Here is a 50,658-nt window from a genome sequence, read left to right as displayed (position 1 = left end):
TTGCCGTTTCAGTGGTGCGTATCTTAATGATTCAAACCACCGTGTCAACCGTTATTTTTAATTTTTTTCCTTTAAAATCAATCACTTACAAGACTTTAAAAGAAACCAAACTTCGGTTGATTTCCCTGCCGCCTCAGCAGCAGGGAGGCGTATATTAAGGATTTAATTACCCACGTCAACACCTTATTTGAAAATAAGTTAAAACCTGTACCCTAAAGTGACGTCAACCAGGGGCACAGCTTCAATCTTGGGATTAAACGCGCTGACGAGGTTCAGTCCACCATCGCATTCCTCGACGGCCAGCAGTGCATACAATGCACCTACTCCAACCCCAAGACCGACGATAAAGCCCCCATCATTTATATACCTGGCTCCCACTGCTGAAGCCGCACCCAAACCCCACAATCTGCTTTCACAATTCAGATCAAGCTCAAGACTCTCACCATTAGCTTGAAAGGTTCCTATAGAAGAGGAGACATATGCTTCGAAACGCTCCCGCTTGATAAAATCAAATTCCAGCTTGAGACCAACGGAGGTCAATGAACCGAGCTGCTCACCAACCGATACATTTACATAAGTTACAGAAGGACCAAATGAAATTCTTCTACTTAGATCCAATTGATAACCCACATTATAGATCCCCCAGCCTAATCCACTTACATTACTTCTAAGCTCACCAGCTTCGCTATTTATGAAATACACCATCATAAAGCAGGCCATCAAGTATCGACTTCCTTTCAACTCTTCACTCCCAAAAAAAGCCTATCGAAGTAGGCTTTATTAAAATTATCTTTTTGACATAAAAGACATCAACTAAATTTGACGCCGATACGAAATACAACCAATTCAACGCGCATAGGGCTTAAATCACTTTAAAATTACCCAGGCAATCTTTTTCTTACCGGCTTGAATCAGGTAACGCCCTGGCGTCAATTTCAAAGAAGCTTCAACCGTATTCCACTCGACCTTTACCCGACCGTTTTTCAACATGTCCTTCGCTTGAGCTGAGTTACTGGCAAGTCCGGCCTTATTAATAACGGCACCGATGGGCAGGTCCGCCTGGCCTTCCAGATCAACTTCGACCTCTGGGGTGCCCTCTGGAACTTCACCGTCCTGGATAATATTGCCGGCACCTTTGTGCGCGCTTGCTGCCGCCTCCTCACCATGAAAACGAGCCACCAATTCGCGTGCAAGCTCTATTTTAATGTCACGAGGATTGGCGCCACCTTCGACATCGGCCTTTAACTTGCTGATATCTTCCAGTGATTTAAAAGATAACAGTTCATACCACCGCCACATAAGAGCATCGGGAATGGAGACAATCTTCTGGAACATGGTTCCCGGCGCTTCAGCAATTCCGACATAGTTACCTAAAGATTTGGACATCTTCTTTTCGCCATCCAAACCTTCCAGCAGCGGTGTCATGATCACAACTTGCGGGTCCTGACCTTCACCCTTCTGCAGCTCACGCCCCATCAACAGGTTAAACTTCTGGTCGGTGCCACCCAGCTCGATGTCGGCTTCCAACGCCACGGAATCGTAGCCCTGAACCAAGGGGTATAGGAATTCATGGATAGAGATCGATTGGTTGGCTTTATAACGTTTTTTGAAATCATCTCGCTCAAGCATGCGGGCAACCGACTGCTTGCCAGCCAGCTTGATCATGAAGTCCGCTCCCAACTTGCCAAACCATTCAGAATTAAAACGGACCTCTGTCTTGGCAGGGTCCAATATCTTAAAGACCTGCTCTTTATAGGTTTGGGCGTTCGCCTCTATTTCTTCCGGGGTTAATGGCGGTCGTGTAGCGCTCTTACCGGTTGGATCTCCGATCAAGCCAGTGAAGTCACCAATCAGGAAAATAACAGTGTGACCCAAGTCCTGAAACTGGCGCATCTTGTTCATTAATACGGTGTGACCTAAATGCAGGTCCGGCGCCGTTGGATCAAAGCCTGCTTTAATACGCAGCGTTTTGCCAGATTTGATCTTTTCAACAAGCTCATCATCGACCAAAATCTCTTCCGTTCCACGGCGAATTTCGGCCAGTGTTTGCTCCAGGTTCATGGAGTCTCCTTAAACAATTTCTACATTAATAAACTGGTTGATTATATCAGTATGTGCTATCAGTTAGCACAATTACCTTAAAAAGCTGATAAAATACATTAAGTATCGGCGTTAACTGTTGCATTAATCATGACTATTCAAATTTTTAAGAAAACAGAGCTGTTCCCGCGTACGCATTTTCTCGCGTTAGCCGCCTGCTCCGTTCTGGTATTGCTTGTCGCACTCTGGCCGTCACAGGGCCGGTCGGTTGTTGTCGAAGTACCAGCCCATATCGTCATTCCTGAACCCGAGGTTCTCGATGACGAGCAGCTCCTGCTATCCACCAGCGAAATCGTCAAATCCGGGGATACATTATCCACCGTTTTTGAACGTTCCGGAGCCGGAGTCTCTATTCTTTATAAGTTGATCAGCGATCCCGAAATCAAGAAGCCTATTGAGAAAATTTACCCGGGTCAGGAATTCATCTTCCTGTTTGACAACGAGTCCATCCTGAAACAGATCAGTTTCAATGAATCACCAATCCTGTCCTACCAAATCGACATCAATGAAGATCGAACGGCGCAAATCAGCAAAATAGAACGAACACCGGAAATCCATACCAAGTACGCCAAGGCGGTCATCTCCGATTCACTGTTTATGGCAGGCTTAAACGCGGGTCTGTCAGACAACATGATAATGCAGTTAGCCACAATCTACGGCTGGGATATCGATTTTGCGTTGGATATCAGAGAGGGTGATGAATTCTCCTTGCTCTATGAAGAAAATTACCTGAACGGCGAAAAACTCAGTGACGGTCCAATTATCGCAGCAAAGTTCATTAACAATGGTCGCGAAGTTACGGCAATTCGTTACACTGATGCGTCCGGGCGTACGGATTACTTCTCGCCTGACGGCAATAGCATGAAAAAAGCATTCTTACGAACACCATTAGATGTATTCAGAATTTCTTCCAGCTTTAACCCTAAACGAAAGCACCCTGTTTTAAATAAGATTGTGGCACATAAAGGAACAGACTACGCTGCACCGGTGGGCACCCCGATTAAAGCCGCAGGTGATGGAAAGATCATCAAAGCTAATTATTCGTCCACGTTTGGTAATGTGGTGGTTATTCAGCATGGCGAAAGCATCCGCACACTGTACGCTCATATGAGTAAGTTCTCGAAGTACACAAAGGTCGGAAACCGCATAAAACAAGGTCAGATTATAGGCTATGTGGGGGCAACAGGGCGCGTGACCGGCGCTCACTTGCATTATGAATTCCAGGTGAATGGCGTCCATAAAAACCCACAAACCGTTAGACTGCCGACCGCGCAGCCGTTGGCAAAAGAATTCAAAGCGGATTTTGACAACTACGCCTCGAATGTGATCGGTCAGTTAGGCGTCTATGACCAAGCCTATGCAAACAACCTGTTGCAAAGCTTCGAATAGTTTTAATCTGGTTTTTCAGAAGTACTCGTAGCCCTGCTCCAGCAGGGCTTTTTCTTGCGCGGGACCATAGGGGACAGTATCAACAAAGGCAGGCAATTCACTTTTGGGAACAGATGCACCGCGTAACCAGGTTTCACAGATCTGAATATCAATGGCATTGAAGGCATCCAGACGGGCAGCTAGATCGACAAGTTCGCGATTCTGCTGATAGTTCTCACGTAAGAAAACCCGAGCCTCTTCACCATGCAAAACCAGCGCTAAAGGACGACTCGACGGAAAGTCACTTTGCTCCAACAGCAAGCTGTCAACTCGATGCAATATGTCACTTAACTCTGAAGGAGTATGAGCTTCAATCTGCGCGATGAAATCCGGTGCCTGAACATCCCCGGTATGAAGTGAATCTGCATTAACCGCTAACGGCCCAACCACGAGGACCATTGCGATCAGCAATTTACATAGAGAACGAGGAACCACAGCCACAGGTAGTCTCTGCCGCTGGATTTTCAATGATAAAACGGCTGCCTTCCAAGCTTTCCGTATAATCAACAGTAGATCCACCCAAATATTGCACGCTCAACGAATCAATGACGAATTTGATACCGCTCTTATCAATTAAGGTGTCGTCTTCGGCAGGCTCTTCATCGAAAGTAAAACCGTATTGAAACCCTGCGCAGCCACCACCGGTAACAAACACCCGCAGCATCAAATCAGGATTCTCTTCTTCCGCAACAAGTTCGCGGACTTTATTTATGGCAGCCGATGTAATAATTAATGGTTCCGCCATCGAAACAGTAGCTTCAGTCATTCAAAATACCCTCGAATTGAAGGGGAATTATCAATACCTGAGCAAAACAGTCAACTATTACACCCGACTTATACAAGATTATTTTGTTTCTGACGCCACCGAAGCGACTGGCGTTGGCTTTGTCAGCAGGTCCGGTTTGGACTTTTTGCCCTTCTCGCTAGGCACATGCAACAGCTTGCCATTGACCTTGGCGCCCATCACCATTTCCATCATAACGTAATGCACATCACCAGTGACCAGTGCATTTTTATTCAGCGTAATGTGATCCGATGAATAGACATCGCCTTTGACTTCGCCGTTTATCACGACATGCGGTGCGCGGATTTCCCCTTCAACGATGCCTTTGATGCCTATCGTAACTTCGGCATTACTGTCCGGGTCGGCCAGGATATTCCCCTTAACGGCGCCTTCTATCTGCAGAGCCTCAGATATGCGTATATCACCCTGAATTTCTGCTTTTGCTGTTATTAACGTAACGTTTTTGCCCACGGTTTTTTCACTGCCCCACATTAGTTCCGTTCTCCAAATCTGACCAGTTATAAGCTTTTTCCACACGCGCTGACTTTGTGCCAACCGACTGTGCGATCACCTGTATCTGATCAGGCGTAAAACCTTCAGGAAGGACGAGTTCGCCTTTAAAGTCCTGAAAGTAACGATACCTGAATTTGATATCGACCTCATTGATTTCAGACGACAATTCTTTTAACGGGAACGCGGCGACGGCCCCATTTTGTACGCCTAATACATTAATACCGACAAATCCGCGCAAATAATTAGTGTTATTACCAACTTGCGTCAGCATGACCTTAAACCGATAGCGGTTCTCAGCCGGCGTCGGCGTCAGGGTCACTTCCTGGATGGTCAATCCGGCGGAGTCGACCGAAGGCGACATTATGCCCTGATATAATGCAATTTCTTCTTCAAGCTGTGCTATTTGATCGCTCAATTCGCGATTAATCTGCCGTACGTCGTCAACAGAACCCTTATCGACAAACGCTGCGTTTTCCAATACGGCCACGCGCTGTCGCAACGCTTCTTCGCGGCTGGTGCTTTGCGTCACTTCCTGCAACAGCTGATTCCGCTGACTGATCAATTCCGCTTCTTCGCGGATACCACTGCGCTGACCATACCAGAAAGCAGCGTAGACCATGCCCACCACGACAACAACCATCGCAAACCGAAGTGCGGCGTGTTTCACCGGTGCATAAGGAACAACCCTATAGTTCGTTACCGCCGAGCCTTTAACCTTACTCATCTACGAGTCCCAGACCTTGTCTTCCACAAACCATAATCGCCGTACTGTAACAAATTGCATCATAAACGGGTATGATCAGTTTTGCTCAAACAACGTCACACTTCAGAGAACTCAGTGCGCTTTAAGAAACATTGGCAAATGGTCTTTTTTCAGGGCAACAGTTTAGCGCTGCTTTCCCTGCTCGGTATTCTAATCGGGATCGCAACGAGTTTGGTCATCGCCTGGTTCATGGTGGCGATTGACGCAGTCCTGGCCATTCTGCATGGCAACCCGGAAGCGGGTTTTAGCGGGTTTACCTTCTGGATGCGTCTCATTCTGCCAATCGCAGGCGCTGTCGTTCTCATCCTACTGGCGCGTCTGACCAAGAAATCTATACAAGAAGTGGGCATTGCCCATGTGATCGACCGTCTGCAGCGCGGGCGCGCAAAACTCCCCGTCATAAACAGCTTTTACCAGTTTTTCGCCGCACTTATCGCTCTGGCGAGCGGCTTCAGCATGGGCAAAGAAGGGCCTGCTGTTCATATTGGCTCAACCATCGCCAGCAAAATGGGGTACGAACTCAATCGTACCCCGAGCCAGTTGCGTCTATTGACCGGGTGCGGCACCGCCGCCGCTATCTCAGCCGCCTTCGGTACTCCGTTAGCGGGTGTGATGTTTGCGATGGAAGTTGTATTGATGGAATACAGCCTGAATGGTTTTATTCCAATTGTTGCTGCATCCGTCACCGCAGCGGCCATGACGCAGTTGTTTCTTGGAGATCATCCGGCTTTCTTTCAGATTGATGTCAAAGCAATTGAATACGCCGACGGGCCTTGGTTGTTGCTAACGGGGATAGCGACGGGCGTCGTCGCGGCGATCATGCATAAGCTGATCAAGCAATTCCTCAGCCTGAACCTGGTGCGAGTTGAGTACCGGTTCTTGCTCGCTGGGCTGATTACCGGATTACTGGGCGTGATGTTGCCACAGGTCATGGGCCTTGGGTACGACACCATGAACGCGATATTAACCGGCCAATTTGCCTGGTGGCTGTTGTTAGCGATACTGGTGGGCAAGCTTGTAGCAACGTCGGCAGCGGTCGGTCTGGGTATTCCAGCGGGCATTGTGGCACCTTCCCTGGTAATCGGCATGGCCACCGGCGCGGTGATTGGCTACCTTGCGCCGGGCGACGGAAACGATTCATTCTACGCGCTGATCGGTATGGCTGGCCTGATGAGCGCGTTACTGCACGCGCCCCTGGCCGCGCTAACCGCGGTGTTGGAATTATCATTGAGCGCGCAAATGATGTTTCCGGCCATGATTGTCGTGGTGTTATCAAACCTGACCTGTCAGGTTTTATTCCTGCAGCCATCGATCTTTCAAACCATGCTCGCGAACAAGGGCTTGCACATCACCACGCACCCCATGCGCAATGCTCTGGCCAGCCGATTCCTGACGGAAATCGCGACGGAACAGTTCTGCGTGATTTCCAGCAACATGGATACCCACGCGATAGAAGAGTTACTGGCGACCCACCGTCGGCTCGTTATATTCCGCTTCGGCACCAGCAGCTATTTATTGCCAATGAACACCCTGCAGAAACAGTTTGAACAGTGGACCCTGTTGGAAAACAGAGACAGTGTCGATCTGCTCGACTACCTGGCGAAAGTGATCCCTGATCGCAGCCGGATTGCCATCATCAACAATGACGTGTCATTGCTGGAAGGCATCAAGATATTACAAAGCGACGATGTGGTGGGCATACAGGTACCACTGGACGAATTCCGGATAGGCCTGGTCACACGCTCGAAACTCAGCGCCGTACTGACAACCGAAGGAGAACTGCACTAATGCTGTGGATTAAATCACTGCACATAATTTTTGTTATTACCTGGATGGCCGCCATTTTTTACCTGCCCCGATTGTTCGTGTATCACGCCATGTCTGAAGATCAGATCAGTAAGGACCGCTTTAAAATCATGGAGCGCAAACTTTATCGCGGCATCATGACGCCTTCGATGATTCTTGCGTTAATCTTTGGTGCTTGGCTGATCTACCTGGTTCCGGGTTATCTGCAAATGGGTTGGCTGCACGCCAAACTCACTTTCGTACTGGGACTGGTGGTTTACCATTTTTGGTGCGGCAAAATTCTGAACGATTTTAAAGACGACAATAATGTCAAAAACCACGTTTGGTTTCGCTGGTTCAATGAAATTCCCGTCATCGCTTTATTCGTGATTGTTATCATGGTTGTGGTAAAACCGTTTTAACAACTCTGCGGCGAATAGAACTTGCTCTGCGTTATTGATTTGGTACCTTGGCATCCTTCTGGGACGTGGTTTGCAATGAGAGTTTTTTGCGTCGAGGACGAAATCGACCCAGCGATACAGTTTTGCTTCTCGCCGCAAGATTCTCTCGGAGGATTTTTTTCAAGGGGAGATTCGCTTGCCCCCCCCTTTTTCCGCCAGCGTTGGGGTTCTTCCCGTTATCGTGCTCGGTCGAACGGTCGCTTGAGCGTGCGCCGACACGTCGGCAATCCCTGCACGAGACAACGCAGTGCGGGTTGGTTATTTACACCAATTGCAGTGAAATTCAATTATTTAATCTGTCTTTGTGATCGAATATTCAGCAAATGTGCTGTTTTGTCGCATTACAATCGACCTGTCAACAACCGCGTGGATACGTATGATCAGTTGTCTATAGCGACGGCTGACATTGTTTAAAGGCAAACCCGAACTATCGGATCTGTTATTAAACTTACCTCTAATACCGCTCTCGTGTGCTGTTTTTGCTATCGACAACGGGGTACAAAAAAAGCCAGCCCAAGTGGGCTGGCTCAAAGACTACCTATCAACTAGACAATCCCCAACAAAGGTATTCATCGAGGAATGTGCTCAGTCTAAAACGCGAAGCGACGGTCGGCTATGCATCTGTCGGTTGATATTCCGCGAGGTGGATTTTAAAAGCTCACACACCACCTGCGGGTTTTGATCCTACAAACCGCTAGTGGCCAGCTCTTTACCCAGAGCAATGGCTTCTTTTCGGTTTGCCACGGACAACTTCTTATAGAGGTTGTTGATGTGGGTTTTTACGGTACTGACCGCTATAAACATCGTTTGCGCGATCTCATCATTGCTCTTACCGTCAATGATGTACTGCAGTACCCGCCATTCTTTTTTGGAGATACCCAACGCCAGCAGACCATCCGGCACTTCTTCTTCGCCGCGACGACTGGAAGTGTTGCGTTGTTTATAGAGAATCAGCAGTTGCTCCACGAACCGAGCCTGATCTTCCGGTAACTGCTCAATATCCATTTTTTCAAATAACGGCATCACCCATTGGCGCAAAAACAGAATGCTAGCCACTATGGAATACTGTTGGATGAGCGGCAACAAGAGCATGAGTTCGGTCATAGCTTCGTCTTCTTTGCCCTGCAGATTCAACAAGGCAACCTGTAACAGTCCCAAGCGGATGAACTCCAGCTGATACGGGCGACCTTCAAATTCGCGCAAAGGCGAATACACCTGCTCAAGGCGTTTTGATGCTTCCTGATACCGTTGACACGCAATGTGACCGTATATCTGAGCACGCAACACAACATAGTCACGCATGCTGTGGCATTTTTCGACGGGCGGTGTTGCCTTCAGCCAGGTTTCAATTTTCTTGAATTCTTCAGCCTGCCACCAGTACAGCAACTGCACTTCCATGGAATAAGGAATGAGATGTTCGGCAACATTTTCGCGGGCTAATATACCTTCATGCTGGCTGGACAGATCTCGGGCAACCGTGGGTTTACCCTTGAGCATTTCCATTTTCAACAACCAACCAAACAGATGTTGCGCCCAGAATTCATCCCAGTTCTGGCAGAGCAGCCCCACTTCATTAATCAGCAGCCGGGCTTCGCGTAGATGGTAAGCCTCCAGCGCCAACTCAGCCTGGCTAAACAAGGAGAAACAGGCATTAAAACCGCTGTTAACATTATGTTGATTAGCGTATTCCTGAACTTCTTTGGCCAGCTCTATCGAACGATTGAAATCACAGCGCTGTTTCCAGATCTGTGATTGCTGGTTCAGACTCCACAGTACGGCATCGTGATTCGCCTCTTGCCGACTCAGCAATTCACTTTCTTCGTAAATGGACAACGCCCGGTCCAGTTCGCCCTGTTCAAACTTCACGTTTGCATAAATCAACAAGGGCGACTGACGACGGGTAATGTTGTCGGGAAACAAATCCAACGCGGTGCGCGCGGCCTGTTCCGCGCGAACAAAATCGCCCATCGAAAAATACGCTTGCGAGCGCACGGTGGCGAATTCAGCCCGTTTAATATTGGCGTCTTTTGTATCATCGGTGATGTTGGCTTCAGCCATCGGCAGAATTTCATCAACCCGTTTCGGGTTGCCAAAGATCGCTTCGACCCAACAACAAACATGCGTGAGTTGATAATCGGCTGTGATGGTTTCATCACTGAGCTCTTTCAAACAACGCTTTACCAGATCGTAGTGAGCTTTGTGAATCAGGTCGTCACCGTAAGTGCGCAGGATATTAGTGATCTGCTCCTGATCTTGCGAGCGTATGGCATGATCCACCGCGCCCACGATATAACCCATTTTCAAAAACGCCTGCGAGGCCTTGTGGTGCAATTCCCGAACATCGCCGCTGGATTGCGTTAACAACTTGTGCTTCAGAAAGTCCCGCAACAGGTGATGATAACGGAACCACTGTTGCGGCTCATTAAATTGCACAATAAACAAATGTTGGCGCTGCAAATACTCCAGCACTTCGTGAACATTGATATTCTCGGTCAACGCTTCCGCAACATCGGCGTTGAAACGTTTAACGATGCTGGTACTGAGCAAGAACTTTTTAACGTCTGCCGGTAACGAGTCAAATACCTCGGAATCGAAATAATCGATGGCGTTCAGGTCCTTTTGCTCCAACCGCGACTTCAATTCATCAAAAGACGGTTTGGACTTCAACCCTAGGACAATAAGCTGCAAACCGACGGCCCAGCCTTCAACATGTTCCAGCAATTTTTTAACGTCGTGCTCATCTAGTTGGAAGCCACTGCCCACCTGCTGGAAAAAGGTCTGTGCCTCCGACACACTGAACCCCAGCAGTTCCGCTGACATGTCAGCGACCAGCCCTTGCAGGCGCAGCGACATAATGCTGGCTGGGGGATCTGAGCGCGTGGTGAGCACCAACGTAACATGGGGTGGCAAATGTTTGGCCAGATAGGCCACGGCCGAATGGATTTCTTCCGACTCGATGGCGTGATAATCGTCGAGCACAACAATCAAGCGCTGGTGAATACGGTCCAACTCAAACAACAATTGCCCGAATAAGGATTTCAATTGTGTGTTGCGGTCATGCACGCCGGCGTGACACAGCTGGTCAGACAGGCGCACCTGCTTGGCAATTGCGGAGATAAAATAGGCTGCAAAGGAATAGGGGTCGGTATCCTCCGGATCAAGCGACAACCACGCCATCCGGGCTTCCGGTTCATCTTCTTTAAGCGCCTGAAAGCCATGTAAGGCGGCTGTTGTCTTACCGAAACCAGCCGGAGCACAGAGCACAACCAACGGCAGTTTACAGGCTGCGACAAAGGCATCGTCGACTCGAACACGATGAATCGCATTCGGCGGCAGATAAGGTACAGAAAGCTTTGACGGCACTAAATAGTGCGAAGGAGCAGATTCAGTCATGAATCTCAGACCATCCGAGGGTTGTAAACATCGCGCCATGATACCCACGCAAAGGCCTTCGTTTCAAATAATCCCGACAAAAGTGACCCTTTTCATGACATCCGCCATCCGTATTGATTAAGTTTTAACCAATCCTGCGCAATTCAGGTTTGCGAAACCCCGACTGGCTCGTCAGAATAGGCGCGAAATTATCTACAGAGATGGTCAATATTTATGTCTACGCCTTCAGCAGATCTGTTTTCCCGCGCCCAACAGTATATTCCAGGCGGTGTTAACTCGCCGGTTCGGGCGTTCAAAGGGGTCGGTGGCACGCCCGTCTTTTTCGACAGCGCCAAAGGCGCCTATCTGACCGATACCCAGGGCAAACAGTACATTGATTACGTGTTGTCTTGGGGGCCTATGGTTTTAGGACACGGTGCACCGGCCATTTTAGAAGCAGTGCACGCTCAGGTCGACAAAGCGATGTCTTTTGGCGCACCAACGGAACTTGAAATACAGATGGCTGAAAAAGTTTGCCAGTTGATGCCGTCCATCGAAAAAGTTCGCATGGTGAACTCCGGAACCGAAGCGACTATGTCGGCGATTCGCTTGGCGCGTGGTTTTACCGGTCGCGACATTCTGGTGAAGTTTGAAGGTTGTTACCACGGTCATGCAGACAGCCTGTTGATCAAAGCCGGATCCGGCGCGTTGACCTTGGGTGTGCCAACCTCACCAGGGGTGCCTGCCTCCGTTGCTGAACACACCGTCACACTGGAATACAACAACGCAGATGCGGTACGCGCCTGCTTCGCCGAACTCGGTGATAAAATTGCGGCCGTTATTGTGGAGCCCATCGCCGGTAACATGAACTGCATTCCACCGGTGCCGGGCTTTTTGGAAGCACTGCGAGAAGTCTGTGATACCCACGGTTCGGTGTTGATCTTTGATGAAGTGATGTGTGGTTTCCGTGCCGCGCTGGGCGGGGCACAGGCACACTATGGTGTGAAACCCGACCTGACTACACTGGGTAAGGTGATCGGCGGCGGCATGCCGGTCGGCGCTTTCGGCGGTCGTGCTGACATCATGGATTATCTGGCACCTGTGGGCCCGGTGTATCAAGCTGGTACCCTATCCGGAAACCCGGTGGCTATGGCCGCAGGTCTGGCCGCGCTGGAGGAAATCAGCAAGCCCGGTGTGTATGAACAACTGACCGAAAAAACCCGTGCGTTAACCAACGGTATTGTCGAAAAAGCCAAAGCGTTGGGCGTACCGATGACGAGTAATCAGGTCGGCAGCATGTTCGGGTTGTTCTTTACCGACCAAGCGCAGGTCGCTTCATTTGCCGACGTTGGGAAATGTGATGGAGAGCGATTCAATGCATTTTTCCATGGCATGCTGCAGGAAGGAATTTATCTGGCACCATCCAGTTTTGAAGCCGGATTCATGTCTCTGGCGCACAGCGATGACGATATTTTAACCACGATTAACGCCGCTGAACGGGTTTTAAAAAATATTATCTCTGGATGATTGACAGGTGCGCGGAGCGACATTATTATCCGCGCCCAGTTGTCAGGACTGACAACAACTGTCACTGCTATGCCTAGGTGGTGAAATTGGTAGACACGCCAGCTTCAGGTGCTGGTGCTCTTCGGGGCGTGGAAGTTCGAGTCTTCTCCTAGGCACCATTTTCACCGCAGTGAAAACATTGAAAGTCGCGCAAGCGGCTTTTTTTGTGTCTGATCATTTTTCAAGGAAACGAAATGACAAAGCTGAACACTTTCGCGGCAACACTGGTCGCGGCTGCCCTGCTTGGACTGGCCCTGTTTATTCAGGACGGTATCCGTCAAGAAACCCCGTCGATAATATTCGACTACGATGCGCCCATGCAAAAATTTCGACTGGATGCCGACCATCATCTCGAATATTGGCAATGGCAACGCAACCCACAAGCGGCCACGCAGGGCATTACCTGGGTAGTCGCTGGCATCGGCGGACCGGGTGGGCGCATCGACTATGATACAGCCAATAGTTTGATCGCTGTTTTTGCGGAAGGCGCACCTATCGTTGACCAGGTTGTTGTCGTTCAACTGCGGGGGCATGGTGTAACTAATGAATTGGATTGCTACGACGACGAACCGGCAGACGACTGTGAACGACGTTTGCTGGATTCTGGCATTGACCCGACGCAATATCACTATTTAACGTACGCGGACGACATCATCCGTCTGCGCCGCCACCTGAATATCAGCGAATGGTATGTCACCGGAACGTCCTACAGCGGCCGGGTCGCCAGCGCGATGGCGTTGCTGGATGCTTCGGCCACCCGTGCATTGCTGGTGGACGCGCCGGTCAGCACCATCCCTTCTGATACGGAAATCTGGTCAGAATCTACGCAGCTCAGACTGGCATTACGTAAGTTTGCGGAAGCCTGTGTATTAATCGACACCTGCCTGCCCGGCAAGAGACAAGCAGAAAAGCGCGAACAGCTGCAACAGTTCATTGATCATTTTGAATCACCGACAGCAGCGGTCTATGGCATTAATCATCAAAGGGTCTCTAAGCGCGAATGGGCTTACGGTATTTTTAATCTGATGTATTCTGATTTTGACCTTCTGCAAGAATGGATGGCGCTGCACCTGGCTCATCCCGAGGGTTTTTCCGCGGGTCTGATGACTAATGAACTCTATGATCTACTCAGAGACGCCCCTGCAACCTATGGCATCGCGCCGTTTTCAGACTCAGATATGGTTGAATACATTCCAAACATATGGACTGAGTGTAACGAGTTGACGGGAGAGAGTACTTTCAATTTCCAAGACTTTGGGGTTTACGGCTCTTACTCTGAAATGGTTGACTACTGCTGGCCGGTGCCCGATCTTACCGCGTTACACGGTATAACCAGTTCCGTACCCACCATTGTCACCTGGTCTCCTTTCGACCCGGTTATTACCCAGGCTGACGTCAAATCCTATGCCTCGATTTTCACCGATCTGAGCACCTGCTATTTCATGCAACCCAGCCATGGAATCGGCGATGAAGAGTTTGCCCAGTTGGTAACCTTGCTCAGTGAAGGGCGTAACCGTCCCCTACCGTCGTTCTGCCACGACAATGTGGATGCGACTCTCGACCGACTGCAGCTGCCGGACTGACTGTCCTTGCAATGACAAGGGGTATTCCGGCAACCGTACCGTCAGAATACCCTGTTATTCACTCAGGCTTGCGTCGTCCATTGCCCTTGATAGTAGCGCTCAATGCGTTGTTCATCCGACCAGCGCAGCAAATAAAGCCATTCATTATCGACCAAATGCCGGACATTGTCGTGCTTTGCTGTGATACGTTCGATAGGTTCACGCGGTGCCGCGATGTATACGGCTAACCGTTGCGGTTGGTGCATCCATTGCTGCCCATCATGGACCGACTGCATGGCTAAACCAATGCGCAGATCGCCACCATTGCCTTCAAAAACACCAATGTGCCCACCCACTGCGTTATGCAACAATTTATTCCCGCTGCCGAATTTCCGGTTATCGGTGACTGAGGCGTTGTATTGCATGTTAATCCAGTTGGTCACCACCATTGGCGCCGTCATGATCGCTTCCAGGATGGCGAAGTCGCTATCACGCTGCCAGTCGTAGTCATGCAAAAAGCTGCGACCTTCCAGGTCAATGCTGCGGGTCCAGTCTCTCGGGGCCACGATGAACGCGGCATTATTCGCCAGACCCCATTCCGGTCGAATCTGCGACCAGTCAGTGCTGCGCTGCTCAATGGCACATTGAATCTGACGATCGTCCGCGTCTGACAAAGAGGCATCCAAGCGCGCGACACGTTCGCGACGTGCTTGCTTGGAAGCGGCGGCCAACCAGTCTTTGTGATTATTCGCCAGCGTGTCCGTAAAACAGCGAATCTCGTCCGTTGTGGTGTTGTGCAGCGCAGCGACAAAGGTCGTTTGCACCGGAATGTTGATGCCCAAAGGGATCAATGCACGGCGAACGTCCAGATCGTTCAGCAGATGCGCTAGGACCCGCACGTTAACTTCGCCGGTTTGACCGCCACAAGCGCCACAGTCCAGACCCGCGGCGTGCAGGTTGTTGGTTGTGTGGCTACCATGCCCGACCAGCATAACGGTTTCGGCAAACTCACGCAGGCCCATAGCCGTTAACACGCCGTGCACCAGTTCGGCTTTGGCCTGCACGGTGAGCGATTGTTCCTGGTGAGTGAGTCTCCAGTTCGGTTGATGCGACAACTGACTGACTGGATTATCTTCTGTCGAGGGGAAAAAAGATTTTTTCAGCAACTTAAAGGCGTACCACCAACCGGTCGATTCCACCATACTGAACGCAGAAGGTGCTGCCTGCGACCACGTCTGCCAGCGGGCACGGGTATTCAGGGCACGGGGCTCGCCCGTGGCTTGTGCCACCTCGGTAACGCGGATCGACGGCTTCAATAGACCTGGCAGTTGGGGCCGACTTAACGCCCCTGCTTTGGGTTGGTATTCAAGTGGCAGGCCGAAGAACCCCGCGAAGCCCAAGGTCTGTATTTCATCACTTTGCGCTTCCAGGGCGCGGCGTATCACTTCCGAGCGCACATCGATGCAAAATGCCGCCTGCAGAGAAGGGCTCATTTGACGATGCGGCTCTGCGACTAACAACCGGCTATTTAAACGTTGCTGATAGCTGAGCTCTGCGGCTTTCGCCCACACCCAGAGTGGCCGTTGTACCCGCTCATGCTCAGCTAACACGTCCGGTAACTGTTGCTTTGCTTGCGCCCAAAGCCCTGTCAATTGTTTAAACCTGGCTGGGTAATTCCGTTGGAAATAGCGCCACATCACCAGTTCCCAAGCCATACGAATCGCCAGCAAAGCCAGCATTTCGTCACGGGGTAGCGCGTGCAATTCGCCTTGCCAGCGCAGGTACGCCACCCAGGAAGCCCACCCGTTAATGCTCAATAACAGTGAATGCGCGTAAGGGGCTACCGTCTGATCATCCAAATACAGTTCAGCCATAGCCTGCGCCAACAAGGTTTCAGCGTCGTCGGGCAGTTCGCCAAACAACCGATTGAGCCCAGGCTCATCCACAATAATGCTTAAACCACGATCGTGGCGCGTGACGTCAAGCCAATGGCGGTACAGGTCTGGCTGGTCACTGATCTGCCCCCTACCCAATATTGGACGCTGGGCTTGATAATGCGCGGCGCAAAACTGACTGATCTGATGCGTGATTTCATCATTCCAAGCCATTTTGTGAGGGTCGCGTTGATGATCCAGGAAATCAGCAATGGTGTGCCATTGGGTTTCTGGCTCCGTGACGCGCAAGGCATGCTCCAGTTCGTCTTCCGTCATGGCTATACCCATGTCCTCTGCCGCCTGCTGCAGACAGCTTGAGGATATTTCGCCACGGCGATACAAATCCAGAAAGTAGCTGCGCGGCATCAACAGGTTGGCTCCGGCTAACGTAGTCATTTGCGCCGCGACCGACTCAATGCGCTGATCGCGCATTGGCCAGAACGGGTTGACCGCAATCATCTGATCCAGTGGCCATGATGGTGCTATATTGCCAGACGCGACGGCCAACCGCTGACGTTGCGATGCGGTCAATGATGTTCGGCCTGACGCCTTATAATCTGAGGTACTAGCTGCTTTGGCCAAAGTCGTTGCTGTGGTCATATCAACATTCCTCTGCGTGCTGAAATTGAGTCAATTTGAGTTTCTTGGCGTGCTCGCGTGGAGGCATCCGCACCGGCCAGATTTTAATGGTCGCCCGGGTTAGCCATTCGTCGAGATAAAGACCCGCAAACAGCACCATCGACAATCGTTGCATCAAGGGGCTATCCGCCCGGTAGCGCAACAGCCAACTGATGAAAAACAGACCGACAAAAAGAACCAAAGCCCAGTTATCGGCCGCACTGAACATAGCCTCGGGACTCAATCCATAAGTTGGCAATAAAACGCCGGAAGATGTTTTCAGTGCGCCATAAGTTACTGCCAGTACCAACGCCAAGGCGGCCATCGGCAGCACTTGGGCGCGCACGAACAGGCTATGCCGTTGTGCCACCAGCATGGTCAATGCCAACGCCAGCAACACCCAACTGCTTAATGGCCCGTGATAATCCAAGCTGATGATAACCAGCGCAACCGACGCGCCTGACGCCAGGGCAGCAACCATCCAGTCAAGCACACTGGGGGAACGGGCCGGAGACAACCGGCGCACCATATCGTCATAGACGGCGTGTCCGGCATTTAAGAAAGCGTGCGCTTTGTAGGCCGAATGCGTTAACAGATGCAGCAGTGCCAGTTCATACAAGCCAAGGGCGACTTCCAGCAACATAAGCCCCATTTGAGCACTGGTCGACCAAGCCAAGCGCACCTTGACGCTGATCCGGGTACTCATGATCAGCGCGGAGAGCAACGTCGTCAGACCGGCAACGATCAGCACTGTCCATTGGGCGAACGCAACCTGGCTGAACAGCGGCGCGAACAGAATTAATAAAAAACCGCCAAGATTAATCACACCGGCATGCAGCAGCGCACTGATCGGGGTTGGCGCTTCCACCACCTGCATGAGCCAGCCGTGTATCGGTAATTGGGCACATTTGATCAACGCGGTGATGGCGATCAATACTGCCGCAATCTGATCGATCACGGTCAACGTCATGGTTGCATCGGCCGCAACCCTGCTGAAATGGGCCATCAACTCACTGATCAAGCCCGTTTGATGCTGGAGATACAACAGTACGAACGCCACCAGCAATAAGGTTTCGGCCGTGCGCGCCAACAAAAACTTTTTATGCGCTGCCAACACTGCCCGCGGTCGGTCGGGATAGAAAGTCAGTAATTTATGCAGTGCCAAGCTAATACCCAACCAACCGAGCCAAAACAGCAACAGATGGTTACTCATCACCACCAGGGCAACCGCTGACGTGGTGAACAGAAGCCAGCGCCAGTAAAAACCCACCCGGGCTTCACCGGCCATATATTGACGGGAATACGCCGCCAGAATGACCGTCATGAACACCACCAAGCCGATCATGACGCGATTTAAAATAGTCAGGCTGAGTACACTTGCCGAGGGATCTGGCTGGGGTAAGAAGGCCACACTGATCATCGCCAGCAGGTACACCACCAGCAGTACCAGCGTCAGCCGCACCATCGCCGTGCCCGGATTTAAGTCCGGTCGGCGCCCTGCATAAACGCCACCGGCAGCCAGACTAAGAGGAATGAGCAGAAACAACATTGACGTTAACCAGACCATCGTAAATCCCATCATTTGACGTTAACGAAAGTATGTCTCAATTAGAAAAACAACAAAAATAGATATAAACTCAGAAAACGTTCTGTTTTTGTTAACAATTTAGGCTGATAAAGCATGAATCGACTGAATTATCATCACCTGCATTATTTCTGGCGGGTGGCTGTCACCGGCAACCTGACACAAGTCGCTCGTGATCTGCACATTTCCCAATCTGCCCTGTCTGCACAAATCAAACAACTGGAACACACCATGGGGGTTTCCTTGTTTGAGCGGGTGGGTCGGCGCCTGACGCTGACTGACACCGGAAAACGGGTACTGGCCTATGCCAACGATATTTTTGGCATTGGCGAAGAGTTGCAGTCTTTTCTGAAAAAAGGCGCCGTGCCTGAACAGCAACATTTGTCGATTGGGGTGTTAACGACGTTATCGAGAAACTTTGTCGAACGTTTTATCAGTCCGTTAATGGCCAAACCGAATGTCAGTTTTTCACTGTCATCGCTGAGCATGGATAAGTTATTGAGCGGTTTGACCAACCATGAACTGGACCTGGTGTTAACCAACCGACCGGTGAGTCTGGATTTGCTGGATGCCCAATGGCAAACCAAACTTGTGTCCCGGCAACCCTTGGCCATTGTTGGCCCCAAGCATCAAAAAATCAGCACGACGTTTCCAGAAGGCTATGAGAATGTGCGCTGGGTACTCACCAGCAAGGCTACCGAAACCCGCATGGCGTTCAACGCACATTGCGCAGCCTGGCAATACGATCCCAATGTTCAGGCGGAATCCAATGACATGGCGATGTTGCGTCTACTGGCGCGTGACACGGGCGCGTTATCGGTGCTGCCCCCCGTCGTCGTGAAGGATGAAATCGAACAGGGAATTTTGGAAGAGTATCAGCGCATTCCCGACATTTTTGAAAACTTCTACGCCATTACCACGCAGCGGAAATTTGTCCCAGAAATTCTGTTGGAATTGTTGCGCCAAACAATAGATACCTGACGGTCTTCAACAAAAAAGCCCCGCATAAGGCGGGGCAAACACAGTCACACTGTTTAGCGATTGTTAGAAAGCACCACCGGTATTGGCCGTGCCAACTGCGGGTGTTGTTAACTGATTATTGGCACCGCCCTGCCAGACCACATCTTTGCTTGGGTCCAGCTCATCGCGCTTCAAACACTTCCATTCCACTGGGGTCGAAGCGGGCAATTGAATCACTTTTTCCCACGTCGGGTAACCAGTTGGTGTCAGTTTCACGGCAAGTGCGGTGTCCCACTCACCCAAGACCGGAATGCTGCCGATGGCGTAGACACTTTGCCCTGGAGTGGTTGTGCCGTTGAAGCAAGTAAAGGTCACGTCGATTCCCGCTGGTTGAGCAACAACATTAAACCGAACTTCGACAAACTGATCGCCGCCGTTAGAACTCACGGCAATAACATCGCTGTAGCTCTGTCCGACCACCAAACCTGCTGTATCCACGTTCACGGTAATGGTTAATGCACTGCGTACAGCATCCATCCAGGTGGCGGATTCGTCCACACTGTTCACCACCAACGCGCCACCACCGGCATTAGATAAAGTAATGTTACCGGACGTCGTTGAATCCACGACAAGATCACCCAAATCCAACACGGTAGGGTTCACCGCAAGCACCGGATCACCCGCCAAGTCCCAGCTGACGCTTAAACCGGCGTCGACGGAACTGCCTTCCTGTACGGTCAACACATATCGACCTGCGGCAAGATTAACGGTGGCATCGGCACCGCCGCGCGTCACTGTTGTCGTAGTGCCGCTCGCGCCACCACCCCAGTTGACGCTCCAGGCACCATTCAACGTAAATTTATAGGGTGTGTTGTTCAACGCGGTTGGAACATCCACCGTCGTTTGCCAGGTGTTGTCGTTGATCATCTGCAACTGATACAGAGTATTCGCAGGATCCCAGTTGGCAAACGCCAGACCGGTCATGTGCAAGGTGGCACCGTCACCCAGGTTCGAGTTAAACACCACGATTTCCGATGGCGTAGCCGACACTTCTGTAGTGGGGTCACTGCTACCATTGTCATTCACCGCGACAACCGAAAATCCATAGGTGGTGCCGTTGACCAGATCCGTAATAACCGCGCTGTTGGTGAGACTTTCCACCACCGTCAGGGCATCACTGTCGACCACGGTAATCAGGTAGGACGTCGCCGTGGCTGAGGCCGTCCAGCTCAGGGACACCTGCGTATCGCCTGCGGTCGCCGTCAGGTTTGTGGGGGTTTCCGGAACACAGGTATCGCAACTGAAAGGTTCCACAGCTTCGTGCCAGTCGGCGCCATTGTTGTTATCCCAGGTATTGTCCGTCAGGTTATGGAAAACGAAATCGAATTGAGTCGCATCCAGCGGAATCACCGTTGATGCTTCAAAACGCAGCGTTTCATTATTGAATGTCATGGTGACGTCACCTGCTGGCGCACCCGCGCCGGCCCAGTTATTAATACCCCAATGCAAGTCGTAGGTTTTGCCTTGAATGCCGGCGTATGACACATTTACAGTCTGACCTGCCACCAGAATTTCAGGGGTCACTTCTACCTTCGCCGCAGGTCCTTCCAATGCTTTGAGCATTGCTGCATTGGTCGTCGGTGCGTTGAGCAGCAACACTTTCACATCGTGTGCGCCAACACTGGTGTTGATTGACCCCGTCGAGGTTATGATTTCGCCGGTTTCAGCGTTGACCCAATCACCGGCACTGACCAAGGCATTGACATTGAACGCAGCGGTACTGTTGCCCTTGTTGAGCATCACCAGCGCGGTTTGTGTGACGCCGTCTTTTTCATAAACGCGGAATAAAGTCGCGGTTTGACCGCTGATGTTGCCATTAATCTGCACACCTTTTTGCAACGCGATGGAATTCTTGCGCACATTCGCGATGACTTTCAGGCTCTGGAAAGTCGGCGTTGAGCGGGCGGCATTCACGTTATCCTGACCGTAATAATTCCGGTTGCCGGAGTGCTCACTCAAGCCGTTCATGAACATCATTTCAGAACCGTAATACACCACGGGAATACCACGGGTGGTGAACAGCCAGTTGTTGGCGTCGATAAAGGCGTTGCTGTTGCCAGCGGCACTCATGCGCGCCATGTCGTGGTTATCGTAGAAGGTCGCCAACTCATAAGGGTTAGTGTAGGTTTCTTTCGCCAGATCCAGATACCAGGTGATATTCGCGTAATCGGAATTCGGGTCCTGGAAGACACTGGTGATGGCCGCTTTGCCGGGGAAGTCGAGCACACTAATGCTGCCGTTTTCCGGCTTCTGATGTTGCGCGATGGCGCCAGCGTTGTAATTGAAATTTTCACCGAACATGTAAAAATCCGGGTGCACCGCACGGATTCGGTCAGAAAATTCTTTCCAGAACGCATGCGGCATCCAGGCAATGGTGTCTATGCGAAATGCGTCCACGCCCTGATCAATCCATTTCAGGTAAGCACCCACCAGATAGTCCATCACCTGAGGATTGTTTTCGTTCAGATCGGACAATTGCGCCAAACCGCCGCTTTTGTTGTACCACTGATGCAACGGGTTGTTGTGATCCAGTTGGTTGGGTTGCAAGTTCTGATGATCCGCTTTCAGGTTCCATTGTTCATCAAACAGTTTACCGAAATTGTCCACCTGAAAGGGCATGGAATACGCTGGTGAACCATGGTTGGCGACGATATCCAACACGGTCTTAATACCGAACTCATTCTCCATCTTGGTGTTGAACTGGGCGAAACTCAGGTCCGCCGATTCCCAGTGTTCATCGATCTGATAAAAGTTATCCGCCCAATAGCCGTGATAACCGGTCTTTCCTTTGTCCGCGCCAATACCGGCGCCACAGCTGAGATCACCCCCACCGGTGAACTGCGCATTGGGGTTCGAAACGATGGGCGTAATCCAGACCGAGGTAAAGCCCATTTCCGCGATGTAATCGGCGTTATTGACGATACCCTTGAAGTCTCCGCCAAGATAGCCAATGTTGGTGCCATTGGGGCACAGTTCGATATCGAATGTACCCTGCGCGCGTTGATCATTACTGGTATCACCGTTCACAAAACGGTCGGTCATAATGAAATAAATAGATTCCGACGCAAAGGCGTCGTCGGTTCCGAAATAGTCTGCTGCTAAGGCCGTATTGCTCAGGGCAAAAGAACAGCCTGCGACCGCAATCGCAAGTTTGGTTTTTGCACCCATTGAAAGAATGGTCATATCGTCAACTCCAGGCGTTGATTTTGTTTTTGTTTGGAAACTGCTGCGTTTACGTGGGTGTGTAGACATCACCCAGCATCAGCCGGCACAAGAACCCGGGGAGGAAGCTCACGTGATGGGCTGGTGACGGCCATCAACGTTTATTGTTTGAGTGGTTGAGGTCCGCGGGTAAACAATAGCAACGAATGCGCATGGAAAAGGTCACGTTTAGGGTCACGTTTGGCTGCGTGACCCTGCTTTGCTCGGTGTATTTAGCGAAGGGTTTGAATGTTGATACCGCTCCATCGGTATATTTATTTTGGGCGGAGAACCGCTCAAAGTTTGAAGCGATTGACCCGCTGGCGCAGTTCTTCGGCCATGGACACCAAATTTTGGCTGCTGTGCTTGGCCTGATCAGCTACGGCCTCTGATTGATCGGCAATATCGCGGATCCGCGCCGTATTCCGGTTAATCTCACCGGCGGTTTCGTTCTGTTGGTCGGCCGCTTGCGCGATCTGGATATTCAATTGGTTCATATCGCGCACATGTTCGGCAATGGCGCTGAGTTTGTCGGCAACCTGCTGCACATCTTCGGCTCGAAGCGTGGCCTGTTCGGTCGAGCTGCGCATCGCGCTGACCGATTTCTTCGCTTCGGTTTGCAACGAATCAATGGTTTGCCGGATCTCATCGGTTGAGTCATGCGTCCGGTTTGCCAACGAGCGTACTTCATCCGCAACCACAGCAAAGCCTCGCCCTTGTTCACCCGCCCGGGCAGCCTCAATGGCCGCGTTCAGTGCCAACAAATTGGTTTGTTCGGCAATCGAGGTAATCACCTCCAGAACCGAGCTGACCGAGACTATTTGCTGCTCCAGTTGACCGATAACATTGGCGGCATCGCGGATGTTAGCCGCCAATTGGTTGATTGATTCCCGAGCGGTGTCCGCCACGTCAATCCCCTGCCGGGACAGTTCATCGGTTTCCGACGACCGCTGCTGTGCGTCTCGGGTACGCTCTTTGACCTCATGGGCGGTGGACTCCATTTCAACGACCGCTGTCGCCACGGAATCGGTTTCACCTTTCTGTGCGCTCACCGCCGCTTCGGTTTTCTGGGCTACATCGCTCAGTTGCGCCGATACGCTGACGAGAGATTCAGTCGACTTGGCAACCGCCTGCATGTTGTCGCGGAAGCTGTGAATCATGCGGTGCAACGCATTGGACACCTGCCCCACCTCATCGCTGGACTCGCTGGCAAAGCTGCGCGTTAAATCGAGATTCTGTTCCAGTTCATGCAGACCATCGCGCAGTTGTGTTAAACGAACAATGACCAACCGACGCACGAACCAAGCCAAGGTGATAAAGGCGACCGCAATCACCAGACATTGCAACGCAACCGTTAACCAGACGCTACGCTGAATGCGACTGTCGATCCCGGCGAGGGAGCTCGACAGCCTTACCACACCAAGTACATCGCCTTCCTGAACCGCATGGCAAGCCAAACAATCGGTGCCGCGGAAATTCGCGCTGGCCACCAGCGGTTGCAAGATGGTCAGAATCCGTTCGCCATTTGCCTGCTGAATAAAACTGATCTCTTCACCGTTCAGGGCGCGGCGATCATAGTCGTCCACCGGTGATTGGTTACCGGCTCCTGCACCATAGAGTTCTATCACTTTTGCGGAGCGCACAATGCGCGCTTCAACCATATCCGGGCGCTGCAATAACTTGTCTTGCAGAATATTCCGGGTGCTCATCATCCCAGACAGCATCAGGGTGTTGATCGAATCGAAGTAGCTGTCCGCGCTGTTCCACAGATTGGTCTCCGCCAGTGATTCGCCGAGTGCTTTTTCTTCAATGGAGGTATTTATGTAAGATACACCAAGAGTGATCACCCCGATTAACAGTAACCCCAGATACAAACGGCTTTGAATAGTGTTAAAACGCATGGTCGCCTCTTCAAAAACTGCTGTTTTTAGCGTAGACGGATAATCCGAATTAGGTAGCTGATACCAGGTCCTATCGGCCAATACGAACAAAAATTCAACCTTTTCGAACTAAAAGACGAAATGTTTAAAAGCGAGCGCTTGGCAAGGGCCAAAACGCGCACTATCGTGACGCCAACTTTGTGGACCGAACCGGGGAAATCTTCATGCAACGACTCAAACTCAACCATGCCGACCTTACCTTCAGCCGACTGGTATACGGTGTTTGGCGATTAGCCGACGATACCAATCACAGCGTTGACCACGTACGCTCAAAAATCGACGCCGCCCTGGCCGAAGGCATCACCACCTTTGACCATGCTGACATTTACGGCAATTACGAATGCGAAGCGCTGTTCGGTAAGGCATTGGCAGCGGACACCGCCTTGCGCAATAAAATGGAAATTGTGACTAAGTGCGATATCTGTCTGACGTCGGACAAGCATCCGCAGCGGCGCGTCGGGTTTTACGACACCAGCGCCGCTTACATCAACCAACAGGTTGAGGCGTCGTTGCGCAACCTGCACACAGACCACATCGATACGCTGTTGATCCACCGGCCCGACCCGTTGATGGACGCAGCCGAAACCGGCGCGACACTGGATGCATTGATAGACAGTGGTAAAATCCGCACGGCAGGTGTGTCCAACTTCATCGCGGACGACTGGCGTTTATTGCAAGCCCATATGAAGCACAAGCTGGTCATCAATCAGATCGAACTGAGCGTGCTGAAACGTGACTCATTCATCAACGGTGATTTGAGCGCGTTGCAGTTGGATGGCATCAATACCATGGCCTGGTCGCCATTAGCCGGAGGCCGACTATTCGGTAGCGATGATGACGCACAACGTGTTCGCCCGTTACTGACCAAAGCCGCAGAGGCTTATGGCGGCCGAATCGATCTGGCCGCTTTTGCCTGGTTGCTGAAACACCCGGCCAATATTTTGCCGGTGGTCGGAACCAATAATATCGACCGAATCCGCGACCTCGGCGACGCATTGCAGATCGAGATGGATCGCCACATTTGGTTTGAAATCTTCGTTGCTGCCGCCGGTCAGGGCATGCCATAACCGACCGTTCAAAGTGGTGCAGAAACCTGCACCACCTTAACCTTCGCGCACCGGGTTAACGCAACCCGCACGGCGCAGCCGTTTCCCCCATTCATCTTGAGCGACAGCGCGACCGGCAACCCAGTTTTGTGGCGGCCTTAATCCTACGACACGTAAACAGGAAGAAAACTAAACGTTAAAACACTGTTATTTTCCGTAGCTTTCCGTTTATTCAACATCCGCCAGAGTGCCTAAACCTGACGCTAACTTTGCGTATGAGTCGCTCACTATCTATTCTTCTTCGCAACCATAAACGCGATGCAGTTCACTTTTTTACTGAATCGCTGATGCGTTTTCAGTCATTGCAACAGGCAATGGCACAGGGATTGCCTAATGACATATATGAGTGATCAACGGAGGACACTCAACAGGCCATCAGAAAAACAATAAGAAGAGAGAAAAAGGGATAAATACAATGACAACAGTACCGTCGATCATTGACGTTGAAGCCTCGGGCTTCGGACATTATGGCTACCCAATTGAGATTGGGGTTGCGCACCACAGTGGCGATCGTTTTTGTACGCTGATTCAACCCGCACCCAGCTGGCGTTACTGGGATGACACCGCAGAACGTATCCACCACATTACCCGCAGCCATCTGAAAACCCACGGTAAAAATATTCACGAAGTGACGCGCTTACTCAACGCTCGCTACGCCGGCCAAACACTTTACAGCGATGGCTGGGTTGTCGACAAACCGTGGCTATCGACTCTGTTTTACGAAGCAAAAATCGCCATGAATTTTTCGGTCAGCCCACTGGAACTGATTTTAACAGAGCAACAGATGGCGGTGTGGCATACGGTTAAAGATCAGGTCAGTGATGAATTAAATTTGCCACGGCATCGCGCCAGTAATGACGCGCAGATCATACAGGAAACCTACCGTCGTACCGCCTTGTTGCGCCAGGTTTCCTGACGACGCTGGTCATCCGCTGAGACCTCGGTATGATGGCGCCTCTTTCCGTTGCAACCTGAACAAAACCTATGACCAGCATTTACTGCCTGCCCGGCACTATGTGTACAGCGGACCTTTGGCATGATTTACGGGCAAACCTGCCCACAGATCTTGAACTGCGACACTTGGCAATTCCGCAGCAGGAGTCCATCGAAGACATAGTCGATACTCTCGCAGCACAGCTACCAGCTCAGGCGCACCTGTTAGGCTTTTCGCTGGGCGGTTATCTGTCTGCCAGCATAGCCTGTCGGTACCCAAGTCGGGTTGCCCGGCTGAGCCTGATCAGCAACACACCCTGTGCGCTCAGTGACATTGAACGCACCGCCCGCCAGGCAACTTTAAATTGGCTTTCACACTATCGTTACGGTGGTCTCACAAACGCCAAAGCCGCAACATTACTCGACTCACGTTCGCGCAATGACGAACGCATTCGGCGCATCATACAAATGGACGCCGACCTGGGTGCGGATGTTTTGCTGCAACAACTCAAGGCCACCACGGAACGCATCGATTTAGCCGATCCGTTGGTTGCGTTGGGCATACCCATTCACTTTTTCGTCAGCCGCGAGGATCCGTTGATAAACCACCCTTGGCTCCACGCATTTGTTGCGCGCAGTACACTGATGAATGCCACGTTTGTTGAAGGCAGTGGACACATGTTACCCATGGAACAACCCGAGCGCATCGCCAATTACCTTAAGGAAATACACCATGCTGACGTTTAACCGGGACACGAAACGATTCAATTTTCGCTCCGTTGCGGTCATCATAAAAGATAACTGCGTACTCATTCACAAAGCCGTCAAAGAAGCCTTCTGGACATTACCGGGTGGTCGTGTTGAATTCTTTGAACACGCAGACGACACCGTTGCCCGTGAACTGCAAGAAGAGCTGGGTGTAACAGCGCGCGTCATTCGTCCGTTGTGGTTTGCAGAAAACTTCTTCCACTACAATGAACAAACTTTTCACGAACTGGGCCACTATTTTTTGGCAGAAATCACCAGCGAATTCACGATGCGACCCGGGGAAATCTTTGCAGGCATCGAGCCCGATGAAGATCTGATTTACCAATGGCTGCCGTTGACGCAATTAGCGGATATTGACCTGAAACCGGAATTTCTGCATCAGGGCTTACGCAACCTGCCGTCGGCGATGCAGTATGTGAAAATCCAGGATATAGGCATTCGGCACGACACCGAATGACCAGTTGCATGTAATAGTAAGAGTGGTTAAATGTATGGATATATAACCACTACTGTATATACATCATGCTTCGACTGCTACCCTTCTTATTCCTGATCGGCTTCTCCGGCTTCGCTCACTGGCTGGATCTGATCAACGTCCTGACGTACGTCGGTTATGAAATGAACGCGTCGCCGCTGCAGGTCAGCGGTGTCGCCATTGCCATGCTGCTGCCGATGCTTCTGTTCGGCAAACTGTTCGCTGCCGCGAGCCTGCGCTTTAACTTCCGGCAGATCATGGCGTTTACTATGATTGGCCGCAGTCTGCTGTCTATGTCACTGCTCATAGCGCCTAACGTTGAGTGCATTATTGCCGTACTGTTCTGCCGTTCATTGCTGATGGGCTTTATGCAACCGTCATTAGCTGCCTATGTTGCGCAACTGCAAAGCAAACACAATATTGCTGGTATTCTGAACATGATTGTCACCTCGTCTAAGGTTGTGGCGCCCGCCATTGGCGGATTGTTCGCGGTGACCACTGGTGAGCTGTCTGCCTTCGCCACCAGCGCACTGATCTCGGCACTTGCGGCATGTTTGGTGATCTGGACGCCAGCCACAACACAGCCTGCAACGAACTCAACCGCATCACCGGTAACAACGAAATTTCCGTGGCAACGTTTACTGACGTTCTGCTTGCCGGTCATTTTTATCGAAGGCTTGAGTCTGCTGTTTACCAACCTGATACCCTACAGTTTCAATTACTACGAGGTGCCTAAAATCACCCTGTCGCTCGCACTGTCGGTATCCGCCATCGGCAATCTGCTCACCGGTGCGTTTCTGGTTGCCCGGCCGTCCAATGCAACGGTTTATCCACACCGAACCATGTTTCTTGCCTGGGTGGGCAACAGCGTATTATTCGCCGTGCTCACCGCCGCGATGCTGACGACCGACTGGGCCGCTGTTCTGATTCCGTTGGTGTTTTTCTGCCTGGCCAGCACGAAGACCTTTTTCGATGTTTCTCTGAATCATTTCATTTTCAATCAGCCAAAACAGAAAGCAACCCTCTTGGCAACGATACGACAGTCTTCCGGCGCCGGGGCCGGTGTCGCACTGACGCTGATTGGCGCGGCAATAACAGGTATTTGGCCACCTTTCTTTGTGTTGTTATCGGCGACAGGTCTGTCTCTGTTGTTGTGCGTATCATGGTGGGCAGCCACCCAACGTTTAACCAGCCAATTCACTTTAGGTACATCAACGCCTTGAACAATCAACAACAACTCATCACGTGGATCGAACAAGACAGTCAACTTATGTCCTGGCTAGGCTGCCTTGAAACGCTGCGCATTCCACAAGCATGCATTGGCGCCGGCGCGATCCGTAATTTTGTGTGGGACAAGCTGCACGGATTCGAACAACGCACACCCCTTAACGATGTGGATGTGGTGTATTTCGATGACACCGATCTAGCCGCAGAAACGGAACAACACTTCGCCCAGTTGCTGAAAGCAACATTGCCGGAGGTGCCATGGGAAGTGGTGAATCAGGCCCGCGTGCATCAGTGGTATGTAACCGACAGAGGACAGGCAGTGCCTCCTCTGCAATCGGTCACCGACGGAATTGCCACTTGGCCGGAAACCGCCACCTGCGTCGGTGCATATTTGGAACAAGAGCAACTCAGGATTATTGCACCGCATGGCTTGAACGATCTGTTCGATCTGACGATCCGTCACAATCCGACTCGGGTATCTCACGCTTCCTACCAATCGCGGCAAAGTCAGAAGAAATTTCACCTAAAATGGCCGAAACTCACCCAAGCGCAGAACTAATCCTGCCTGACAGAGTCTGAAGGTCACTTGACTCACTGTTGAAGATTCCGCTATGAAAAAACACCTCACTTGGATCCCTGCCATTTACATCACCTTTGTCTTTATTCAATCGCTGTTTTTTAAATTTTCCGGCTCAGAAGAGACCGTCATTATTTTTTCCACCATCGGCACCTGGATGGGCAGTATCGGTTTTCCTGACACGCTGGCAGGTTATTTCGCGCAGTACGGTGGGATTGGCGTCGGCTCTGTTGAACTGGTCGCCAGTGTGCTCGTGTTATGGCCACGCACCCGGTTTTATGGTGCGGCAATTGCCCTGTTTGTGATATCTGGCGCGATATTTTTCCATCTGTTCACGCCGTTGGGCGTTAATCGCATTGTCGACGCAGCAGGCAATACCGACGGTGGGGTGTTGTTCATGATGGCCTGCGGTGTTTGGCTATGTGCCGCGTTTTTGATCGGCTCTGAATTCGTTAAAAAGCAGAACAAGACTTACGTTCACTAGATCGAGCAGCGAAAAGTTAGGCTCAATGTTCGGCACCTATTTTTGGTAACGCAAAATCACCGAACCAAGTAGATGTTGAACATGACGGATTTCATCAAATTAACGCCGTTCATGCCCGATCTTTACCGAATACTGCAGCCAGTGCGCTTCCGATAAACTACCTTTGGTGTTGGCAACTTAACATGAGGAAAAACTCATGATGCGTTACAGGATACGAATCGTTATGACCATCGGGCTAATGGCATTGCTCAACACAACTGGGTTCAGCGGCGGTTATCAGGGTTTGCATGGCGACTTAATGAAAGGACATGGTCAGCACTCCATATCGTTTGCAGATGTAAGAGCCAACTTGAATCTATCTACCGATCAACTTGAGTTACTGTCGCAAGTTGAGGCGTCGCATCAAATGCTCAACGATATGATGACCAACATTATGGCAAACAGCCGGGGGACCGACGGTAAGGTTGATCGCGGTCTTATGCGTGAGCAAATGCAGAGTAACCAGTTGGTGCTGCAGCAGAATGAGGCGCTCATGTCCGCGTTTATGAGTTCGCTGACCGACGAACAAAAGCAGCAATGGCAAGCGATTATGGAGGAAAAGGCGGCAGGCCGGCAGGATCATCGGTATTAAGCCGGACTGACTGGTGACACAATGTATTTGGTGACTCACCTTAACGCGGATAAATAAAACGACAAGAGGCAACCTACGTTGCCTCTTGTCGTTTCTGGTACTTGTTTTTTTACATTCAGGATTCTTTTTTGCGACCAAAGATCGACCGCAAAAGTGCACCAAGCCCAACCACGATAAATATTCCGAATTTCTTCAGAAATACCAGGGCTACCGCAAACAATCCGGTTTTGGCCAACACCTTACCAGCGACCAATCCCCCAATGCCATAGGCCGCCAGTTTGTCGATGCTCGGATCATAGTCCGCGTATGTATTTCCCGGTGTAAAACTTGGCATGGCCATCACGCTGGGAAGTGATTGTTCCACGTCGGCCAGCTGTTCAATACTGGCAATGAAGTTCATCACCAACACACCTTCACGCCCCAACACACGAACGTTGTAGTTGAGCGTTTCCGATTCGGCATCACCAAAGCGCAGAGTTTTCGCCCAATGCAGTTTTTTACCGATTTCATCGTAATACGGTTGGGCGGCCCAACCGACCAATTCGATGGTTTCATAACCGTTCTCAACACGCCATTCGCTGGACGCCCTTACGTCGGCTTTCATGTCTTTCAGTAGATCATCGTAATCGATTTTATGCGCATCTTTGTCCGACACATGGCCGTCGTTTTCAAAGTCGATGGTGACGCCCCAGGAGTCATCCGACATAGGGTGAAAGCGCGAAGGAAACAACATACCCAAGGACAACTCATTGCTGGGAATATTACCCCATGCATCACTTAATACGCGCTCTGTGTCTTGCGGCGACAGGTAATAAAAGCCCTCGGGTACGTCCAGAACCGCTTTACCACCGGGCAGACTGATAATGCCGTCCTGATAATCCAACGAATGGACAAACTCTTGCTCCCAGCGATAGTAAGCCTGTTCTTCTTCGCCCATCAGCGAGAGCGTCGCTTCATCGTATTCCGGCAAAACCGGGGTAGTGGCGTGACTCAAGCCAGCAATCATAACCAGCAGTGATAGTAGCGCAGTGTTTTTTAACATCGGATATCCTTTTATAAACAGTGTCATGCACCACAATGTGCATTCCTTGTTGACGACGGGGGTTGAAAACCACACGGAGCTTGCTGAAAAGCATTGAACCGCCCTCGCGTGACATGAGTAACTCGCAGCCAGCACGAGGGCTGAAGGCAATGAAACGGAGGTACCGTAGCAAAGATTCGAGAATAAAACCGGCACTCAGGTCAAATATTAAGCACAGTTTCTGTTCAATGTAACGTCACATAAAACGGTGCAAATTGATCAGCTGATCCTCAAACAAGGTTCGGCTACACTGAAACGATCTCCCCTGCTGTGAGCCTGATTACGTTATGAAACGAATCGTATTGATGCTGACTTTCACATGCTTCGCTATGACCCCGATTTCTGCACTATTCGCTGCAGACAGGCCTGATAAAATTATCTGGGCGACCCACGATCAAGACTGGTACCCCATCGACTACCGTGACGACAACGGAGAGTTTGTCGGCATCTTCGAAGAGATCTTTTCTGAATTGTTTGTCACGCGGTTGGATCTGGATGTTGAAATACGCAGACAACCGTGGAAGCGTTCGCAGGCCGAGGTTGAAAATGGCTTGGCCGATATTCTGATTACTCTACCCACGGATGAACGCAGGGTTTATGCTGAGACGGTACCGACGCCGTTCTTCAACATTGAATTCAATCTGCTGGTAAAGAAGAATCACCCAAAACTGAGTGCCATCGAAGCCATTAAAAACGTAGAAGACATCTACGATACCGACCTAACGTTGGTTTCCACTTACGGTAACGGATGGTATGAGTCCACGGTAAAAGCCGTTGGCATCAAAACAGAGTACGTTAAGACGGATGAACAGCAGATCCGCTTCTTACTGGCCAACCGTGCCGATGCATTAATTGACTTTCCCTTGACCATGAAGCCCTTATTGGAACGTCTGGATACGCAACACCAACTCATGTTTACCGAAACCGTTTTCTCGCGCAACAGTCTGCATATTATGGTAAGCAAGAAAAGTATGTGGATAAACCACCAGGACGAAATCAATGCGGCGCTGCAAGACATGCAGCACGATCCTAAATTCTCCGCATCTCAACGCATCCAATGAAAAAAAACCGAGCCAAGGCTCGGTTTAATGTGCCGACGCTCTTACACTTAGGCGAGTTGCGCGTCGACCAATAACTGACGCATCAGCTTCGCGGCTTCATCGCTGCCACTGTCGCGTTGCCATTCAATGTACTTGGAGCAAAAGGCCGCGACTTCAGCGGTACCGGTCAGGGCCTGTAAATCACTGGCAGCCCGCACCCCAAAACCAATAGCCAGAGGTAAATCGGTATGTTGACGAATCCGCGCAACGTACTGATTAAACTCTTCACCCCATTGCGTTTGCTTACCCGTCACCCCCATTCGCGACACAACATACACCATACCCCGAGCTGACTTGGCGATGCGCGCCACCCGCTCATCGGATGTATTGGGCGTTACCATTAAGATCGGGGCGATACCCAATTCGTCAAGTAACGGCATCCAGGGTTCAAACTCTTCGACCGGCATATCTGGAATGATCATCCCTTTAAAACCTGCTGCTGCTGCATCGCGGAACAGCTGCTCCAAACCGTAACGATACAACGGATTCAAATAGCTCATTAAAATGAAGGAGGTATTGGGATGTGCGGCGCTGACCTTTTTAGCCAGCTCCAACGTAGCGCGCACTGAGCCACCGTGTTTCAGCGCTTCGTAACAGGCATTCACCAGGGTGTGGCCGTCGGCCACCGGGTCACTGAAAGGAACCTGCAACTCGATCAGATTCACACCTGCCGCGACCAGCCCGGCAATCGCTTTTTCATTTTCATCGAGGTTCGGGAAACCGACCACCGCGTGAGACATCACCTGCAGCTTATCGTTTTGTTTCGGAAACATCAGTTACCCTCCTTCGTTGCATCGAACAATTCTTTAGCGCGTTCACTTTCGCGCTGTAAAAAGTCAGACCATTCCGGCTGCGGAAACGCGCGGGCAATGTTGAAAATATCTTTATCGCCACGACCACTTAAATTAATCACGATGTGCTGATCCGGGCGCATGGTTTTTGCGCGTTTAAAGCCACCGGCCAACGCGTGAGAGCTTTCCAAAGCAGGAATGATCCCTTCGGTTTTCATCAACAATTTGAAGGCTTCGGTTACTTCAGTGTCTAACGCCATATCTGGCGTGACCCGGCCGGTTTGCGAAAGATGCGCCAGAATTGGCGATACGCCGACGTAGTCAAGCCCTGCAGCAATACTGTGCGTGTCGCCCAACTGCCCATCTTCGTTTTGCAGGAACAGCGTTTTGTATCCTTGAGCAATACCGGTTTCGCCTGTGTTCGGCAGCATACGTATCGAGTGCTCCCCGTCTTTCAAACTGATACCACCGGCTTCGACGCCGACCAAGGCAACTTCAGGGTCATCCAAAAACGCGGCAAACGCGCCTATGGCGTTAGAGCCACCACCCACGCATGCCACCACTTCATCGGGTAAGCGACCAATCTGTGCCATTGCCTGTTGTTTCATTTCCTGCGAAATCACGCTTTGGAAATAAGCAACCAATTCCGGAAATGGAGCAGGTCCACATACTGTACCCAAGACATAGTGCGTGGTTTCAACCGAAGCTGCCCAATCGCGCAAGGCTTCATCCAGTGCTTCTTTTAACGTACGGGCGCCGGTTTCCACACCAACCACTTCTGCTCCCAACTGACGCATCCAGAAAACGTTGGAATATTGTCGTTCAATATCATCGGCGCCCATGTAAATCGTGGCGTCCAGACCCAAGCGTGCGGCCATGATTGCCGTTGCCAGACCGTGCTGCCCAGCTCCAGTTTCCGCGATAACGCGCTTCTTACCCATACGCTGCACCAGCAAACCTTGGCCCAGAACGTTGTTAACCTTGTGAGCGCCGGAGTGATTCAAATCTTCGCGCTTCAACCAGATCTGCGCACCACCCAGTTCTTTGGACAGGCGTCGCAGTGGCGTTAATGGCGTCGGACGGCCGCTGAATTCCTGAGTCAGCGTTAAATACTCCTGCCAGAAAGACGGGTCATCACGCAGTTCATTAAACATGGTTTCCAGCTCGGTCAGCGCTGGCAATAAAATTTCAGGGACATAACGGCCACCAAACTCGCCGAAATAACCATTTTCACTGCGGATCATGACATTTCCTCTTTCTGGGGTTGGTCACCCATTTCAAACACCGAACGGGTCAGCAACATTAACTAAACGGTTTAGTAAAGTTTGCTCCAGCTAAGGCGGCCTTGCAAGCATTTTTTTCATTCAATTTATTCGGCGATACGGCTAGGGAAAATGGACACCTTGGCATGAATTAGGTTCTCAATGGAAAAACTAACCTTCAAATTCAATGTACCAATGACTGGCGTAAATAGCCGTTCCGTCGCATCTGCTTTGGCTGACATAATTGACACGTCGCAACGGATTCAAGGGCATGGATGCCCTTGCAAGCGCCGCGCGGGCAGGGATGCACGCTCAAGCGACCGTTCGAAGAAAGTGGCAATTTAGGAAGAGCACCAAAGCGGGCGACAAAAGGGGGTTCAAGGGGATCGCCCCTTGGAGAGAAAAACTCTGAAAGGCACTTTCGTGTTGAACTACAAACCAATCTTCGGATCTGATGAGTTTTTAACGTCAAGAAATAAACTGTTCAGCCAGGTCGCAGATGCTCCCGAAATGAAAACTTACACGCTAAATACATTTAAGTGAGGACCATTCGGGGTGCTCCGCCCAATACGCGGCAAAGAACGCTTTACGGTGTTCATCCTAAAGGTTTCCGGTCACAATAGCCGACGTTTCTCTAGATGATGAGTGCAATCCCACCCATGCCCTTTATTCAGTGGCTTAAGCACCATGCCCGTCAGCTAAAACAGCAGACCCTGGTCGTCTATTTTGCCGCCCGTGACCCGCAGATGCCGCTGTTGCTCAAACTCTTAGCTCTGTTCATTGCGGCCTACGCGCTCAGCCCGATCGATTTAATTCCTGATTTCATTCCGGTGTTGGGGTACTTGGACGATCTCATTTTGCTGCCATTGGGTATTGCACTGGTGCTGCGTTTTACCCCCATACACGTACTGCAGCGCGCCCGAGATAAAGCAACAGAAACAGAAAAACAACCCAGCAGCCGTTTGATGGCGGCTTTTGTGATTGGCGTTTGGTTGCTTCTCGCTGCGCTGATGTTTGGGTATGGCTACCGGCTTTGGTCAACAAGGCAATAACTCAAACCAAAAGGAAGTTTGATGCTCCTCAAAATCGAGTCCGTTTTATATTTTGTCAATGATATTCATCGCGCCGCCCAGTGGTATGCGACGCTTTTCAATACAGATGTTCAGTATGAAAACCCACAGTTCGCTTTTATTCAAACACCGGGCTTGGTGCTTGGTTTTCATCCTGCCGATGCCAAGAACCCCAGCGGGCATAGCAGCAGTGTGGCCTATTGGGCGGTGGACGATTTTGAACTCACTTTAAACAGCCTCTTAGCCAACGGCTGCACGCTGTATCGTGGCCCTGCTAAAACCAGCTTGGACGCAACCGTTGCCATGCTGATTGATCCTTTCGGTAACCGATTAGGGATAACTCAACACGGTGCACAGGCCTGTTAAATCCGTAGATGCACCAAGTGAATATCGATTATACGATTTCAGTTCAATATTAAGAAAACGCGCGTCAGGACTGACGCGCGAAAACGGCGGCAACTATCTTAAGACGCCAAAAAGGTTTCGATGCGTTCAAGTAACGGTGTGTCTGGGTAGAGTTCCAAATAATACTGGTAGTATGGAACCGCTTCTTTCGTGCGACCCAGTTCAACAAGTGTATCGGCGATATTCAAATAGACTGGAATCCGCTTAGCGTCCAATTCTATGGTTTTTTCCAACCAAAACAGTGCCTCTGCGTATTGCTTATCTCTAAACAGGACAAAGCCATAATCGTTCGTGATACCAGGATTGCTTGGGTTATAAAGCATCGCTTTATGGAGCGCCTCCAGTGCCTTTTTATAATCTTGCGCCTGATACAGCTTTAGTCCTTCAGCGTGATACTCATTCGCCTTCAGCTTTCGCTTGGAAACGGACAATGTGGTGATTTCATCTGCAATACCGCGCTCAACATTATGTGCCAATTGCTTGTTGGTCAATTGAGCTATGGTTTGTTTCAGTACAGCATTTTCCTTCTCTAATTTCAGGACTTCCGCTTTTAAACGTTCAGTTTCGCTCAGTGCGGCGTCTGAAAGATTAACCGGAGCCAGCTCAAACAGAAACTCTCCGCCTTCGCTGCCGACCAAGTTGCCAAAGGCCGGAGTTTGATTGGAGCTTTCTGAAACCAACGGTGCCACAAACGCACCGAGTTCAGACGCCGTAATAATGTTATTTTGGTCCAGGTCTGCTTCACCGGCTAATCCCGCCAACAAGGTACCGGTGAAGATAGAATGGCCGTTTGCTCCGCCATCAGCCACTTCTTGATCTGCGCCACCGGCCGTCAAGATTTGACGCGCTTGCCGTGACGAAATTTCTTCAAGATACTTCGATCGCGCCACTTTGCCACCACTCCGGGTCAACGCAATACCGCTGTAACAGGAGTCCATGACAAAATAGACATGCTTAGCGGGAATCATGTCCGAAAAGTCCTGCAGATGAGTCATGGAAATCGCTTTGCTGTGAAACTTATCAAGCTCTGCGTCAAAAGGAATGATGTAGCCCAGGTTTCGTCCAGAAGGCAAAACGCGCGTCATACCGTGACCGGCGTAGAAGATAAACACACGATCATTCTCTTTTACTCTGTCTGGGTCAGACAAAATATTAGCCAGGTGTTCGGTAATATTTTCACGTGTTGCCTCTTCGTCTAACAACGTGAATACATGATCATCCTCAAAACCGTACTTAGCTTTGATAATCTTCTCGACACCTTGCGCATCGTTAACGGCATAACTTAATTGAGGCCAGTAACGGTAACGGTTAACGCCTACGATCAATGCCCAGCTATTGCCATACAATTGGCTCTTTGTCGCAGGTACATCGGCATTGTCCTTAGGTTTGGTTTCTTTCACCGCAGTGAAGGGCTGGCCGTCTATTGTTACGACCTTATAGCCTTTATCGGCTAGCGCTTTCAGCAAGTCTGGCAACGCCTGCACAGTCTGTTTATGGATATCATGAAACAGCAATATGCCTTTCTTTTTCTTCTCCAACTCATCCATCACGCGAGACACAATGGATTCTGGCATCGGGTCAGCCCAGTCCTTCGAATCAATATTCCACATAACCGAGCGCATACCCGAATCATGTGAAAGTTTGACGAGTTGTTCATTCTTTGCGCCGTAGGGTGGGCGAAAATTACTGATATCACCACCGGATACGGCCGTTAACAAACGGTTGGTATCCAACAGCTCCTGCTTTTGCTTTTCACTGCTGAGCTTGGTGAGTACCGGATGTGTAAAACTGTGGTTGGCCAGAATATGACCTTCGCTCAACGCGCGCTGTAGCTGCGCCGAACTTTTGCTGAGCTTAATGGTATCGCCGTTTACCGTACCTATGTTCTGGCCCACTGCAAAAAAATAAGCTTTAACATTGTATTCTTTCAAAGTATCCAAAATCGCGGCGGTATTGCGATTGTGCGGACCATCGTCAAACGTCAAAACCACGGTCTTGTCCGGAATTCCATAACCCCAGACAAGGTCCGATTTCGTATTATCTTCTGCGCCCCGAACAGCCGGTTCTTCAAGTGCGGGCGCTTGTTTGTTGAACTGCTCGTAAATATCGTTTCGATCGTATCGGGCTTGCAGGAAATCCAGGTAGTCCTGCCAAGGTTCCAACTCAAGTCCTCGGCTGCCCAATGTGCTGGTTAGCTCACTGATGTCTTTCTGGTAGGTCTGCTGAATCACCAGCATCTGTTGTTCCAGCTGACGCAATTGGCGTAACTCGGTTTGACTCAAGTAAGGAGCCTGCCCGTGCTCCATCAGCAGATTATCCACCAGATCTATAAAACTCAATCCGTCTGCGGCGCGTACTTGCGAGCCATTCAAATAGCGAAACAGCTCATTTACCTGCCTAGACCGCTCAGTGATGGGTGCCGAGAGCAGAGTCGTTTCCAGTTGCTGCAGCAACTGCTGTTTGTAATAGTAGTAGTTGCGTGCAATGAATGTATCTCTCTGCTGCGCAACTTCGTTGCTGGATTCGACGGATAAGAGAAACAGAATTTTCCGATTTAATTCAACAATTTCCTGAAAGGGTTGATCCGTTGCGATTGCGACATTCCCTAACAATCCCGTCACCAACATCAAGCTTATCGCGCAGTGCCGCAAGCGGGTTAGCCAGTTATCAATCATGATGATTCCCTGTTATGTAGAGTAAAAATGAATGTTTAAAATTTATAGATAGCAGATCGTATTCTTGCCGGTGACATTCCAGGTTTCGTGTTTGGCTGGAGTGCCTTCACCCGTATAGATATCAATATGCTTATTTTTAACTTTTTGACCGACATCTCGGGCGACAAAGGTTTTGCCATTGAGAAAGTCAGTTTGAGACTGTACATAGAATTGCAGACCGGAAGCCAGGTGGCTTGGGTCTGTCGCGGCGATACCCACCACGAGCGACCGACCGCTTGCGTCCAAGGGTTCGGCTGACTTGTGCCACTGCCGACCGTAATAACCCAGATACCACCCGTGCTGTGTTTTTCCCCAGCCTTCCATCTGCACATCGCGGAGAAAGTTAGCGTTGAAAGCAAGTGCACCCATGCCTTGTACATTGATCTGTCGTTTCTGACCCTGGTAATCAGCCTCAACCGGTGTGTAGTAACCGGTCACGTTCCAACCCGAACTGCATTGAGCAGACAACGCTGCACAGGATTGACAAAAAACCAAACAAAACAAAGTTGTTAGAGAAGCTTTTAACAGCATTCGCGCACCCGATACCTATGACAGCGCAGGATAATACCGGATATAGAACCCTAGTGACTACCGCCCAACGAACGCTGAATCAAGAAACAGATAGAATCCGATTAGAACGGAAGACTCAGGACAGGTTAAGTACATGATTTGCACTGTTCGTCTCCTGCCATACTCCGTTTGCTGTCAATGGGAAACAGAGAAGTAGACACCGAGGTAAAAAATCACCGGAAACTCCAAGATATACTTTAATTCCAGCGTTAATTGCCCCAATAAACGCTCAGTTTAGATCTAGCGAACCGTTAAATACTTAAAACCACGTATCATATTGTAGGTCTGACCATCAAACTCGACACAATAGTCCGAGTATCCTGATACCTTTTTACCCGACATATAGGCAGCCAACAACATGGCGTAGGCTTTGTCGTAATTAACATCACTGTCTTGGAGGACTATCGCGGTGGATCGGGTACAGCCGTTCGGATTCCCCCAGCCGTCGGCGTACATAAAAAAGCCACCCGTGTGAAACGCGATTGAATCAATGGTGTCAGCACTGATACCTCCTTTGCAGAAACCGATTGGCGCTATGGCTAATAGCAGAATTACAGTGAAATATCGCAACATTTTTAAATTTTCCTTTTCTGGTAGTGAATAAAAGAATCGAATCTATTTATGCATAGTGGTATAGCTAATTTGCGCAGCACTTGCTCGCAACTGCGCGCAGGAGTTTGATGCAGGATTGGTGTATCGAATTGTGAAGTTATCACCCGTGGCGTAGGCTGTTAGTGCAACGGTAAAGTATTTTTCCGCTTTCAGTGTATCGATAGTACCCAGTTCATGAATTGTTGCTGAATTAAGACTATCTCCCAGCCAAACCATATAACGATCATTCTCAATTTGGATTCGTTGAACGGATCCTCCGCAATACACGTTGTCTGCGTGAGCAAAGACAGATAGAGATAGCATTAATAAGACTGAGAGCCTTTTCATCTTAATTCCTTCATTTTACAAACGTTAATATTAACTTCTTTCATGGGTAACTAGTTTTGCGCTAACGAATAGACCACTAAAAATTAGGATTCCACTACGGCTCGTACATTGCGACTATCCGACACGTAGTTTCATCGATGTGAATCGCAACGGAAACGTCACGCGCTTTGGCAGAGAGCAGCAGCGCATATTCTTGATCAAATGTATCGCGGTTGGGGTCAAGACAAAATCGATTAGGCCACGTTGGGTAGCAAGTACAGTCCGATCTCGAAAAGCCAGCTTGACCGACGGACACGGTTTTGCCATCGTACCCGATAGCGAAGATCGTCAGTTTTCCTTGGTGCCAGTCGGCCATTGAAGTCGCTGACAGAAGTATCGCCAGCACAGTAAATACGTATTTCATGATGAATATCCCTTTTAAAAATCGTTATTAAATTTAAAAAATCGTTCAGATCTACCTTTGTTGTACAGGTTTAAAAGCCTAACAATTTATGTTGCCGACACAGATGTAACTTACATCGGCAGAATTCTCCCCACAATCGCTTTTCATGAACCTTCCTTTACTGCTCTGTAATTTACATGAGAGAAAAAAGCGATAGCCCTAAGGTTAACAACGCGATTGCGGTATAGATTGTGATTAACACCCAAAATAGAACTGGATTATCGCTTTCCCGCACAATTCGTGTTTCCGGTGTGCCGATACCTATATTTACAGCACGGGTCTTCAACGCCAAGCCAATAGCTAAGAAAATTATGATAGACCAGAGAATCAGTGCAGTGGATATCATCTGAAAATCACTCTACCCTATTTCTAGTACGCAAGATCATTTTTCCGCACATTCGCATGCAATGATCACTTAACCAGACCGTGCTATTTGTTCAAACGAAAATGGTAAAACCCAAAGTCAGCAAGGTTTGCCCAATTGAGTGAGCAACTGCTAAATTTGTCTTGATAAAACCACAATGTTACATCTTCAGACATGGCGACAGCCGACAACAACATGGAGTAAAGGCCTATGCACGCTTCGGCGGAAAAGGCTCCAGACGTTGAATTTAAGCCACATATGGTGACGTCCTTGAGACTCACATCTCCATTCCGGATGGTTGCGTAAACGCCTCCCCCAGTTGAAAGTGAAACATTCGAAACAAATCCAGTACAGGTTGGGTTAGCCACAACGAAAGAAGCAGCACCAAAAGAAAGTAATAATGCTATAATTTTCTTAAACATCTCAATATTCCTTTTTCCTTTCAAAAATAGAGTCTCCGTTCACTTAAAAAAATGCGCCGACTCACGGTCTTTCCTTTTTCGTGATCTGATCTCAAAGTTCTACGGAACTTTAATTGCTCTCTAACGAAGAATTACCAGGTGAGTCACTTTGGTGGAGCCGCCGTATAGGCAACTCAAGTTTTTAGGTCATACAATACCAACACTTTTCAATCCAGATCACCCATCTTACAGACTGCCTAAAGTCACTCTATGCGATGCGACTTTAATAAATGACTAGTCATAAAAATAAACATAGCTCGGGTTGATGGCATTCCATACGCTACTGCACGTATCGTTGTAGCCAACCCGTATTGCCTGACCACTCATCTTTGTCGCCAAAAGCGTACTGTACATGGCCTGATGCGCTTCGGAATCCAGTGGGAAGGCAAACTGCCACATATTATTCTTCTGGCACGAATGACCACCCGGGACCTGCACGTTTAGTGTCAGCAGTACAAGGTTGCTCTGATTCACATACAAGCCTTTGATGGTTCCCGCCAACTCAGCCGAATGGGAATAGGCTGCAATAACGGAAAGCAAGACAAAACGAAACAAATTTTTCATAAAAATCCTTTTTGATATTCTAAGTTAAAGCCAAGCTATTGAGGAGCTAAAAAGGTCGAACTCAAAGACTCTGCCCCCTTTGAATTCGACCCCTTTCAATTGTAAAATCTCTTATCGACTTTCTAAGGCATATTAGACAAATTAAAATAATTACTAGTAAGGGTGTAGCTCTACCAAGCATAGAATCCTTTCTTGATCGATCTCCAAACTCAAACTCGCAATCGACTTTAAAATAAACCAAAGAATTGTCTTTTGAGTTAATTCCAATTTCCAAGGTTTTGGTATTAATCCGCGGCATGTATTCGCTACAATTTTTATAAAACAAGGGCGCGTAAGTCTCTCCGTTCTCGTGGTAAAAAACCAGGTGTGTGTTCTGTCCGCGACTGAAACATTGAAGATTAATTTGATGGCTCTTAAAAGCCAAAACCGGTGCAGAGACGTTCAACAAAGACTTAATCAATGAGAAAGTAAAAAATATGACCAGTATTGAAAATACGAAAGCTAAAATTGCATTTTTAATCACTCGGAATCATCGCCACAATGACAAATCTCTTTCAACCTCTCATAGGACAATAGATAGATGCCAAACAAAGTTGTTCCTTCTTCAGCAGCGACTTGGAGATCGGCCTTCCAAATGTGAATCAATGACTCGAACCCCTTTGATTCCTCGTTTCAGAGTACAAAAGCCGATTGTATTTAAGCAGCTCAACATAGCTATTAAAGTTTATAAAAATAATGTCGGCCATTTCACCGAACTCCTCTCCAAACACAGAGTTGATTGCACTCTGACTATAAACCTCAAGCTCGTAACTAATCAGATCACAATAATCTGAGTATTCAGAAACACCAAGTTCAATTACCGATGTGGACCTACCAGGCAAACGCTCAAAACTAAAACCTGAAAAAAAGCCAACATACTCATCATCTTTGATGGAAAGCTCTGAATTTTCATAATACCTCATACTTGTTTTATTACTAAAAAGACATTTTTCTGTCCATACTAGCGGAAACAAATATTTTGTATTTTGAGAAGCGAAACTCGTTGGAATAAAAACCGAGTACTCTGAATTATTGGCAAGCAATATCGAGCGCCCTGTTATAGTTAGGTCGATATTCATGTCACTAGCATTAAAATTTTTTTTACCAGATTTTGGGTAATCGATATTTAGAGCCTCTCTGCCAGTCATCACAGTGCACGAAGACAGGAAAATAACTAAATATAGAAATATTGATTTGCTAATATTTTTTGGTTTCACTTACCTGATACCCCTCTCTTAAATCTAAACCCATTTGATCTCTTATTGCGTTTTCTGAAATCCCATCCGCTCTTTGATGACCGATACCTACAGCACGCAACTCTTCTATTTTAGTTTGAGCCAGAGCTTTCTTTCCATTAACTGCCATGAATAGATAAGAGACAATTGTTCGATCAACAATCCCCTCCATGCCATTGAGCGCATGTATTAACTCATGTGCAATTACTGCGGCAGGGTCTGAGTTCGCATAATATGATTTTCCATTCTTTATGAGCCTTAATTCCACGCTATCAATTGTAGAAAAATCTATTTGCACTTGAGGATCAGACTCAGTCATTGGGATGGAGCCAGCAACACCCATTTTACCTGGAACATTCATTAAGTATGCAATATTATCGTCAGCAACTATTTTTGAAATAAGCATGTTCCCAGGAGTTTCCCCTTTGCCATTATTTGATAACAGATATCTATTCGATTGAATCTCCGTTAAATTTGCACTTGGATCAAACCGATTAATTAGCTTTAAAAAGTTGTTCGCCACCTGTTGATCCCCAATGACAATCGCTTTTTTCCCATCCGGATCCACATTTACATACGGATTGTTATTCGCATACGCATACCGGTTAAACATCGCCGGATTATTTTCCTGAAACCCCACCGGATCATTCGCATAGAACCGACCCAAAATAGGGTCGTAATAGCGCGCTTGCATGTAGGTCAAGCCGGTGTCGGCGTCATTCACGTGACCGGTGTAGCCAATGTTGTTGCCCTGGTCGGTGTCGTCGTTTTTAACTTTTTCACCAAAGGCCTGGTAATTTTCCCGCCAGATAACGTCGCCGTTTTGGTTGGTAGCGGCTACAGGTGAGCCGAGCAAATCGTTATGGAAGTAAGTCACCGTTTGCGCGGCGTAAGCGGTGCTGCTGAAGGTCAGCAGTGCAATTAAGCCGACGGCGACTGCTTTTGAAAATGCTTTGGTCAATCTGTTCATTGTCGTTTCCTTTATCGTCGTCGGCTTAGTTTAAAATTAACATCATCACGGGGATGAACGCGGCTAAATTAAACAATGGTTTGTCGTCGACGTTATCGCGAATGCCATCTCCATCGGTATCTGCGTTATTGGCAGCGGTGCCTAAACTGTATTCCTGAATATTGGTGAGGCCGTCGCCGTCTTTGTCGCTATAGGCGTCGTTCACTTTCGGGTTCAAGCCGTTGCGCACTTCCCAACCGTCGACCATGCCGTCGCCATCAGTATCCGGGTTGCGCATGTCCAGCCCGTTGTTAAATTCGTATGCGTTACTGAGACCATCGCCGTCGTAGTCGCCGTCACCGTCGGTTGGGTCAACGGGGTCGAAGCCCAGTTGCTTTTCTTCGCAGTCGAGCATGCTGTCACCATCGGTGTCCGTCGCGGGGCAATCGGCCAAGGCGGCAATGCGTTGCCCGGCGGCGTACACAAAGTTGGTTTGGTAACCGTCTTTGTCTTCTTCAAGTAGCAATTGACCGGCACTGCTGTAGACGCTGTATTTCTGCAGTGCGCTGTTTTTGGTTTCTTTAACTCGGCGATTATAGGCGTCGTAGCTGTACTCATAGGTATCACCGGTGGCGTTGTTGTACGCGTCGAACATGGCGCCGTCGGTGTCGTAGGTGAAGGTAAAGCTGCCGTTGCTGGTCACATTACCGGCACCGTCGTAGCCAAAGGCGTAGGCCTTGCCGCCAGAGACGGTATCCAATCTGTTGGTGGTTGGGTTGTAGCTGTAGCTTAAATCCAAGCCACCCACAGTTTTAGTCAGAATGTTGCCTGTGGCGTCGTAGCTAACCTCACCACTACCCCACAAGGCCCCCGTCACTTTGCGCAGCCGTTGGTGCTGGTCGTACTGCATGCTAATGGTGTTGGCGGAGTTCAGGTGATCGGTAATCGACTGAATGTTGTTGTCTTTATAGTAGGCGTATGTCAGGTCCATCACGCTGTTGGTCACGTCCAGATCTTTCGGACGCTTCAGACTGTCTAAGCCAATGCTGTACACATGGCCGTTACCAAAGGTTAAGCCAGCCAACGCACCAGTGGTGTGATAGTTGATATTGGTCGCCAACGTTCCTGCTTTGGTGGCGCGCCCGGCAGAGTCGGGGTTATAGGAAATCACGTTGCCATTAGGGTAAGTGATAGAGGCGACATTGTCGTAGCTGTCTATAGCATAAACAAATGCCCAGGTTTTCGCATCGGCACTGTGCGTCAATGTTTCGTTGTTCATGACGCCGTTGTCGGTATAGGCATAACTCCATTTCAGATTGCCTTTGCTGACCCACTCCAATTGCCCTTTGCTGTTGTATTTGTAGTCTACATCGTAAGCTGGGGCTGGGTAGTTCACGAAGTCGAGCCGGTTTAAGCCGTCGTAGGTATAAATAGTTTTTTGACCATCAACAGTTTTTTCAGTCATGTTGCCGTTGGCGTCGAAGGAATAATCGGTTTTTCCGGTTTCAGGCGTGGTGATGTAATCCAATTGCCAGCTTGGGGTGTAGGCGTAGTCTTGCGTGAAACCAGCTTGTATCACGTAATCGATCAGCCCTAAGTTGTTGCGCGCAATAGTGGTGGTAATGGCCGGGCTTAATATAGCACTGGTATTGGCACTTGAGGCGGGCTGTTCGGTTTTAGCCAGGTATTTTTCTCCCGGGTTGCCCCAAGACAAATAGGTATTGGTGACGGTATTGCCCTGAGCATCTGTCACGCTGACTTTATTGCCCGCTTTATAATTGAAGGTTGATTTTGAATTGTCGCTTTGCGTGACTGTGGTAATACGACCAAGCCCATCATAGGCGGTTGTTGTACCCGTCGTACTGGCATTGGGGTAACTGACAAAGGTTCGATTCCCGGCAGCATCGTAGTTGAAGTAGGTCGTCGTTGACGCTGAGGTGCCGCTGTTAACACCGGCAACCGTTTGCTTTTGCCACTTCAGCTGACCCAACCCATTGTATTGGCTTTCGCTGATATGAAAGCCACGGGTTACAGTTTGCTTTAAACCCGTACTGTTTTTGCTGTAATCAATATCAATATTAAAGTCTGAACCGGAAGGCGTGGTAACACTCGTTAAGCGATTCAGGCGGTCATAGCCATACCCTGTCGTAACACCCCATTTGGTTTCAGATGTGGTGTTGCCGTAGTCATCGACAATGCGGGAGACAGAGTAACCCTCTGGTCCAGAAACCGCCCGTGCGACGCCTTTCTTATAATCGCTAAACGTGGTTACCTTATTGCGCGGGTCGGTATGTTGGTAGAGATCACCCTTTGTATGATAGGTATAGTTATTGGTAATACCGTAGCTATTCGATTTCTTCAGTAGCCCATTGCTGTGATAGTCGTTATTTGTGCTTCCAGCAATCCCTGATAGCGTGGTGGTATCAGGCAGGCCTAAAACCCACGCGGTTACATTGTTCTCATATGTCAGGGTTTTGGTGCGGGTTTGTGTTGCGTAGCCAGATGAGGAAAACCTTTCAACCGTTGTTCTCGGGTTTAAATAGCCGTCCCAATTTGAGTAGGTGGTTTCGAAAATATCCGTACCACCATTGTTGTAGATTTCAGTTTTAACGTTGCTGACGACCGGAACGCGCGTTTCGTGATAGGTGGCACTCGGTCGCTTACGAACTTCGTCAGCATTAGAGACTTTTATGGGTACATGGGTATAAATCACTTTTTGAGCCAGCACGCTGCAGCTATTGTCGTTGTAGGTTAAAACTTCTTTCGTCGTACCACGCTTGTATAAATCTGCGCCTGTCGGGGTATTGTGATCGCCCCAATGGACGTATTTGGTGCAGGTTTTTCCGTTTTTTACTGTTGTCGATATCGGATCTTTTTGAGTATTGGTTTCGTAGTCATAGTGGGTGGTTTGATTGATGCCAACCCCTGTATATTGAGCAGACTTCAAATAGGTAGTGGATACTTTATAGAAGTCCCTGAAGCTCATTTTGTAAGTTCCTGTCAACCCATTCGGTGATGTGAAAACATAGTCACCCAAAGGTGAAGCACTCATACCATTGCCGTAGTCCCAGGTTATGCCTTCACCTAAATTTGCTTTACTCAAAACCATGGATTCTATTGGAGTCACGGACGACTGAATTCGTTTTACATAGTCGTAGTCAATTATTATCTGCGAGTTATAACGAACTTTATCAAGCAACATTTGCTGGTAATTAGAATCGCTGGTTCGCTTTAAGGTAACCGTCTCATAGTCGAAATTGATGACTGAACCGTCAGACATCCCTATAGAGGAAAGCTTGTAGGTTAACACTTTGTCATCTGGACCACTGCGGCTGCGCAGCAAAATCTTTTCTGTCACATAACTGATGTTATACCAGTCTCCAGCAGCTGATTCGACGCGGGTTACCAACCATTCCATATTACCACCCGATGAATAGCCGCCACTCCCAGGGTATTTGATACGGGTAAATTTTTGCCCAACGATATACTTAGTGCCGTCTGGGCTTTGGAATACTACTTCATCGCGGCCACGAGGGTTATTTCCCTCTTTGTATTGGTAAGACTTGGGTACACTCCCTGCATACCAACAGTAGGCTCGCCAACCGTCTTTACTGACCAGCTGATAGATGGCAGGGGTATTGGGTCTCATGATTTCCAGTGAGGCGACAAACTCTTTGATCATGCCAGAGGGGGTAATAAATGGCCTGCTTAGGACTTGATCACAAAATTCCCCCGACGGAAACCCCGATACATTTTGCACCATACCAAAACTCAATGCCCAATCGCCAGCGTGCGCACCATAGGTATCAAGCTTATTGAGAAAGCGGCGGTTAAAATTCACAGAAAGCGAACTGGAGCTTCTAATGCTGGCGTCATGATGCACAAAGTTGACTTTACCGGAGTAAGGGTCATAGCTTTCCATTTGGCTGAACAATCGCTCCCGGAAAGCCCCAAGACCAAATTCTTCATATTCGCCATATTCAGTCGCCGATGCTTGAGCAGAGAACAAGGCCGACAAGACCGATAACCCAATAACAACGAAAACTCGCGTAGGTTCTTTAATCGCATTATTTATAGTTTGGAGAAAACCTGGAAGGAGACCGTGCATTACATTCCCTTTGAAGTCTGATAAATGGAATGCACAGGTTGACTTGAGGTAAGAATACATCGAGCACTGATTTGGCAACCACGGCCAAGCTACATTCCTTTGAGCCCTGAACAATATTTAGACTGTCAGTTTTTCGCAAGCATTTTGTCAACTCCGAGCGAAGAATTTGACGAGGATCACAGTTTTGATCGACATCCCGATAACGGCTCCCACAAACATTCAGAACAAAATCATGGCAACGCAGGATAGTACGGGATATCAAACACCTATGACTACTGGGACTGCGACAACTAACGCTTTATTATATCGATTGCCCCATTTGGTAAGCGATTGGGGATAACTCAACACGCGCTTGAACAGGATGAACGTCTATGAAAACTCTGTACGTCATATCGCACACCGAAGCAGCGCATCATTTGGAGGGTCGGGTCGGTGGCTGGTACGACTCAGCACTGACCGAAAAAGGTGTGAACGATGCGATTACAATTGCAAATCGGTTGAAAGCAGAAGCCAACATCGACGCAGTATTTTCATCCGATCTTGCGCGCGCAAAATCGACCGCCGAGCAGATCGTAAAAGCGACCGGGGCCACGTTAGACACAACGGCGGCGTTACGCGAAATGAGTTTCGGAAAAGCGGACGGCCAAGTTCAAGCGTGGCTGGATAAACGAATAAGGCCAGAAGACGGAACAAACCGCATGGATCATCGTATTGTGGAAGGCGCTGAAACCAAGCGAGAATTTGCCGGAAGAATTTATACATATCTTGATACACTTTCGCTGCCGGCAGTGTCGGTCATCTCGACTCACGCATTTGCGGCGAGCTATGTGATCGCCTGGTGGATCGGCATGCCACTGGACTCGGTCGGCTACGTAAACTTTGGTATTCAGTCGGGCAAAATAACCAAACTGGTTGAAGACGACTTTTTCAAAAACCGAGCCGTGGCTTTCTTGAATCAATAACGGTAAAGGCATCCGAGTTCAGGCCAATGAAATTGCCGCGACGCCAACAACCCCAATCACAACAGCCAGCCATTGCTTGGCGGTCACGGCATCTCGGTTAAACCACGCTACAATCACGGCAAACAGAGGACTCGAGGCCAATAATGTTTGGGCGACACCGGCGCGCAATAGGTCCAGGCTCCATTGCAACATAAACACACCCAGTACAGTGCCAAGTAAGATCGCGACAAACAGTTTACTGCTCTGGCGCAAGGTGAGTGGCTGATACCGAATGGTCTGGCGCCGCATCATCATAACCAGCAACACCGCAGACACAAACAACAGCCCACCCAGCAAACGCCATACAGCTGATTCCAGCACGCCCAACTCGGTGGTGCTCAAATAATAACGCGACACCAATGCACCCGTGGCTTGGCAAGCCGCAGCAACCACCGCAAAACCGACCGCCGCTTTGTTGATGCTTTTTGAGCGTCGCCAGCCAATGGCCAGATCGGTGGCTAACAACACCAAAAATATCCCCACGCCATGCAGCCAATGCAGCTCTTCCGCCAGCAAGACGAACCCCAGCATTACCACCAGCAATGGCGCTAACGTTTCGGCGATCAACAGCGTGTTCTGCTCGCCCATGCGTCGTAATGCCGCAAACAGAGCCGTGTCGCCAATACCAATGCCGATCACACCACTGAGCACTAAGATCAGCACCGTTTGCCAATCTGCCGTCAATCGCATGGGCAACAGCCACAACGCCAAGGCCAGTAAAACGACTGCA

Annotated in this window: 44 protein-coding genes and 1 tRNA gene (1 of these 45 running past the window's edge); 19 read left to right on the top strand and 26 right to left on the bottom strand. The window is 49.5% G+C overall.

Annotation, left to right across the window (positions count from 1 at the left end; translation table 11 throughout):
* Positions 1 to 198: 198 nt before the first annotated feature.
* Together IYN85_RS22475 and tyrS are read right to left on the bottom strand one after the other, a co-directional pair.
* Positions 199 to 741 carry a hypothetical protein gene (locus IYN85_RS22475; protein ID WP_196161205.1) on the bottom strand — a complete coding sequence of 181 codons (543 nt, stop codon included), beginning with the start codon at positions 739 to 741 and terminating at the stop codon, positions 199 to 201.
* Positions 742 to 867: 126 nt separating this feature from the next.
* Positions 868 to 2,061 (bottom strand): tyrosine--tRNA ligase, encoded by a 1,194-nt coding sequence (gene tyrS, locus IYN85_RS22470; protein ID WP_196161204.1) that lies wholly within the window; start codon positions 2,059 to 2,061, stop codon positions 868 to 870.
* A 129-nt stretch (positions 2,062 to 2,190) separates the two neighbouring features.
* Between tyrS and IYN85_RS22465 the strand changes: the two genes are divergently transcribed.
* The gene (locus tag IYN85_RS22465) at positions 2,191 to 3,489 is read left to right on the top strand and encodes a peptidoglycan DD-metalloendopeptidase family protein (protein ID WP_196161203.1); all 1,299 of its coding nucleotides are present in this window, start codon (positions 2,191 to 2,193) and stop codon (positions 3,487 to 3,489) included.
* 15 nt (positions 3,490 to 3,504) lie between these two features.
* Here the strand turns inward: IYN85_RS22465 and IYN85_RS22460 are convergent, their stop codons facing one another.
* The 4 genes from IYN85_RS22460 to IYN85_RS22445 all read right to left on the bottom strand — a co-directional run bounded on the left by IYN85_RS22460 (position 3,505) and on the right by IYN85_RS22445 (position 5,549).
* On the bottom strand, positions 3,505 to 3,927 hold the full coding sequence (locus IYN85_RS22460) for a hypothetical protein (protein WP_196161202.1): 423 nt from the start codon (positions 3,925 to 3,927) through the stop codon (positions 3,505 to 3,507).
* A gap of 13 nt (positions 3,928 to 3,940) precedes the next feature.
* Positions 3,941 to 4,294, bottom strand: coding sequence for an iron-sulfur cluster insertion protein ErpA (gene erpA / locus IYN85_RS22455; RefSeq protein ID WP_196161201.1), 354 nt, complete (start codon positions 4,292 to 4,294; stop codon positions 3,941 to 3,943).
* Positions 4,295 to 4,372: 78 nt separating this feature from the next.
* Positions 4,373 to 4,804 (bottom strand): polymer-forming cytoskeletal protein, encoded by a 432-nt coding sequence (locus IYN85_RS22450; protein WP_196161200.1) that lies wholly within the window; start codon positions 4,802 to 4,804, stop codon positions 4,373 to 4,375.
* Positions 4,791 to 5,549, bottom strand: a complete 759-nt coding sequence (locus tag IYN85_RS22445) for a DUF6776 family protein (RefSeq protein ID WP_196161199.1) — start codon at positions 5,547 to 5,549, stop codon at positions 4,791 to 4,793. Before IYN85_RS22445 ends, IYN85_RS22450 begins: the two co-directional genes overlap by 14 nt.
* A 114-nt stretch (positions 5,550 to 5,663) precedes the next feature.
* On the opposite strand from IYN85_RS22445, the gene IYN85_RS22440 reads away from it, so the two are divergent.
* Entirely contained in the window at positions 5,664 to 7,376 is a 1,713-nt protein-coding gene (locus IYN85_RS22440; protein ID WP_196161198.1) for a chloride channel protein, read from the top strand.
* Entirely contained in the window at positions 7,376 to 7,795 is a 420-nt protein-coding gene (gene hemJ / locus IYN85_RS22435; RefSeq protein ID WP_196161197.1) for a protoporphyrinogen oxidase HemJ, read from the top strand. Before IYN85_RS22440 ends, hemJ begins: the two co-directional genes overlap by 1 nt.
* 723 nt (positions 7,796 to 8,518) lie before the next feature.
* Here hemJ and IYN85_RS22430 read toward each other — a convergent pair.
* Positions 8,519 to 11,227, bottom strand: a complete 2,709-nt coding sequence (locus IYN85_RS22430) for a LuxR C-terminal-related transcriptional regulator (RefSeq protein ID WP_196161196.1) — start codon at positions 11,225 to 11,227, stop codon at positions 8,519 to 8,521.
* A 213-nt stretch (positions 11,228 to 11,440) separates the two neighbouring features.
* Between IYN85_RS22430 and hemL the strand changes: the two genes are divergently transcribed.
* The 3 genes from hemL (at position 11,441) to IYN85_RS22415 (ending at position 14,355) form a co-directional block, all read left to right on the top strand.
* The gene (gene hemL, locus IYN85_RS22425; protein ID WP_196161195.1) at positions 11,441 to 12,733 is read left to right on the top strand and encodes a glutamate-1-semialdehyde 2,1-aminomutase; all 1,293 of its coding nucleotides are present in this window, start codon (positions 11,441 to 11,443) and stop codon (positions 12,731 to 12,733) included.
* A gap of 71 nt (positions 12,734 to 12,804) precedes the next feature.
* Positions 12,805 to 12,891 (top strand) — tRNA-Leu (locus IYN85_RS22420).
* A gap of 75 nt (positions 12,892 to 12,966) precedes the next feature.
* Positions 12,967 to 14,355 carry an alpha/beta fold hydrolase gene (locus IYN85_RS22415; RefSeq protein WP_196161194.1) on the top strand — a complete coding sequence of 463 codons (1,389 nt, stop codon included), beginning with the start codon at positions 12,967 to 12,969 and terminating at the stop codon, positions 14,353 to 14,355.
* 62 nt (positions 14,356 to 14,417) lie between these two features.
* On the opposite strand, the gene IYN85_RS22410 is transcribed toward IYN85_RS22415, so the two are convergent.
* Positions 14,418 to 16,868 (bottom strand): YbcC family protein, encoded by a 2,451-nt coding sequence (locus IYN85_RS22410; protein ID WP_196161193.1) that lies wholly within the window; start codon positions 16,866 to 16,868, stop codon positions 14,418 to 14,420.
* 1 nt (position 16,869) lies between these two features.
* A complete protein-coding gene (locus IYN85_RS22405) occupies positions 16,870 to 18,453 on the bottom strand; it encodes an NADH-quinone oxidoreductase subunit L (RefSeq protein ID WP_230390910.1) in 1,584 nt (527 codons plus the stop codon).
* A 114-nt stretch (positions 18,454 to 18,567) separates the two neighbouring features.
* On the opposite strand from IYN85_RS22405, the gene IYN85_RS22400 reads away from it, so the two are divergent.
* Positions 18,568 to 19,452 carry a LysR family transcriptional regulator gene (locus IYN85_RS22400; RefSeq protein ID WP_196161191.1) on the top strand — a complete coding sequence of 295 codons (885 nt, stop codon included), beginning with the start codon at positions 18,568 to 18,570 and terminating at the stop codon, positions 19,450 to 19,452.
* A 63-nt stretch (positions 19,453 to 19,515) separates the two neighbouring features.
* Here IYN85_RS22400 and IYN85_RS22395 read toward each other — a convergent pair whose 3' ends face one another.
* Together IYN85_RS22395 and IYN85_RS22390 are read right to left on the bottom strand one after the other, a co-directional pair.
* Positions 19,516 to 22,674: an alpha-amylase family glycosyl hydrolase gene (locus tag IYN85_RS22395; protein ID WP_196161190.1), complete on the bottom strand. Its 3,159-nt coding sequence runs from the start codon at positions 22,672 to 22,674 to the stop codon at positions 19,516 to 19,518.
* A gap of 314 nt (positions 22,675 to 22,988) precedes the next feature.
* On the bottom strand, positions 22,989 to 24,593 hold the full coding sequence (locus tag IYN85_RS22390) for a methyl-accepting chemotaxis protein (protein ID WP_196161189.1): 1,605 nt from the start codon (positions 24,591 to 24,593) through the stop codon (positions 22,989 to 22,991).
* 203 nt (positions 24,594 to 24,796) lie between these two features.
* Here IYN85_RS22390 and IYN85_RS22385 point away from each other — a divergent pair, with 203 nt between their 5' ends.
* The 8 genes from IYN85_RS22385 to IYN85_RS22350 all read left to right on the top strand — a co-directional run bounded on the left by IYN85_RS22385 (position 24,797) and on the right by IYN85_RS22350 (position 30,833).
* Entirely contained in the window at positions 24,797 to 25,699 is a 903-nt protein-coding gene (locus IYN85_RS22385) for an aldo/keto reductase family oxidoreductase (protein ID WP_196161188.1), read from the top strand.
* 454 nt (positions 25,700 to 26,153) lie between these two features.
* Entirely contained in the window at positions 26,154 to 26,654 is a 501-nt protein-coding gene (locus tag IYN85_RS22380; protein WP_196161187.1) for a hypothetical protein, read from the top strand.
* Between the two features lie 68 nt (positions 26,655 to 26,722).
* Positions 26,723 to 27,418 carry an alpha/beta fold hydrolase gene (locus IYN85_RS22375; protein WP_196161186.1) on the top strand — a complete coding sequence of 232 codons (696 nt, stop codon included), beginning with the start codon at positions 26,723 to 26,725 and terminating at the stop codon, positions 27,416 to 27,418.
* A complete protein-coding gene (locus tag IYN85_RS22370) occupies positions 27,405 to 27,896 on the top strand; it encodes an NUDIX hydrolase (protein ID WP_196161185.1) in 492 nt (163 codons plus the stop codon). Before IYN85_RS22375 ends, IYN85_RS22370 begins: the two co-directional genes overlap by 14 nt.
* Positions 27,897 to 27,961: 65 nt before the next feature.
* Complete coding sequence (locus IYN85_RS22365) at positions 27,962 to 29,137, top strand: MFS transporter (RefSeq protein WP_196161184.1); 1,176 nt, start codon at positions 27,962 to 27,964, stop codon at positions 29,135 to 29,137.
* Entirely contained in the window at positions 29,134 to 29,700 is a 567-nt protein-coding gene (locus IYN85_RS22360; RefSeq protein WP_196161183.1) for a nucleotidyltransferase family protein, read from the top strand. Before IYN85_RS22365 ends, IYN85_RS22360 begins: the two co-directional genes overlap by 4 nt.
* Positions 29,701 to 29,752: 52 nt before the next feature.
* Entirely contained in the window at positions 29,753 to 30,202 is a 450-nt protein-coding gene (locus IYN85_RS22355; RefSeq protein WP_196161182.1) for a hypothetical protein, read from the top strand.
* Positions 30,203 to 30,398: 196 nt separating this feature from the next.
* On the top strand, positions 30,399 to 30,833 hold the full coding sequence (locus IYN85_RS22350; protein WP_196161181.1) for a hypothetical protein: 435 nt from the start codon (positions 30,399 to 30,401) through the stop codon (positions 30,831 to 30,833).
* Positions 30,834 to 30,948: 115 nt separating this feature from the next.
* Here IYN85_RS22350 and IYN85_RS22345 read toward each other — a convergent pair whose 3' ends face one another.
* Positions 30,949 to 31,875 (bottom strand): DUF2167 domain-containing protein, encoded by a 927-nt coding sequence (locus IYN85_RS22345; RefSeq protein WP_196161180.1) that lies wholly within the window; start codon positions 31,873 to 31,875, stop codon positions 30,949 to 30,951.
* 368 nt (positions 31,876 to 32,243) lie between these two features.
* Between IYN85_RS22345 and IYN85_RS22340 the strand changes: the two genes are divergently transcribed.
* Entirely contained in the window at positions 32,244 to 32,975 is a 732-nt protein-coding gene (locus IYN85_RS22340) for an ABC transporter substrate-binding protein (protein WP_196161179.1), read from the top strand.
* 47 nt (positions 32,976 to 33,022) lie between these two features.
* Here the strand turns inward: IYN85_RS22340 and trpA are convergent, their stop codons facing one another.
* The 3 genes from trpA to IYN85_RS26230 all read right to left on the bottom strand — a co-directional run bounded on the left by trpA (position 33,023) and on the right by IYN85_RS26230 (position 35,309).
* The gene (gene trpA / locus IYN85_RS22335) at positions 33,023 to 33,787 is read right to left on the bottom strand and encodes a tryptophan synthase subunit alpha (RefSeq protein ID WP_196161178.1); all 765 of its coding nucleotides are present in this window, start codon (positions 33,785 to 33,787) and stop codon (positions 33,023 to 33,025) included.
* Positions 33,787 to 35,049, bottom strand: coding sequence for a tryptophan synthase subunit beta (gene trpB, locus IYN85_RS22330; protein WP_196161177.1), 1,263 nt, complete (start codon positions 35,047 to 35,049; stop codon positions 33,787 to 33,789). Before trpB ends, trpA begins: the two co-directional genes overlap by 1 nt.
* A gap of 125 nt (positions 35,050 to 35,174) precedes the next feature.
* Positions 35,175 to 35,309, bottom strand: coding sequence for a hypothetical protein (locus tag IYN85_RS26230; RefSeq protein ID WP_255533826.1), 135 nt, complete (start codon positions 35,307 to 35,309; stop codon positions 35,175 to 35,177).
* Positions 35,310 to 35,705: 396 nt separating this feature from the next.
* Here IYN85_RS26230 and IYN85_RS22325 point away from each other — a divergent pair, with 396 nt between their 5' ends.
* Both IYN85_RS22325 and IYN85_RS22320 read left to right on the top strand, forming a co-directional pair.
* On the top strand, positions 35,706 to 36,119 hold the full coding sequence (locus IYN85_RS22325; RefSeq protein ID WP_230390909.1) for a YkvA family protein: 414 nt from the start codon (positions 35,706 to 35,708) through the stop codon (positions 36,117 to 36,119).
* Positions 36,120 to 36,140: 21 nt separating this feature from the next.
* Positions 36,141 to 36,503 (top strand): VOC family protein, encoded by a 363-nt coding sequence (locus IYN85_RS22320; protein ID WP_196161176.1) that lies wholly within the window; start codon positions 36,141 to 36,143, stop codon positions 36,501 to 36,503.
* Between the two features lie 98 nt (positions 36,504 to 36,601).
* Here IYN85_RS22320 and IYN85_RS22315 read toward each other — a convergent pair whose 3' ends face one another.
* The 10 genes from IYN85_RS22315 to IYN85_RS22270 form a co-directional block, all read right to left on the bottom strand.
* Positions 36,602 to 39,217, bottom strand: coding sequence for a polysaccharide deacetylase family protein (locus IYN85_RS22315; protein WP_196161175.1), 2,616 nt, complete (start codon positions 39,215 to 39,217; stop codon positions 36,602 to 36,604).
* A 42-nt stretch (positions 39,218 to 39,259) separates the two neighbouring features.
* Entirely contained in the window at positions 39,260 to 39,787 is a 528-nt protein-coding gene (locus IYN85_RS22310) for a 3D domain-containing protein (protein WP_196161174.1), read from the bottom strand.
* Between the two features lie 279 nt (positions 39,788 to 40,066).
* Complete coding sequence (locus IYN85_RS22305) at positions 40,067 to 40,399, bottom strand: hypothetical protein (RefSeq protein ID WP_196161173.1); 333 nt, start codon at positions 40,397 to 40,399, stop codon at positions 40,067 to 40,069.
* Positions 40,400 to 40,441: 42 nt separating this feature from the next.
* Positions 40,442 to 40,765, bottom strand: a complete 324-nt coding sequence (locus tag IYN85_RS22300) for a hypothetical protein (protein WP_196161172.1) — start codon at positions 40,763 to 40,765, stop codon at positions 40,442 to 40,444.
* 94 nt (positions 40,766 to 40,859) lie between these two features.
* The gene (locus tag IYN85_RS22295) at positions 40,860 to 41,168 is read right to left on the bottom strand and encodes a hypothetical protein (RefSeq protein WP_196161171.1); all 309 of its coding nucleotides are present in this window, start codon (positions 41,166 to 41,168) and stop codon (positions 40,860 to 40,862) included.
* Between the two features lie 468 nt (positions 41,169 to 41,636).
* Positions 41,637 to 41,993, bottom strand: a complete 357-nt coding sequence (locus tag IYN85_RS22290; RefSeq protein ID WP_196161170.1) for a hypothetical protein — start codon at positions 41,991 to 41,993, stop codon at positions 41,637 to 41,639.
* A 273-nt stretch (positions 41,994 to 42,266) separates the two neighbouring features.
* On the bottom strand, positions 42,267 to 42,596 hold the full coding sequence (locus IYN85_RS22285; RefSeq protein WP_196161169.1) for a hypothetical protein: 330 nt from the start codon (positions 42,594 to 42,596) through the stop codon (positions 42,267 to 42,269).
* Between the two features lie 641 nt (positions 42,597 to 43,237).
* Entirely contained in the window at positions 43,238 to 43,852 is a 615-nt protein-coding gene (locus IYN85_RS22280) for a hypothetical protein (protein ID WP_196161168.1), read from the bottom strand.
* Entirely contained in the window at positions 43,833 to 44,840 is a 1,008-nt protein-coding gene (locus IYN85_RS22275) for an RHS repeat-associated core domain-containing protein (protein ID WP_196161167.1), read from the bottom strand. Before IYN85_RS22275 ends, IYN85_RS22280 begins: the two co-directional genes overlap by 20 nt.
* Before the next feature lie 25 nt (positions 44,841 to 44,865).
* Positions 44,866 to 48,927 carry an RHS repeat domain-containing protein gene (locus IYN85_RS22270; RefSeq protein ID WP_196161166.1) on the bottom strand — a complete coding sequence of 1,354 codons (4,062 nt, stop codon included), beginning with the start codon at positions 48,925 to 48,927 and terminating at the stop codon, positions 44,866 to 44,868.
* A gap of 371 nt (positions 48,928 to 49,298) precedes the next feature.
* On the opposite strand from IYN85_RS22270, the gene IYN85_RS22265 reads away from it, so the two are divergent.
* Positions 49,299 to 49,889, top strand: a complete 591-nt coding sequence (locus IYN85_RS22265) for a histidine phosphatase family protein (protein ID WP_196161165.1) — start codon at positions 49,299 to 49,301, stop codon at positions 49,887 to 49,889.
* A gap of 18 nt (positions 49,890 to 49,907) precedes the next feature.
* Here the strand turns inward: IYN85_RS22265 and IYN85_RS22260 are convergent, their stop codons facing one another.
* Positions 49,908 to 50,658: the 3' portion of a DMT family transporter gene (locus IYN85_RS22260; RefSeq protein WP_196161164.1), read on the bottom strand. It continues 116 nt past the right edge of the window; the window shows 751 of its 867 coding nt (coding positions 117-867); its start codon lies beyond the right edge, outside the window — the gene reads right to left on this strand; the stop codon is at positions 49,908 to 49,910.

It is taken from the genome of Reinekea sp. G2M2-21 (genome assembly GCF_015687175.1).
Taxonomy (GTDB): domain Bacteria; phylum Pseudomonadota; class Gammaproteobacteria; order Pseudomonadales; family Natronospirillaceae; genus Reinekea.
This window is presented reverse-complemented; position numbering and strand designations above follow the sequence as displayed.

Bases quoted from the DNA above. Each gene is read 5' to 3' on its own strand.
- tyrS (WP_196161204.1), bottom strand. From the start codon at position 2,061: ATGAACCTGGAGCAAACACTGGCCGAAATTCGCCGTGGAACGGAAGAG.
- IYN85_RS22465 (WP_196161203.1), top strand. From the start codon at position 2,191: ATGACTATTCAAATTTTTAAGAAAACAGAGCTGTTCCCGCGTACGCAT.
- IYN85_RS22460 (WP_196161202.1), bottom strand. From the start codon at position 3,927: ATGGTCCTCGTGGTTGGGCCGTTAGCGGTTAATGCAGATTCACTTCAT.
- erpA (WP_196161201.1), bottom strand. From the start codon at position 4,294: ATGACTGAAGCTACTGTTTCGATGGCGGAACCATTAATTATTACATCG.
- IYN85_RS22450 (WP_196161200.1), bottom strand. From the start codon at position 4,804: ATGTGGGGCAGTGAAAAAACCGTGGGCAAAAACGTTACGTTAATAACA.
- IYN85_RS22445 (WP_196161199.1), bottom strand. From the start codon at position 5,549: ATGAGTAAGGTTAAAGGCTCGGCGGTAACGAACTATAGGGTTGTTCCT.
- hemJ (WP_196161197.1), top strand. From the start codon at position 7,376: ATGCTGTGGATTAAATCACTGCACATAATTTTTGTTATTACCTGGATG.
- IYN85_RS22430 (WP_196161196.1), bottom strand. From the start codon at position 11,227: ATGACTGAATCTGCTCCTTCGCACTATTTAGTGCCGTCAAAGCTTTCT.
- hemL (WP_196161195.1), top strand. From the start codon at position 11,441: ATGTCTACGCCTTCAGCAGATCTGTTTTCCCGCGCCCAACAGTATATT.
- IYN85_RS22415 (WP_196161194.1), top strand. From the start codon at position 12,967: ATGACAAAGCTGAACACTTTCGCGGCAACACTGGTCGCGGCTGCCCTG.
- IYN85_RS22410 (WP_196161193.1), bottom strand. From the start codon at position 16,868: ATGACCACAGCAACGACTTTGGCCAAAGCAGCTAGTACCTCAGATTAT.
- IYN85_RS22405 (WP_230390910.1), bottom strand. From the start codon at position 18,453: ATGGTCTGGTTAACGTCAATGTTGTTTCTGCTCATTCCTCTTAGTCTG.
- IYN85_RS22400 (WP_196161191.1), top strand. From the start codon at position 18,568: ATGAATCGACTGAATTATCATCACCTGCATTATTTCTGGCGGGTGGCT.
- IYN85_RS22395 (WP_196161190.1), bottom strand. From the start codon at position 22,674: ATGACCATTCTTTCAATGGGTGCAAAAACCAAACTTGCGATTGCGGTC.
- IYN85_RS22390 (WP_196161189.1), bottom strand. From the start codon at position 24,593: ATGCGTTTTAACACTATTCAAAGCCGTTTGTATCTGGGGTTACTGTTA.
- IYN85_RS22385 (WP_196161188.1), top strand. From the start codon at position 24,797: ATGCAACGACTCAAACTCAACCATGCCGACCTTACCTTCAGCCGACTG.
- IYN85_RS22380 (WP_196161187.1), top strand. From the start codon at position 26,154: ATGACAACAGTACCGTCGATCATTGACGTTGAAGCCTCGGGCTTCGGA.
- IYN85_RS22375 (WP_196161186.1), top strand. From the start codon at position 26,723: ATGACCAGCATTTACTGCCTGCCCGGCACTATGTGTACAGCGGACCTT.
- IYN85_RS22370 (WP_196161185.1), top strand. From the start codon at position 27,405: ATGCTGACGTTTAACCGGGACACGAAACGATTCAATTTTCGCTCCGTT.
- IYN85_RS22365 (WP_196161184.1), top strand. From the start codon at position 27,962: ATGCTTCGACTGCTACCCTTCTTATTCCTGATCGGCTTCTCCGGCTTC.
- IYN85_RS22355 (WP_196161182.1), top strand. From the start codon at position 29,753: ATGAAAAAACACCTCACTTGGATCCCTGCCATTTACATCACCTTTGTC.
- IYN85_RS22350 (WP_196161181.1), top strand. From the start codon at position 30,399: ATGATGCGTTACAGGATACGAATCGTTATGACCATCGGGCTAATGGCA.
- IYN85_RS22345 (WP_196161180.1), bottom strand. From the start codon at position 31,875: ATGTTAAAAAACACTGCGCTACTATCACTGCTGGTTATGATTGCTGGC.
- IYN85_RS22340 (WP_196161179.1), top strand. From the start codon at position 32,244: ATGACCCCGATTTCTGCACTATTCGCTGCAGACAGGCCTGATAAAATT.
- trpA (WP_196161178.1), bottom strand. From the start codon at position 33,787: ATGTTTCCGAAACAAAACGATAAGCTGCAGGTGATGTCTCACGCGGTG.
- trpB (WP_196161177.1), bottom strand. From the start codon at position 35,049: ATGATCCGCAGTGAAAATGGTTATTTCGGCGAGTTTGGTGGCCGTTAT.
- IYN85_RS26230 (WP_255533826.1), bottom strand. From the start codon at position 35,309: ATGTCAGCCAAAGCAGATGCGACGGAACGGCTATTTACGCCAGTCATT.
- IYN85_RS22325 (WP_230390909.1), top strand. From the start codon at position 35,706: ATGATGAGTGCAATCCCACCCATGCCCTTTATTCAGTGGCTTAAGCAC.
- IYN85_RS22320 (WP_196161176.1), top strand. From the start codon at position 36,141: ATGCTCCTCAAAATCGAGTCCGTTTTATATTTTGTCAATGATATTCAT.
- IYN85_RS22315 (WP_196161175.1), bottom strand. From the start codon at position 39,217: ATGATTGATAACTGGCTAACCCGCTTGCGGCACTGCGCGATAAGCTTG.
- IYN85_RS22310 (WP_196161174.1), bottom strand. From the start codon at position 39,787: ATGCTGTTAAAAGCTTCTCTAACAACTTTGTTTTGTTTGGTTTTTTGT.
- IYN85_RS22305 (WP_196161173.1), bottom strand. From the start codon at position 40,399: ATGTTGCGATATTTCACTGTAATTCTGCTATTAGCCATAGCGCCAATC.
- IYN85_RS22300 (WP_196161172.1), bottom strand. From the start codon at position 40,765: ATGAAAAGGCTCTCAGTCTTATTAATGCTATCTCTATCTGTCTTTGCT.
- IYN85_RS22295 (WP_196161171.1), bottom strand. From the start codon at position 41,168: ATGAAATACGTATTTACTGTGCTGGCGATACTTCTGTCAGCGACTTCA.
- IYN85_RS22290 (WP_196161170.1), bottom strand. From the start codon at position 41,993: ATGTTTAAGAAAATTATAGCATTATTACTTTCTTTTGGTGCTGCTTCT.
- IYN85_RS22285 (WP_196161169.1), bottom strand. From the start codon at position 42,596: ATGAAAAATTTGTTTCGTTTTGTCTTGCTTTCCGTTATTGCAGCCTAT.
- IYN85_RS22275 (WP_196161167.1), bottom strand. From the start codon at position 44,840: ATGAACAGATTGACCAAAGCATTTTCAAAAGCAGTCGCCGTCGGCTTA.
- IYN85_RS22270 (WP_196161166.1), bottom strand. From the start codon at position 48,927: ATGCACGGTCTCCTTCCAGGTTTTCTCCAAACTATAAATAATGCGATT.
- IYN85_RS22265 (WP_196161165.1), top strand. From the start codon at position 49,299: ATGAAAACTCTGTACGTCATATCGCACACCGAAGCAGCGCATCATTTG.